Here is a 54,604-nt window from a genome sequence, read left to right on the forward strand (position 1 = left end):
ACGCGGTCTAGCTGACGATCACTGCGCCAACCACCCACCATCCACATTCCACGCCGCGCCCCGCACCTGGCTCCCGGCCTCGCTGCACAGAAACAGCACCAACTCACCCAACTGCGGTGGCGTGACGAACTCCAGCGACGGCTGTTTCTCGGCCAGCAAATCATGCTGCGCCTGCTGTGGATCGATCCCGGTTGCGGCGCGATCGTCGATCTGCTTCTGCACCAGCGGCGTCAATACCCAACCCGGGCAAATCGCATTGCAAGTGACATTGCTGGTCGCGGTTTCCAACGCCACCACCTTGGTCAACCCGATCACCCCATGCTTGGCCGCCACATAAGCCGCCTTGCCCGTCGACCCCACCAGACCATGCACCGATGCAATGTTGATCACCCGGCCCCAGCCCTTGGCGCGCATGCCCGGCAGGCTCAGGCGGGTGCTGTGGAACACCGACGACAGATTGATGGCGATGATCGAGTCCCAACGTTCCACCGGAAACTCGTCCACCGGCGCCACGTGCTGGATGCCGGCGTTGTTCACCAGAATGTCGACGCCGCCGAACTCACGTTCGACATAGGCAATCATGTCGGCGATCTGCGCAGGATCGCTGACATCGGCGGGATGATGGCCGACCTTGCCGCCGTACTGCGCGACTTCGGCGATGACCTTCGACGCATCGCCGAAACCGTTGAGGATCAGGTTGGCGCCAGCCTTGGCCAGGCTCAGGGCAATCCCCAAGCCGATGCCGCTGGTGGAGCCGGTGACCAGTGCGGTCTTGCCTGAAAGAGTCGTCATGAATACCTCACACAATGCCAGTGGCGTAGAAAGTGCCGATCACCACGAAAACCGCCAGGGTCTTGATCAGCGTAATACAGAAAATGTCTTTGTAAGCTTCGCGGTGGGTCAGGCCGGTGACCGCCAGCAAGGTAATCACCGCGCCGTTGTGCGGCAGGGTGTCCATGCCGCCACTGGCCATCGCGGCCACGCGGTGCAGCACTTCCAGCGGGATGTTCGCGGCGTGGGCCGCGGCGATGAACTGCTCGGACATCGCCGCCAGGGCGATACTCATGCCGCCCGAGGCGGAACCGGTGATACCGGCCAGCAACGTCACGGTAATCGCTTCGTTGACCAGCGGATTGGGAATGCTCTTGAGCCAGTCGGCCAGCACCAGGAAGCCCGGCAAGGACGCGATCACCGCCCCGAAACCGTATTCCGACGCGGTGTTCATCGCTGCCAGCAAGGCACCGCTGACCGCGCTTTTACTGCCTTCGGCCAGTTTGCTCTTGATCGCCGTGAAACCGAACGCCAGCACCATGAGAATGCCTACCAGCAACGCGGCCTGAACCGCCCAGATCGCAGTGAGCTTGGCGATCTCGGTGGTGACCGGCGCGGCCATTCCCGGCAGGGCCAGGCTATGAGTCTTGCCGTACCACTGCGGAATCCATTGGGTAAACAGCAAGTTCATGATGCCCACCGCCAGCAAAGGCGACAGCGCGATCCACGGGTTTGGCAGCTTCAGGTCGGAGGCGGTTTCCGGCTCATTGCGCAGCTCCGTGCCATAGCCTTCACCGGCACGTTGTGCCTTATTGCGCTGGCGCTGGAGAAACAGCATGCCGGCGCAGAACACGAAGATCGTACCGATCACCCCCAGCCACGGCGCGGCCCAGGCGGTGGTGTTGAAGAAGGTGCTGGGGATGATGTTCTGGATCTGCGGCGTACCGGGCAGGGCGTCCATGGTGAACGAGAACGCACCCAGAGCAATCGTCGCCGGAATCAGGCGCTTGGGAATATTGCTCTGGCGGAACATCTCGGCGGCAAACGGATAGACCGCAAACACCACCACAAACAGCGACACACCCCCATAAGTGAGCAACGCGCAGACCAGCACAATCACCAGCATCGCCTGGCGAGTACCCAGCAAGCGAATGGCCGCAGCGACGATGGAACGCGAGAACCCGGACAACTCGATCAACTTGCCGAACACGGCACCGAGCAGGAACACGGGGAAATACAGCTTGATGAACCCGACCATCTTCTCCATGAACACCCCGGTAAAGGCGGGCGCAACGGCGGAAGGGTCGGTCAGCAGAACGGCGCCGAGAGCGGCGATGGGAGCAAAAAGGATAACGCTGTAGCCGCGGTAAGCAGCGAGCATCAGCAGCGCGAGGGCCGCCAAGGCAATGATCACACTCATGGTGTGTCTCCTGGGATTGTTATTTTTGTATAGGTGAAGCTTTGTAGGAGGGGGCTATAGCGAGTTCTGTGCCAAAAGCTTAAGTCGTTGAAATATAAGGATTTAATTTTCTTGGCGGGGGTTGTTGCTAGGCTTTTGTCTCTGATTGGAGATTTTTTGTGGAGCGAGAAGATCGCAGCCTTCGGCAGTTCCTACAGGGGAACGCGGAAATCCTGCGTAGGAGCTGCCGAACACTGCGATCTTTTGATCTTCAGAAATCCTTCCATAAACAGAGATTAACGTCTCTTTATGGAGACTTTCGTGTGACACCACAGAGGATAGACCCAGGAAATATGGATTGCGGTGTCGTAGTAGGTATAGAGATGAAAGGGGTGTTCAAGCACCAAAGGCTCTTGATTCACCAACCGTCGCGCAAGTGCGGCGCGCATCTCCGGGCGATTTGAGTTCGAATTCCAGAGCCCATTCTGTTGCGCGACACACACCATCGAAAATGCATTTTCAATGGCAAGATCCGTTGCGCAGGCAACGACGCAATCGAGGATCTCGTCAACTCGATAAAGGCTCTAGTGCAAGCAAATCATCCAGTGCCTGCCGGAAACTCATCATCAGGTTGTGCGCAGCTTCCTGCGAAATGGCGTCACGGTAGTAGGACAGACTGCCGACCAATCCGCCTTCTGTGCGTAGCGTGTTAAGTGAAACATCAGTCTTGATTCCACTGGAGGGCACCCCGATACCCTTAAGCTGAGATGTGCCTAGCTGGCGTTGCCCGGCGGGATAGTTATGGTGGTTGTACCAATAGGGAAAGCGCGAACCATAAGCGCTGGAGCAGGGTGAACAGTGGGCTTCAAGTTTCTGCGGAGGCAGCAGTGCGTGACCGCTCGCATCCAGTACGCAACCACTGACCTGCTCCAGCAAGTGCAGGGAAGGGGACCAATCAGAAAGCCTCGGACGGATCACCATGGGATGGACAAAATACCCCACCACTGGCTCCAGGGCCGCATCGGTCCGGTTGGCGATGGGGGAGCGAACATAGAGGTCGCTGGTGTCGGTCTTTTTTGCGAGCGCCATCAGGAATGCCGTCAGGATCACGGTGTACAGACTCGATCCCGTTTGGCTGCACAAATGCACGATGGCCGGGTACTGCGCATCCAGGTTCAGTGGAATTACAGCGCTACGAAAGGTGAATACTAGGGGCCGCTCAATGGCGTCACGCATGGAAAAGGGCTCGGGCAGGTGTTTGAGTGTCTGCTCCCAGAAAGCGATGTGTTGATTCAGCAAACCCTCGGCAAAACGTTGATGCTGCGCATCCGTGTAGTCCGAGTAGCTCAGTCGGGATTGGATGTTTCCCGGCACGCCTGTCGTCAACAAGGACTGGTAGTGAGCACAGAGCTGGTCCATCAGGATCGCCCCCGACCAGCCGTCGAATGCAATGTGGTGGGCGGTGATGATCAGTGCATCATCCGATCCGGGGCACTCAATGTAGGTGGCGCGGACCAAGGGTGGTTGTCGCAAATCAATGGCGGTCAATGATTCTTCGATGACCCTGTGTACCACGGTGTCCGGGAGAGTGTCTTGGGATGTGGTCTGGATGAGATTGAACGGCAGCGGAAACTCATCAAGGGCGTGTTGAGTTCGCTGCGAATGACCTTGTCCGTCGGATTTGAAACTGCAGCGCAATGCGGGTTGCTGTTCGAGGACCGCTCCGAAGGCCTGACGTACTCTGGCTGCGGAGCACTCGCCTCGGATGTAAAACGCGAGGACCACATTCTCCAGGTAGGCCGGTGTTTGTGGCGGTTTTTCAAGGACCTCGCATTGAGCCAGTCCTGGCGTTTCGCTACCCGCGTGCCTGCGCCAGGCAAGTGCATCAAGTAGCAAACCGTTTTCCTTCCTCTCGCGCCTGCTGCCACTGAGTAAAGCGGCCTGCCGGGCCAGGATCGGATGCTCGAAAATGTCCTTGGGAGTCAGGTCCATATTGAACAGGTTCGCGATTCTGCCAAGCAGCATCATCACCGTCAGGGAAGTGGCCCCGCATTCAAAGAAGTGGCTGTCGAGCGAAATGGGTCGGTGACCGAGAATCTCTTTCCAGATTTCCTGCAACTGTTTTACGGTCGATGGTTCGCCGATAAGGTGCGATTCGGCGGCAACCGATTTGGCATGTCTCTCTCGCAGAGCGTTGTGATCGATCTTGCCGTTGGGCAGTAGCGGTAGTCTGTCGAGCACGTGTATTTGGTTTGGGTGCATGTAGGCGGGGAGTTGTAGCGAGACCGTCTGTTTGATCCGTTGCCCGACGGCTTGAGGTTCTGCGTCGGACTGCGCGACGTAAGCCGCACAGATCTGCTTTTCGCCGCTGGCGAGGGTATCGATATAGACGGTGGCGCATTGTACGCCTGGTGTTTGTTGAACTACGTGCTCTATGGCCAGTAGTTCGACCCGATGCCCGTTGACCTTGTACTGACTGTCGCGACGTCCGAGGCAGATAAGTTCTCCGGAGACGGAAACGACGCCGATGTCCCCGCTTTTATAAATCCGTACTGGTTCTCCATCGACATTGAGCGATGAGAAACGTAGCGCGTTCTCAACAACACTGTTTACGTAGCCGATGGCTACGCCGGGTCCTGCGATCGCTATTTCGCCTTCTTGCTGATGTTCCACCGGCAAACCCTGTTCGTTCAGCAGGTGTAGTTGCACGCCGCGTACGGGGCGCCCCACAGGCGGGGGCATGTTCCTGTCCGCCGTCAGGTCCACCCGCCAAAAGGTAGCATCGATAGTCGTTTCGGTAGGCCCATAGAGATTGACCAGTAGGCACCGGGTTTTCGAAACGAACTGATCGATGAGGTCCCAGGTCAGTGGCTCACCACCACAGAACACCAGGCGGCAGGGGATATGTCCGAACTGCTTTAAACGCATCAGCTCTCGCAGCAGCGTAGGGACGAATTGCACAATCGATATGTGCTCCTGCTGGAGTGCCAGCAAGATGCCAAGCGGATGTTTGGCATGGGCTGCCGGGAGCAAAACCAGACAGGCCCCGGCCGCCAACCCGGTCCACAGTTCCCAGACCGATGCATCAAATGCGAGGCTGGTGCGCTGCAGAATGACGTCAGATTCAGTAACGGAAAACTCCTCCATGAACCATTGCGTATGGTTCAACAGAGCGCCATGGCTGATTAACACGCCTTTTGGTTCGCCGGTGGTGCCTGATGTGTAAATACAGTAAGCACAGGTGTCGCTGTTTGGCAGGGCTATTTGTTTACGTTGAAAAACCTGTTTAAAGATGTTTTCCGGGTTGATGATTTTGGCGGAAAGTTCCTTGGAGCAAAATTCAGATGAGTCACTGAAAACGTATTCGACATTTGCGTTCTCGAGCTGGCGGTTGATTCTGTATTCAGGATAATCAACGTCCAGTGGAAGATAGGCACTGCCGTGTTTCATTATTCCGAGGAGTACAACCACCAGCTGGGTAGTCCTTTCCATGGCAACTGCGATAATTGATCCACGGGCCACCTCCTGTTTCTCGAGCCAGGCGGCCACCTGATCAGCTTGCTCATTCAATTGCCGGAAGGTTAATTGCTGTGGTCCACATTTGACGGCGATTGAGTCTGGGGATGCGATAACGTGATGCAGGATCATTTCCAGGATACTTTTGTAGTTTCCGTGATTCATGCCCGCTTTCTCTTTGATTTGCCTGATTTTATGGTGAGCTAACTAGCTTGGAGGTTGTATTGGTGGTGTGCAACTACCAACTTTGGTAGTTGCATTTTTTGATGCGTGTGGTCTTGTTTGTCGGTCACAAATGATCAGAGGGGATTGCAGATGCATTACGAAAATAGTCTGCGCAGGGTGTTAGCAAATCGAGCGATATTCGGAATAGCTTCCGCTTTCAAATCTATCGACTGGGTCGACGCCTATTGCGTCTTTGTCAATCGATTGCCTGCAACGTATGGCAGGGATGCAAAGCATGTTGGCGGAGTACTTTCAGGCATCGATTTTATCGTCAAGGATAGTATTGATGCATTGGGGTTCCCGACAACAAACGGAACCGAGGCGCTGAGCATCAACTACCCATCGAAGGATCATTCTCTGGTTGCTCGTCTGAAGTCCTTGGGTGCTGTTTGTGTGGGTAAAGCGAATCTGGACGAAATGAGCTATGGCTGGGCTTCCGATAATCCGTATTTCGGGAAAGTCACCAACCCGATGTACCCTAACCATTCACCCGGCGGTAGCAGTGGCGGATGCGCAGCGGGTGTCGCTGGTGGTGGTATTTGGGTTGCGATCGGTGAAGACACCGTGGGTTCTTTGCGCATTCCTGCCGCGTTCTGTGGGGTTTCGGCCTGTAGGGCGCCTCTTTCTACTTTAGACGCCGAGGGCATTTGTCCGTTAACGTCTTCCGGCTATGACGAAGCAGGGTTGATCGCAAACACGCTTGACGATATTTCGTTGCTGGACAGCTTAATCCACGAATATGAAGAACTTGCGCCTATCGAGGCCTGCAAATTACAAGTTGCTGTTGCAACAAATTTTTCTCTGACGATGCTGTCGCAAGAGATTGAAGAATGCATGCATAACGCAATATTTAAACTAGCCAGTGCAGGCGCCAATATCGTGATGCAGGAGGTGCCTGCTTCATTCGATCGGGCAGCACAGGCATTAACCACAATGGTTAATCATGAATTTGCGCAAGCATTTAACGCTTACTTGAACTCCCGGTCGCACGTACCTGCAACGCTGGAAAAAATACTCGAAAATAGTGATAGCGCCACAATGCGTAAAATCAAAGCCCTGGCTTTCCCTCCAGGCCGGCCGTGTCGTCCCGCGTACGAGCGTGCTCAGACCAACGCTAGAGGTATTGAGCAGGATGTTGTCGATTATTTCGCTCAGACCCGTTGCCACGTTCTGATACACCCTACGGTTGGTATCAACGTGTCTGTGATGGAGATTTCCTCGATAAATGCTTTAGAGCTTGCCCGCCATGTCTCAGTTGCAAGTTGTGCGCGAGCAATCGCGATGAATTTCTCCGTCATGAGTCCGGAAGGGTTGCCGGTAGGAATTGAAATGCTATGCGATCCGGCGATGGATTCGAGACAGGCATTCGCAATTTGTCGCACGATCGAAGCGATCGTTAAAGGATAGATCGTCGTTGGCGGGAAGTGCAGGCGTCACATCCATGAAACTGTGGTCCCTGTACGTATTCCCACCACCAATACTTTTAATTCGCACAATTTTCTACACGCGATGGATTTGTCCTACAGAGTGATCTCGCTCGCTTTAAGGAAAAGGACTACATGTTTTCCTCGATGCCCAAGGATTAACGGGGAGTACTATTCAAGGCGTACAGGGAGTTCATAATTTCTAATAACCTTCGCCTTTATTGGGAGACATGGGCATGTCGGCATGGAGCGACGGGTTGGATGAAAAGGTCAGGCAGTGTCGAAGTAACGAATGCACCATGGGGCTCTTGCATCGAGCGACTGAAAGCCTGGGATTTGATTTCTTTTTGTACGCTACCCGAGCGTCGACTCCATTTGTGAATCCTGATACCAAGGTAATTGGCACCTTTCCTGCCAATTCGAGTGTCCATTATCTGGATGCCATTCAGCGCGAAGAACGGTCGTTGAGTCATCTGAACGCTAGGGTTTCCTGTTTTTTTGTTTGGCGCGACTCTATCAAGGGTGCAAATCGCAAGTTGTTTGATGAGTTTTGGGGTTATGGATTACGGCACGGATGTGTACTGACAGTTCGTAATTTCAATAACGCATCTCACTCGTTCTCGGTTGCGAGGCGCGGTAATTTGGTTAGCTCGAAAGAGGCGTCTGATCTCAAATCGAAACTCAAGCATCTGATCGAGATTTTTGCAGAAAGCACCGCCTTCCAGTGTGCTGGGGGGCGAGACGCTCAACGCATATTGTTTACGGATCGAGAGCGTCAGATCCTGCAGTGGAGTGCGGAGGGCAAGAGTTCTGCAGAGGTGGGCATCATCCTTGATATCTGCCCCGATACCGTCAATTTCCATCTCAACAACATCAAGCGAAAGCTGGGTGTTTCGAACAAGACCTCTGCGGTTGCTTATGCCGTTGCCATGGGCTTGGTCTAATACTGTGTGATGCCCAATGCCAGCATCTTTTTGTAAAGCGTCGAGCGCCCGAGCCCCAGGCGCTTGGCGGTTTCAATCACATTTCCCTGACAGGCCTCAAGCGTTGCCCCAATCAACTGCCGATCAAACCGCTCCCGCGCCGCACTGAACGTCTCGTGCTCCAACGGTTCGATGGTCACCGCCGCCACCCGCTCAACCGGCGTGAAGGTCCCGATCGCCGCCCGTATATCCGCCACCGAAAGCCGCAGGTCATCACTGAGCAACGCCGCCCGCTCCAGCACATTACGCAACTCGCGAATATTCCCCGGCCAGGCATGCTGACCCAATAGCGCCAACGCTTCGCCATTAAGTTCATGCTGGCTGCGCAACTCTTCAAGAATCGCTTCACTGAGCGCGGGTAAATCATCGAGGCGATCACGCAGCGGTGGTACCTGGATCGGCAGGACGTTGAGGCGGTAATACAAATCGGCGCGAAACTCGCCGCGTTTGATGGCGGCTTCAAGATCGGTGGAGGTCGCGGCGATGACGCGTACGTCGCTCTGGATCACCTCGTTGGAGCCCACTGGCTCGAATTCCTTTTCCTGCAGGACCCGCAGCAGTTTGCTTTGCAGCGGTAGCGGCATGTCGCCGATTTCATCGAGAAACAGAGTGCCGCCCTGGGCGATCTGCAATTTGCCGGCGCGGCCCTTGCGGTCGGCGCCGGTGAAGGCGCCGGGGGCGGTGCCGAAGAACTCGGCTTCGAGCAGCGATTCGGGGATGGCTGCGCTGTTGATGCTGACAAAGGCCTTGTGCGCGCGGGGCGAAGCGTTGTGGATCGCCTGGGCCAGCAGCTCCTTGCCGGTGCCGGTTTCGCCCAGCAGCAAGACCGGCGATTCGGTGCTGGCGCTGCGTCGGGCGCGGCGTTTGACTTCCAGGCTGGCGGCGCTGGTGCCGATGAAGTGGGCGAAGTTGTATTTGGTCTGCCGCGCCCGCAGCAGCGAGCGGGTCGAGGCCAGCTCTTCCTGCATGCTCATGTAGCGTTTGAGCATGGGCGAGAGGCTGCGTAACTCGTCGAACAGGGCAAAGCCGATGGCGCCGATCACCTCGCCGGCATCGTCGTGGATCGGCAGGCGCATGACCACCAGCGGTTCCTTGGGGGTGTCTTGCATGTCCAGCAGGATCGGCCGGCCGGTGCGCACCACTTCGCGCAACAGGCTGCCGGGGATCACGCTTTCGCAGGCCTTGCCGATGGCGCCTTCGGCCGAGGGCAGGCCAAAGCGCCGGGCGTAGCGTTCGTTCATCCAGACGATGTTGGCATCGCGGTCGACGATCACCGTGCCTTCACTCGACTGCTCGATGATCTCGAACAGAGAGCGGATCGCCAGCAGGCGAACGCGCTGGTAGTCCTTGAGGCTTTCGGTGGTGTTCATGGATTGATCCTAAATTGTGTGTTGCCTGTGCCGGCCTCATCGCGGGCAAGCCCGCTCCCACAGGTTTTGTGTCGGACCCAAATCCAGGGTCAACCTCATGACCTTGTGGGAGCGGGCTTGCCCGCGATGGCCGCTACGCGGTCTAAAGCCTGGTGCCGAATTATGCTTGCCCCAAATGCGCCGCCGCCAATAGCTCCTTGGTGTACGGATGCTGCGGCGATTCGAACACTTCATGGCTGGCGCCGCTTTCCACCACCTTGCCGTCCTTGACCACGATCATGTCGTGGGCCAGGGCGCGGACGACGGACAGGTCATGGCTGATGAACAGATAGGTCAGGCCATGTTTTTCCTGAAGCTGGCGGAGCAGGGCGACCACTTGTTTCTGTACGGTGCGATCCAGGGCCGAGGTGGGTTCGTCCAGCAGGATCAGCGCCGGCTTGAGCACCAGCGCCCGGGCGATGGCGATGCGCTGGCGCTGGCCGCCGGAGAATTCGTGGGGATAACGATGGCGGCTCTTCGGATCGAGGCCGACCTCCTGCAGAACGCGCGTCACCTCGGCGTTGCATTCCTCGTTGCTCAGATCACTGTGTACTTCCAGGCCTTCGCACAGGATCTGCTCCACGGACATCCGCGGGCTGAGGCTGCCGAACGGGTCCTGGAACACCACCTGCATCTGCTTGCGCCAGGGTCGTAACTGCTTCTGCGTCAAACCGTCCAGCGCCTCGCCCTGAAAGCGGATGCTGCCTTTGGAGTCGAGCAATCGCAGGATCGCCTGGCCCAGCGTCGACTTGCCGGAGCCGGATTCGCCGACGATACCCAAGGTCTTGCCGCGCTGCACGTTCAGGCTGATGCCGTCCACAGCCTTGAGGTAGGTCTTGCGCTGGAACAGGCCGCCACTGACGGCAAACTGCACCTGCAGATTCTCCACCTCCAGCACGTTCTCACGCTCGTCCCGAGGCAGCGCTTCGCCTTCGGGCTCGGCGTTGAGCAGCACGCAGCTGTAAGGATGCTTGGGCTCGGTAAACAGAGTTTCGCAGGGCGCCTGCTCGACGATTTCGCCGGCTTTCATCACGCAGACGCGCTGGGCGATGCTGCGCACCAGATTCAGGTCGTGGCTGATCAGCAGCAGCGACATGTTCAGTCGCTGTTGCAGGGACTTGAGCAGCAGCAGGATCTTGCGCTGCACGGTGACGTCCAGCGCGGTGGTGGGTTCGTCGGCGATCAGCAGTTCCGGTTCACAGGCCAGGGCCATGGCGATCATCACCCGCTGGCGCTGGCCACCGGACAATTGATGTGGATAGGCCTTGAGGCGTTCCTTGGGATTCTTGATGCCCACCAGATGCAGCAACTCGAGGATGCGCGCCTGCGCGGTCTTGCCGGTCATGCCCTTGTGCACCAGCAGGGTTTCGCCGATCTGCTTTTCGATGCTGTGCAAGGGATTGAGCGAGGTCATCGGCTCCTGGAAGATCATGGCGATGCGGTTGCCGCGCAACTGGCGCAGTTTTGCCGCATCGGCGCCCACCAGTTCTTGGCCGCGATAGCGAATGCTGCCGGTGGTTTCGGTGCCGCATTCGGGTAGCAGTTGCAGGATCGAATGGGCGGTCACCGATTTGCCCGAGCCCGACTCGCCCACCAGCGCCAGGCATTCGCCGGGGCGGATGTCCAGGCACAGGTTGCGCACGACGGTCTGGCCACTGAAGGCCACGCTGAGGTCACGGATTTCGATCAGGTTAAGGCTCATGTCTACAGTCCGGATCAGGATCGAGGATCAAAGGCGTCACGCAACGCTTCGCCGATGAATACCAACAGGGAAAGAATCAACGCCAGGGTGAAAAACGCCGTCAACCCGAGCCACGGTGCTTGCAGGTTCTGCTTGCCCTGACCGATCAGTTCACCCAGGGAAGCGCTGCCGGCCGGCATGCCGAAACCGAGGAAATCCAGGGCGGTGAGGGTCGAAATCGCCCCGGTCAAAATGAACGGCAGATAACTCAGGGTCGCGTTCATGGCGTTGGGCAGGATGTGGCGCACGATGACTTTATGGTCAGTCAGGCCCAGCGCGCGGGCCGCCTTGACGTATTCCAGATTGCGCCCGCGCAGGAACTCGGCACGGACCACGTCCACCAGCGCCAGCCAGGAAAATAGCGCCATGATCCCCAGCAGCCACCAGAAATTCGGTTCGACGAAGCCCGACAGGATGATCAGCAGGTACAGCACCGGCAGCCCGGACCAGACCTCTTGCAGTCGCTGTCCGAGCAAGTCGACCCAGCCGCCGTAATAGCCCTGCAAGGCGCCGGCGGCGATGCCGATCAGGGCGCTGACAAAGGTCAGCATCAAGGCAAACAGAATCGACACGCGCGCACCGAAAATCACCCGGGCCAGCACATCCCGCGCCTGATCGTCGGTTCCCAGCCAGTTCACGTTCGACGGCGGACTTGGGGCCGGTTTGTTCAGGTCGTAGTTGGGCGTGTCGTCGCTGAACGGAATCGGCGGGAACAGCAACCAGCCGCCGTCCTTCTTGATCAGCTTCTGCACGTAGTCGCTGCGGTAGTCGGCCTGGAACGGCAGCTGCCCACCGAATTCCTGTTCGGTGTAGCGCTTGAACACCGGGAAGTACCACTGGCCTTGATAGCTGACCATCAGCGGCTTGTCGTTGGCGATCAACTCGCCACCCAGCGTCAGCAGGAACAGGCCGATGAACAGCCACAGCGACCACCAGCCGCGACGGTTTTTCTTGAAACGCTCGAAACGACGACGGCCGAGCGGCGAAAGCTTGAGCATCAGGCATTCCTCGCGGCGAAGTCGATGCGCGGGTCGACCAGGGTGTAGCACAGGTCGCCCACCAGTTTTATCAGCAGACCGAACAGGGTGAAGATGAACAGCGAGCCGAACACCACCGGATAATCCCGGGAAACCGCTGCCTCGTAACTCATGCGGCCCAGGCCATCGAGGGAGAAGATCACTTCGATCAGCAGGGAGCCGGCGAAAAATACGCTGATGAAGGCCTGGGGAATCCCCGACACCACCAGCAACATGGCGTTGCGGAACACGTGGCCGTACAGCACCCGTTGCTCGCTCAGGCCCTTGGCGCGGGCGGTAACCACGTACTGTCGGGTGATTTCATTGAGGAAGGAATTTTTGGTCAGGATGGTCAACGTGGCGAAACCGCCGATCACCAGCGCGGTGACCGGCAGCACCAGATGCCAGAAGTAGTCGGTGACCTTGCCCAGGGTCGACAGCGAGTCGAAGTTGTCGGAGACCAGTCCGCGTACCGGAAACCAGTTCAGCGAAGTGCCGCCGGCGAAGACCACGATCAGGAACATCGCGAACAGGAACGCCGGCATTGCATAGCCGATGATGATCGCGGTGCTGCTCCAGATATCGAACTGGCTGCCGTGGTGCACCGCCTTGCGGATGCCCAGCGGGATCGACACCAGGTACGTGATCAGCGTCGCCCAGAGCCCGAGGGAAATGGTCACCGGCATCTTCTGCAGGATCAGGTCGGTGACGGTGGCGCCGCGGAAGAAGCTCTTGCCGAAGTCCAGTTGCGCATAGCTGGTGATCATCAGCCACAGCCGCTCATGGGCCGGTTTGTCGAAGCCGTACTGTTTTTCGATGTCCTTGATCAATTGCGGGTCCAGGCCGCGACTGGCCCGGGACGTGCCGCTGCTGGTTTCGCCGGAGCTGCCGCCGGCACTCACGCCGCCGATGCCTTGCAGGTGGGCGATGGCCTGTTCCACAGGCCCACCCGGAGCGGCCTGGACGATGACGAAGTTGACCAGAAGAATGATGAACAGCGTCGGGATGATCAGCAGCAGACGCCGCAGTATGTAAGCCCACATCAGTGCGGTCCTCCGGGGCTGCCACGGCGAATGCGTTCGGCGGTCATTTGCTGGTTGGTCAGGGGCGTGGTGCTGACTTCCCACCAGCTCTCGATGGCTTCGTCATTGCTGGCCTGCACATTCGGGATGCCGAAGCGGTTCCACCACACGGTGGAGGTTCCCGGCGGGTAATAGTTGGGGATCCAGTAGTAATTCCACTGCAACACCCGGTCCAGCGCGTGGGCGTAGCGCAGCATGTCCGCCTTGTTGTCGGCGCGCACCAGGCCGTTGATCAGGGTGTCGACCGCCGGATTTTTCAGGGCCATGTAGTTGTTCGAACCGGGATCGGTGGCGGCGGCGGAACCGAAATAGTTGAACAGCTCGCCACCCGGGGAGGTGGTGACCGGGTAACCGGTGACGATCATGTCGTAGTCGCGGCTCATCAGGCGGTTCACATATTGCGAGGCGTCGATGCGGCGGATGTTCAGGTCAATGCCGATCTGCTTCAGGGTGCGCTTGTATGGCAGCAGCAGACGATCCATGCCGTTCTGGCTGACCAGGAAGGTGAAGCTCAACGGCTCGCCTTCGGCATTAACCAGTTGATCGCCGTCAGGTTTCCAGCCGGCCTGTTCGAGCAGGGCCAGGGCTTGCAACTGTTTGTCGCGAATCACGCCGCTGCCATCGGTCTTGGGCGCTTCGAACACCTGGGTGAAGACTTCGTCAGGGATCTGTCCGCGCAGGGGTTCGAGAATCGCCCGCTCGCCGGCATCCGGCAGTTGCCGGGCGGCGAGTTCGGTGTTGGAAAAGAAACTCTGCTGGCGGATGTACAGGTTGCGCATCATCTGCCGGTTGCTCCACTCGAAATCCCAGAGCATCACCAGCGCCTGACGCACCCGGCGATCCTGGAACATCGGTTTTTGCAGGTTGAACACGAAGCCCTGGCTCGGTTGCGGGGCTTCGGTGGCCAGGTGGGCCTTTTGCAGGCGACCGTCGCTCAGCGCCGGGCTGTCATAGCCGATGGAGTAGCCGGTGGCGGAAAACTCGCGGTTGTAGTCGTAGGCGCCACCGCGCAAGACCTGGCGGGCCACGTCGGTATCGCCGAAATACTCGATGCTGAAATGATCGAAATTGTAGAGCCCGCGACTGACCGGCAGATCCTTGCCCCACCAGTCGGGGTTGCGTTCGAAGGTGATGCTGCGCCCGGAGTCGACCTTGCCCACCCGGTATGGCCCGCTGCCCAGCGGCGCCTCATAGCCACCGCCGCCGGCGAAATCGCGGGTCTTCCACCAGTGTTCGGGAAACACCGGCAGGGTCGCAATGTCCAGGGGCAGGGTGCGGTTTTCGTTGTTCTTGAAGTCGAAGCGCACGGTCAGTGGCGACTCCACTTCGACGCCTTTGACATCGGCGAATTGCGTGCGATAGCGCAGGCTGCCCTGAGTCATCAGCAAATCGTAGGTATAGCGTACGTCTTGTGCGGTGATCGGCTTGCCATCGGCAAAGCGTGCCTTGGGGTTGAGATAGAAGCGCAGGGACAGGCCGTCATCGGAACGCTCGATTTGCCGGGCCACCAGGCCATACACGGTGTAAGGCTCGTCCAGCGAGCGCTGGGCCAGGGGCGAGTAGAGCAGACCGTCGATCTGAGTGACGCCGATGCCTTTGTCGATATAAGGCAGGACGTGGTCGAAAAGACCGATTTCGATCGCCGAGCGCCGCATAGTGCCGCCTTTGGGCGCAAGCGGATTGGCGTAGGCGAAGTGGCTGAAGCCGGCGGGGTACTTGGCCGGTTCGCCATAGACAGTCAACGCATGTTGCGGTGCGGCGTTCACGCCGACGGCGCCCAGGAGCAGGGCCGCGGCAGTGAAAAATACAGTTGGGAAAGCCAGTCGCATTGTCAGCCTTAGAGCCGGGTGGTCGATAACGACAATTTGTACGCTAGCGGCGCGTCCCTCGCCAGCCGAATTCGCATCCCAAACACGACGGCCCACCAGAAGGCGGGCCGTTGTGTGCGAAAACCGGGCGTCGATCAGTCCTGACGGCTGGTCACTTCCAGCAGGTGGTAACCGAACTGGGTCTTGACCGGGCCTTGCACGACGTTGATCGGCGCGCTGAAGACCACGGTGTCGAATTCCTTGACCATCTGGCCTGGACCGAACGAACCCAGGTCACCGCCCTGGCGGCTGGACGGGCAGGTGGAGTTGGCTTTGGCGACTTCGGCGAAGTCTGCGCCAGCCTCGATCTGGGCCTTGAGCTCGTTGCACTTGGCTTCGCTGGAAACGAGGATGTGGCGGGCAGTGGCTTTAGCCATGGGGAAATACTCCTTTCAATGTTCGGTAAAGTGGGGAGCCTACCGGATTCAGTGAGCGATTTCTTCTCAAAGTTCCGTTACGTGGGGCCTGCGGGGTAGTTACGGGCTACAGACCGGCTTTTTTCAGGCGCTCGGCGTGTTGCACGTAGAGGTCAATCGAGTCGACGGCTTGTGCTGCCACGATGCCGGTCTGGCGCAGGGTGTCCAGATGATCGAGGGGGTAGTCGGAGCGGATGACGGTGCCCAGGTGCGAGCTGTAGCGTCCGACCAGGCCATCGTTGTGCTCGGTTTCATGGACGAAATATCGGGAAAAGGCACGCAGACAGTTGTGCAGCGGATTGACCGCTTTGAGTCCACTCTCGATGAGACCGCCCTGCAAGGTGCCGCTCCAGGAGTAGTAGCGCACGCCGTTTTCCAGTTCGCAGCCGTTGTCGCCCCTGGTTTTCGGCAGTCCTTGGGGGTATTTGCGATTGAATGCGCCCACGCCTTCGGTGGTCAGGGCATTGAGCGCGGCGAGGGCGTTTTGTGGCAATTGGCGGTGGCCGCCGAGTAATGCCAGAAATTCGGCGAATAAGGTCGCGACTGTTTCGGCGACGTGTTCCGGCAGGTGTCCGGGGACGAGGGCCTTGCGCAGGTAGTCCGCCAGCTCCGAGCCTTGATTCGGTCCGCTGACGGACGTCACCGAGGCCACCGATTCCGGCGCCATCGCGGCGGCATATCGAGCGGCCAGCGCGCCCTGGCTGTGGCCGATCAGGTTGACCTTGCTCGCGCCCGTGCCTTGCAGAACCCGCTTGATCTGCACCAGCAGTTGTTCGCCGCGCGCTTCGTTGCTGTGGGTTGCCGACAGGTGAGGGACGAAAACCCGTGCGCCTGCGTTCCTTAAAGCCTGCTTGATGTCGTGGAAGAGTTCGAAGTTGCCGATCCGGTCGAAGCCGAAGAGCCCGTGGACCAGGAGAATCGGGTGGCGAGTGTGTGCATTCCGTTGCATGTTCAAAGTCCTTTTTCTGGCATTCAGGGTGGTGCCTTGCGGCTCACTCTAAAGCAGGCAGGGTTGCCTGCGGTGTATGAAAAGGACGCGGTTGGCGGGTGAAAACGGAATAAACAGACGCCGAAAAGGCGGAGGTTGCGTCAGTACCGGCCAGCCAAGTCGAACACTTACCTGTGGTGAGGGGGCTTGCCCCCGTTGGAGTGCGCAGCACTCCCATCTTTTTTGGGGCCGCTGCGCGACCCAACGGGGGCAAGCCCCCTCGCCACAATGACCCCATCGTCTGTTCAATCAGGGATCAGGCCCGCAACCGCTCGGCGGCCTGGCGCAACAACTGCTCCGTCCCGCTCCACCCCAGGCAGCCATCGGTAACCGACACGCCGTACTTCATCGATGGACCAATAGCCTGGCAGCCTTCGAACAAGTGACTCTCGATCATCATGCCAATCAGCGAGCGATCACCTTGCAGGCGTTGCTCCAGCACGTCATTGAACACCGCCGGCTGGCGCAGCGGATCCTTGCCGCTGTTGGCGTGGCTGCAATCGACCATGATCCGCGCCGGGATCTTCAGTTTGCTCAAGTCGCCGTTGACCTTCGCCACGCTGGCGCGGTCGTAGTTCGGGCCGTTGTGGCCGCCGCGCAAGACCAGATGAGTGTCCGGGTTGCCGGGTGTCTGGATGATCGCCGGGTGGCCCTGGCTGTCCACGCCGAAATGGCGATGCGGATGGGCCGCGGAGCGCATGGCATCGCTGGCCACCGTGACGCCACCGTCGGTGCCGTTCTTGAAGCCGACCGGCATGCTCAGGCCGCTGGCCATCTCGCGATGGATCTGCGATTCGGTAGTGCGGGCGCCAATGGCAACCCAGCTGAGCAGGTCATCGAAGTAGCCGGCGGCCATCGGTTGCAGCAGTTCGGTCGCGACCGGCAAACCCAGCATCAGCATTTCGCGCATCAGTTCGCGGGACAGGGTCAGGCCGCCGGCCATGTCGTCGCTGCCGTCCAGGTGCGGATCGTAGGCCAGGCCTTTCCAGCCCACCGTGGTGCGGGGTTTTTCGACGTAGGCGCGCATCACCAGCAGCATTTGATCGCTGACCTCGGCGGACAGGCGGGCCAGGTTGGCGGCGTATTCGAGCGCGGATTTCGGATCGTGGATCGAGCAGGGGCCGACAATGACCAGCAGACGGGAGTCTTCACCGTCGAGAATCGCGCGGACCGCCTGGCGGTGGGCGTCGACTTGCCGGGTCAGGGCGTTGGAGAGCGGCAGTTGCTGTTTGAGTTGCAACGAGCTGGGCAGACGCAGGGTCAGCGCTTCATTGGCAGGGCTCAGGGTGGACAGCGGCAAAGCAGAGACGGACGAGTTCATGTTCAGGCTTCCTGGCTGGCGGCGGGTTCGCTCCCGCGCGCTCGGCCTATAGGGGTGTTCGACAATTGGCCGGATTGGCTGCGTGTGTGTGCTTGCCACCTGTGGGTGACCGATCGGAGGCGGCAGGCTGTCCCGAGCGGAGGGTGGTAAATCGCCAGGCGGTAAAAGTGTCGTAACGGTAATAAGTGGCGTAGTTCATGGTGCTGATCCTCTGTATGTCTGGTGTGCTGCAACAAAAAATTAAGGGCTGAAAAAACAAAACCCCCGGTCGGGAAGCCGACCGGGGGTTGAGAAATCTCTGGTGGCGACCCGTTCAAAGTGGGCGCCGTGTGGGTATCAGGCGCGCCAGTGGCTAAACCAATACCCAAAATAAAAGCTGACCGGAGCGCAAACACCGTTCGCCCGGGCAGCCGAAACCGAGCGCGGGGCGCTGGCGGTACGTAGCTGTGAGAGGGCGTTGAACATGGTTTGTCTCCGATGGATGCGCCGAGCTTACTAGAGCCCGGTGCGAGGATTCAATCAGAAATTGCTATCGATCGCAGGCGGAGTTTTCTATGGCTTGAAAAATAATCCGTCGCGGGCGTTGTATGAAAGAAAGGGATTACAAGCGATGGGCAAGGCCCCGTGTTTCCTGAGAATGCAGCGCGACGCCGATCATGGATTTGTCTGAAACACGCTTGGCACAGGGCTTTGCAAGATAACTGGAAACTTTTTATGTGACGCTTTCCGCTAGGTCTGCCAGTTCCTTTTTGCTAAGGTGGCGACAACCCACGAAGACCAAATTGCGAGGTGTCTGCTTGATTAGGGTGCTAGTGGTCGATGACCATGATCTCGTTCGTACGGGCATTACACGAATGCTGGCTGACATCGATGGCCTGCAAGTGGTCGGCCAGGCTGAATCGGGTGAGGAATCGTTGCTCAAGGCGCGCGAGCTCAAGCCCGATGTGGTCTTGATGGACGTCAAGATGCCCGGCATCGGTGGTCTTGAAGCCACGCGCAAACTGCTGCGCAGCCATCCGGACATCAAGGTCGTCGCGGTAACGGTGTGTGAAGAAGACCCGTTTCCGACACGTTTGTTGCAAGCCGGTGCCGCGGGATACCTGACCAAGGGTGCAGGTTTGCCGGAGATGGTCCAGGCCATTCGCCTGGTCTTTGCTGGTCAGCGCTACATCAGTCCGCAGATTGCCCAGCAGTTGGCAATCAAATCCTTCCAGCCAACCAATGACTCTCCCTTCGATGCCTTGTCCGAGCGCGAGATCCAGATCGCCTTGATGATCGTCGGCTGCCAGAAGGTCCAGATCATTTCCGACAAGCTGTGCCTGTCGCCGAAAACCGTGAATACCTACCGTTACCGCATCTTCGAAAAGCTTTCGATCAGCAGTGATGTCGAGTTGACGCTGCTGGCGGTTCGTCACGGCATGGTAGATGCCAGCCTCTGAAAATGACCGAAATCTTTGATCCAAGTGCCTTCCTGTCAACCGTCAGTGGGCGTCCCGGTGTGTATCGCATGTTCGACAGCGATGCGCGCCTGCTGTACGTCGGCAAGGCCAAGAACCTCAAGAATCGCCTGTCGAGTTACTTCCGCAAAACCGGCCTGGCCCCCAAGACCGCAGCGCTGGTTGCACGCATCGCCCAGGTCGAGACGACCATCACCGCCAACGAAACCGAGGCGCTGCTGCTTGAGCAGACGCTGATCAAGGAATGGCGGCCGCCGTACAATATCCTGTTGCGCGACGACAAATCCTACCCCTACGTCTTCCTGTCCGATGGCCAGTTCCCGCGGTTGAGCATTCATCGCGGTGCGAAGAAGGCCAAGGGCAAATACTTCGGTCCTTACCCGAGCGCCGGTGCGATTCGCGAAAGCCTGAGCCTGCTGCAAAAGACCTTTTTCGTTCGTCAGTGCGAAGACAGCTATTACAAGAACCGCACGCGTCCCTGCCTTCAGTACCAGATCAAGCGCTGCAAGGCGCCTTGTGTCGGTCTGGTCGAGCCTGAGGTGTACGCCGAGGACGTGAGGCACTCGGTGATGTTCCTTGAAGGCCGCAGTAACGCGCTCAGCGATGAGCTATCGGGCGCGATGGAAGAAGCCGCGATCAACCTCGAGTTCGAACGTGCCGCCGAATTGCGTGATCAGATCGCGTTGCTGCGACGAGTTCAGGACCAGCAGAGCATGGAGGGCGGCAGTGGCGACGTGGATGTGATCGCGGCGTTCGTCAACCCGGGTGGCGCCTGTGTTCATTTGATCAGTGTGCGGGGCGGTCGGGTGCTGGGCAGCAAGAACTTTTTTCCGCAGGTTGGTATCGAGGAAGACGTTTCCGAGGTCATGGCGGCGTTTCTGGGTCAGTACTTCGTCAGCAGTCCCGAACGCGACCTGCCGAGCGAGCTGATCGTCAACGTGGTTCATGAAGACTTTCCAGCGTTGATCGAAGCCATTGCAGAGCTGCGTGGTCGCGAGCTGACCATCAGTCATCGGGTGCGCGGCACGCGTGCGCGCTGGCAGCAATTGGCGGTGACCAATGCCGAACAGGCTTTGAGTGCACGCTTGGCAAATCGTCAGCACATCACCGCGCGCTTCGATGATCTGGCCAACGTGCTGAAGCTGGACGAGCCACCACAGCGCCTCGAGTGTTACGACATCAGTCACTCCAGCGGTGAAGCGACCGTGGCGTCTTGCGTAGTGTTCGGTCCGGAAGGCCCGATCAAGGCCGATTACCGCCGCTACAACATCGAAGGCGTGACCGCAGGCGATGACTACGCGGCGATGCATCAGGCGCTGACGCGACGCTTCAGCAAGCTCAAGGACGGGGAGGGCAAGTTGCCCGATATCCTGTTGGTGGACGGCGGCAAGGGACAGATGTCCATGGCCCGCGACGTGCTCAATGAGCTGGCGGTGCCGGACCTGATCCTCCTCGGCGTGGCCAAGGGCGCGACGCGCAAGGCCGGTTTCGAAACCCTGTACCTCAATGACGCCGCCCACGAATTCACCTTGCGCGGCGATTCCCCCGCGCTGCATTTGATCCAGCAGATTCGCGACGAAGCTCACCGCTTTGCCATCACCGGGCATCGCGCCCGCCGTGGAAAAACCCGTCGTACGTCTACGCTCGAGGGCGTTGCCGGGGTAGGGCCGACACGCCGCCGCGATTTGTTGAAACATTTTGGTGGATTGCAGGAGCTGTCTCGTGCCAGCATCGAAGAGATCGCCAAAGCACCCGGGATCAGTAAAAAGCTCGCAGAGTTGATTTATGCAAATCTGCACAGCGAGTAGAATGCCACCTCACCTCGTAGCCAGTTGTGCCGATGAATATCCCTAATCTGATTACCGTTCTACGCGTTCTGCTCATTCCGATCTTCATTTTGCTGTTCTACCTGCCTTATCAGTGGAGTTACCTGGCGTCAGCCTCGGTCTTCGCGTTTGCCGCTGCCACAGATTGGCTGGACGGGTATCTGGCCCGCCGTCTGGAGCAAAGCACACCGTTCGGGGCATTCCTCGATCCGGTTGCCGACAAACTGATGGTCGCTGTTGCGCTGGTGCTGCTGGTGCAGGAACACGGCAATTTCTGGCTCACGCTGCCGGCAGCGGTAATCATCGGTCGAGAGATCGTGGTTTCCGCTCTGCGCGAATGGATGGCCGAACTGGGCGCTCGTGCTCATGTGGCCGTGTCCAACCTGGGCAAATGGAAAACCGCCGCGCAGATGCTGGCGCTGGTGATCCTGCTGGCCAATCCGAAAGACTTCAGCTTCTGGGTGTTGATGGGTTACGCCTTGCTGATGGTCTCCGCGGGCCTGACTTTGTGGTCTATGGTCCAATACTTGCGCGCCGCCTGGCCGCATCTGAAGACCGACGTTCAAAAGAAATAAAACTTTTTTGAATCAAAGGGTTGACGGGGCTTCTGGATTCTATAGAATGCGCCACACCAAGACGCGGGAATAGCTCAGTTGGTAGAGCACGACCTTGCCAAGGTCGGGGTCGCGAGTTCGAGTCTCGTTTCCCGCTCCAAGTTTTACGCATTTGATGTTGTTGCTACTGACAGCAAATGTTTTGAGGCCGAGTAGCAAAATGGTTATGCAGCGGATTGCAAATCCGCCTACGCCGGTTCGATTCCGACCTCGGCCTCCACTATAAACAACCCCGTAGATCGATGATCTGCGGGGTTTTTTATTGCCCTCAGGAAAGCCTTCCACCTCATCTGGACTCTGTCGAGCAGTAGGTCTGTTTCTGACAAGTCTTTCGGCACTTTCAGGGATACCTGATTTCTATGAGGCAACCTTGCCGATAGTGTTGCATTACCAGTGGTGTCTTCTGCAGCAAAGCTGAGTGAGGACGCCGACGTCGAGTTTGAAACACTTTCCCAAGGATTCACAGTGAACGCTGACAGCCCCCTGATCAAAACGGTTGCCCTTGAGCAGCCTGCTCCTAAGGATGTTCAGGAAATACTCGATAGCCTCGACAAGCTTGAACGCAGTGCGCTTTCAACGCTTTTGAATTTTCTCGGAAATGGCCAGTCCGGTAACTCTTGTGAATTCGATCTTGGCGTTTGTACCGGTTATGCCGACATGCTGTTTTTCGCCCGTCGAATCGACGCCAGTCAACGGCAGGCTTTGGCATCCCATGCGCTGGACCTGAGTCTGGGCTGACAGGCAATTGCACTCGACGGCAAAGAAGCAGCGTGCCCAGGATTGCCAAATCCTGGCAAGAATCCGAAAAATGTTTCGTAGGTTTATGATTTAAGGAGTTTTTTATTTTTGGCATAAGCGAGATTTAGTCCTGTAAATCACACACGTAACCTTGCTTCACCGCAGCGGGATGTATATATTTCCCACCTCTGATTCACCGCGCTACCGCCCGAATGGCGAAACTGGTAGACGCATGGGACTTAAAATCCCCCGCTCGTAAGGGCGTGCCGGTTCGATTCCGGCTTCGGGCACCATCTTAAATCAAGGGTTTGCGAGCGAAAGCTGATGCAAACCCTTGTTCGTTTCTGGTCCGCAATTTTGCAATGCGGACTACTCACACGCCGTGCTGACAGCCTTCTCGGCGCGCTGGATCTCTTGTTTGACGTCGGTGGTGATGCGCTGCTCTTTGCGCTGTTGACCGAGGAAGGGTTGTTCGCCCCGGGACTTCACTTCCGCATCGGTTGCCGCGACCTTGGCTTCGACGGTGGCGGAGTGTTCCGAAATGACGGCTTCCACCTCTTCCTTGGTGTTGGCGGTATCCAGAGCGTGGATGAGTTTGCCGACGTCGTCTTTTTCTGCTTCGGCGTAACCTTCGACGGACAAACCGGCGGCCATGGCGCGAGCCTGGATCTCTACGCCTTTGAGATGTTCCTGGGCCACATGGCAAAGCTCATCCTGTCGCCGGCTCTTGCTGTCCTGCCATGTACTGAATCCGTAACCCAGGCCACACGCACAGGTCATAAGCACGGCAGCGCCAATCAATCTGCCTTTCACGTTCACATACTCTTGAAAGAGGAGAGAGGAGATCGTTCGATTCGGTTTTAGAGTGGAAAGACTAGCTTAGTATGCACCCGAAGGTTACCGGATATGTTTCAGGCAGGGAAAAAGCTCCCCCGCAAATGCAGGCGATCCCAAGTGACCCCCCTGATTGGCAATCAGAGGCTGTTCAGCCTTCGCCTTGTTGTTTCCCCTCTTGCCCCGAGCTGCTGGAGGATTCTGCTTCCTTCTTTTGAGATTGCGCATCGGTACCCGAGTTGGACCCTGCCGCTTCCTCGCCTTTTTTGTTGGCTTTGTCCTCTTTGGACTCGGCGCCCTGGGCCTGGTTGAGCCCCGGAATGGCGGCAGGTGGCACGACGGATCCCTGGGAGGAGGTTTCGGCCGCCAATGCAGGGACCGAGGCGCTTGACAGCAGGCCTACCAGGGTAAGAGCAGTTATTGATCTGTTCATCATCTCAGTCTTCCACGCGCAGGGAGGGTATAGCGTTGGAAGGATGGGGATGGGAAAGGTGCCGGTCACCGGACAAGCGGAAGACCGCAGGAGCGAGCTGTCTCGCTCCTGCGGTCTTTTCAGACGTATCGGTCCAGCCCGGCCTTGCGCCGTTCGTTGCCGTCGGGGTTGCCGCTGTTGATCAATCGCCTTTCCAGCAAGATGTTTTGCAACGCTTCACGATCCAGCGGGTCGAGTTGATGCTCTCGCTCCTTGAGTTCGAGCAGAATCGGGCTGGACCATCGGCGGTAGGTTTGCTCGGCATTACGAATGGATGACATCGCTTCCTCCTTATCAGGCTCCTGCCAATAAAGGCGCCGCAGTTGAATACGGAAAAGACCCTAGTCGAGGAAACCGGTTGTCGCCATGCAGCCCGTCGGCACTTGTTACTGCTGGCTCCAGACCCCTGACGTAGCCGTACGCTGGACATAATCTGTAAAGCTTCTCGCTGGTCGCCCCAACGCGCGCTGCACGCCATCGGCAACGGGTGTGTTGCGACCATCGAGAACCGTCGTAAACAAATACAACACCAGATCAGTCACCTCGGCCGGCATGTGCTCCTGTTTCAGCGCCTGTTCATAAGCTTCTGACGACACTGTGACAAAACGGATATCGCGCCGGGTTGCACGGGCAATTTCGGCGACCGCCTCAGCAAAGGTCAGCGCCTGAGGGCCAGTGAGTTCGTAGAGCTGGCCGCTGTGGCCAGGTTGTGTCAGCGCAGCGACTGCGATTTCGGCGATGTCTTCCACGTCGACAAAAGGCTCGGCGATATCGCCGACAGGCAGTACGAGTTCACCTTGCAGGATGGGTTCAAGGAAATGCGCCTCGCTGAAGTTCTGGGAAAACCAGCTGGCACGCAGGATGGTCCAGTCGACACCGCTGTTCTGTACGACGCGCTCGGCCTGTTCCGCCTCCACCTCGCCACGACCCGATAGCAGCACCAGCTTGCCGACGCCGCTTTGCACCGCCTGCCGGGTGAATGCCTGGATCGTTTCCAGGGCGCCGGGAACGGCGAGATCCGGTTGAAAGGAGATGTACGCCGCCTGAACCCCATCGAGGGCCGCGGCCCAGGTAGAACGGTCCTCCCAGTCAAAGGATGGCGTTGCGCCGCGCGAGCCGAGGCGCACGTGATGGCCGCTCATCTCGAGTTGCTGAGCGATTCGCCGGCCGGTTTTGCCGGAGGCACCGAGAACCAGGATCGTTTGTTGATGACTGTTCATCGCGTTCATCTCCCTCGTTAATGTGAGTAATCCTCACGTTTAAAAATATGATAGACCCTCATGTTTTGACGTCAATTGAGGACCAACACAACCCGACGGACGGGTGCGGGCTATTGGGCGCATTGAAGGCGAGTGCTAAGGTGAGTCAATGTCATGTTTCAGATCGGGGAAGCAACGTCGTGCCGAAGAAGACCAATGGAGTACTCGAACAGCCCGTCGAGCCGACTCGCCGCAATCCCACGCAGCAACGCAGCCGCGAACGTCAGGAACGCATCCTTGGCGTGGCGACGGACTTGATCGCGACCAAGGGCAGCGATCAGCTGAAAATGAGTGAAATCGCCGAGCGTTCGGGGATTTCGATCGGCTCGCTGTATCAGTATTTCCCCGATAAAAGCTCAGTGATCCAGACCCTGGCCGAGCGTTACAACGCCGAATGCCGTTGCTGCATCGAACAGGCGTTGGGGGCGGTAGAAGACGCGCAGGGGCTGCAGGCGGCTTTTTCAGGCCTGCTGGATCAGTACTACGAGATCGTGCTGGCGACACCGGCGATGCGTGACATCTGGTGCGGCATGCAGGCTGACAAACAACTGTTGTCGCTTGAGCTTGCGGAGAGCCGTGAAGCCGGCGGCGTGCTGGCCGAGGCGATGCTGCGGGTGTACCCGCACTGTGATGCGCAGAAGGTTCGCCAGTCGGCGTTTCTGATCTGGCATCTGGGGGAGGCGACTGTGCGCCTGGCCATCTCCTGTGAGCCGCAGGAAGGGCGAGGATTGGTCGAAACGTTCAAGCGCATGTCACTGCGCGAAATCATGCAGCCGCCGGCTTGAAACTCAATTACCTGACTTTCCAGCTACCGCCGCCAGTTTCGCAATCGATCTTGGCTTGCGCCAGATTTTCCGCGTTGTAGTAGAACGTCGAGATCTGCGCATTGGCCGGAATGTTCAGCGACTTGCTGTTCTTGTCCTTGCTGGTGGACTGGGGATTGGCCAGTGACTCGGGGGTGATCTTGCCCATGCACGTGGCTTTGTACTGATCACCGCATTGCGGGACTTTTTTCTTGGTGTTGCTGAGCATTTCCCTACTTTCGTTGCTGCATGACCAGTCGATGGCATCCACCGGCATGTTTTCGTATTCGTAGCAGGTGTGGGATTCGATCACCGGCACTGAAGGACTCTGGGAGCGGGTGATGACATCGCAGCCCTGGGCGAGCGCCAGAGTGGGGCTCAGGCTGGTGATCAAAAGCACAAGCAGAGATCTGAGGTTCATGTTGATGTCCTCTCCTGTAACCCGGCACGAAGACGGGCGGGCCTATAGGATTGGAAAAACAATCGGCAGCGTTGTTCAATCCTTTTTCCAGATGCAAACATCCGGCGGCCGGGGTGATCGACCGCCGGATGCTGTCAGTTACACGAAGGGCTGGCCGCTGAAACCGCGGGGGAGTCTTTGCAGGCCGGGCATTGCCACCATTCGCTCGGTCCAGGCCTGGCGCCAGTCGGTCGCGGTTGGCGCGAGTCTGGCTTTGCGGGCGGCGCGTCGGGCGGTGTTGCGCTGAGTCTTGCGCGCGTCTTTGTAGGCGTCGGTGTTGCGACAGCTTCTGCATTTGACCCGGTTCAGTTCACGGGTTGAAACAAGGTTGTTGCCTTTGTGACCGCAGGCCAGGTGCCCGCTGACTTTGAAGTGGGTAACCATCGGGACGTCTCCTCGTGACGTGTGATCGTTGGACCCCACGGGGCTGGCGACGTTCGTCAGAGGAACTCGAAGCAAAAAAAATCCCAGCACAGGGCTGGGCTGTTTTACATCGCAAAGAGTGGTCAAAGGGCAGGCAGACACGGGCTGGCTGACGAAATGTCGTCAGTCACGCCTGCGGTGTCGTACCGTTTGGTTGCAGCAAAGGCTCATCTGAACCGTGGCAGCGGCCGGTCGACAGGTTTGAGTGCCGACAGGGTGTTGCGGATCAGGGGAGTATCCTTTTCGATGTCGTTCAGGCGATCGCGAATTCGCAGGGCGGTCGGATGTCCGCCTTGGTGATCGACCCAATCGGCGATTTCCTTGCAGGCTGCTGCCAGGCGAACCTGACGGGAATCGAGCAAGGTGAGCAGGGTGGTGATGGACTCTTTTTCGGACATGGGAAGCACCTCCGTTGAGGACACCTGAGGGCAGTAAAAAGCCCGCTTGGGGCGAGCTTGCTACCGATTGAAGCTGAAAACCTCAGCTTTCCTCAGTATAGACCCGTAGCAGGCACGTCAAGGCTCCTCAGCCTTGGCGGGCCGTTACCTGTGATCTGGCATTCAGCTGGCGGCAGGCGCGCTGCGCATCTTCTTCAAGTTCAAAGCCGTCTCCGAGATAGCCGTTGGTGCGGGTATCGTAGATGCGGTACCAGACAGCGGCATCAGGGGGTGGGTGACCGGTTTCACCGGCCCGGCGGCCATGGATGATGATTTTGTTGCAGCGCTTGACGACAAAAATGTCTTCCATGGCTTCACCGCAGCTGATTCATGTACAGATCAACTATAGAAGTCATTTGTAATCGTGCAAAAAATAGACAGGTCAACTCGTCGGTTCCGACGCCAGTTTCTCCAGCAACATCGCCAGCGCGACTTCCTCGGCGCGTAAGCCCTTGCGCACCCGCGGCCGTGGCAGTTCGGCCAACTGTCCCAGCGGAAAACCCTCGAGTACGGCCGGATGGATATAGCATTTGCGGCACACGGCCGGGGTGTTGCCCAGTTGTCTGGAGACGTCTTTTACCATCTCCACCACCTGCCGTTTCGCTTCCGATTCAGGTTGCCATTGCAGTTCACGCAGCACCGAAAGTGCCAGGGCGCTACCGGCCCAGGTGCGATAGTCCTTGGCGGTGAAATCGGCACCGGTCAGGGTTTTCAGGTAGGCGTTGACGTCAGCAGACGTGACGCTGTGTCGCTCGCCGTCCTCGTCGAGGTATTGAAAGAGGTCTTGCCCGGGGATTTCCTGACAGCGTTTGACGATCCGCGCCAGGCGGCGGTCCTTCACTGTGATTTGATGTTCGACGCCACTCTTGCCGCGAAACTGAAACTTGATCGCACTGCCGTTGATCTCGACATGGCGGTCGCGCAGGGTGGTCAGTCCGTAGGACCGGTTTTCCTTGGCGTATTGAGCGTTGCCGACGCGAATCAGCGTCGCATCGAGTAGCGTGATTACGGTGGCCATGACCTTATCGCGGCTGAACCCCGGCTCTGCCAACAGGGCTTCCAGCTTTTTACGCAATTTGGGCAGCGCCAGGCCGAAATCCCGCAGACGCGAGTATTTGTCGCCATCGCGCACTTCCCGCCAGCGTGGGTGATAGCGGTACTGCTTGCGGCCGCGCGCGTCTCGTCCGGTGGCCTGCAGGTGCCCGCGCGGGTCGGCGCAGATCCACACGTCGGCGTAGGCGGGCGGCACGGCCAGTGCGTTGATGCGCTGAACTTCTTGCTGATCAGTAATGCGTTGGCCGGCGGGATCGAAGTACTGGAACTTGCCCCGCAATTTCTTGCGGGTGATGCCGGGTAGCGTGTCATCGACGTAATGCAGATCGGGCGGCAGTGCATCAGGCATGGCGATTGTCCTTGGCGTGGAGTCAGGGGCCGTTAAAGCCATTGACCCCACGCCTTGGCGGTCGTGCCAATGACTTTATGCCTCGACGTTTACGCCAGCACGGCCACTGCCTTGATCTGCGCCCACAGCGGTTGACCTGGTTGCACCTTGAGCTGGTCGCGGGAGAAGCGGGTGATTCGCGCCAACAGCGGTGTTCCCGCCACATCCAGGCGTAGCAGCACGTGGGCGGCGTTATCGGCCGCCATCTCGCTGACCACGGTTACCGGCAAGCGATTGAGGATGCTGCTGTGTTCGGCGTTGTGCAGGCTCAGGCTGACATCTCGTGCCTGAACCTTGCAGCGCAATGTCTGACCCGGCGTCATCGGCGTGTGAGCCACGCGCAGGTTCAGGTCGGTGTCGGGCAATTGCACGGTCAGCAACTGGTAATCGGCATCGTAGTGGCTGACGCGACCCTCGATTACCACGCCGGCGTCATCGCCCATGGCCAGCGGCAGGTCGAGACGCGCCAGGGTCTGGCCGACAGGCCCGCTGGCCAGGGCCTTGCCTTCGCTGAGCAGCACGATGTGGTCGGCCAATCGCGCCACCTCATCCTGAGAGTGGCTGACGTACAGCACCGGAATATCCAGTTCGTCGTGCAGTCGCTGCAGATAAGGCAGGATCTCGCTTTTGCGCTTGGAGTCCAGCGCCGCCAGCGGCTCATCCATCAGCAGCAGTTTCGGGCTGGTCAGCAGGGCGCGGGCGATGCCGATGCGCTGTCGTTCGCCACCTGACAGGTGCTGCGGATGACGGTCGAGCAAATGGCCGATCCCCAGCAGTTCGGTGGCGTGGGCCATGTCGACACGGCGCTGGTTTTTGGGAATGCGCTTGAGGCCGAACTCCAGGTTCGCCAACACCGACAGATGCGGAAACAGACTGGCTTCCTGAAACACATAACCCAGGGCGCGCTTGTGCGGCGGGACGAAAATCTGCCGTTCGCTGTCTTGCCAGACCTCGTCATTGACCTGGATGAATCCCTGTTCGGCGCGTTCAAGTCCTGCGATGCAACGCAGGCAGGTGGTCTTGCCTGAGCCGGAGTGGCCGAACAATGCGGTGACGCCGCGACCGGGCAACTGCAGGTCGACATCCAGGGCAAAGCCTGAATAGCTCAATTTCAAGCGTGTTTGAATCATCGATCAGCTCCAGCCCGCTTTGGTTTTGCGACTGGAGTACAACGCCAGCAACACCGCGAAGGAGAACACCAGCATCGCCCCGGCCAGCCAATGGGCCTGGGCGTATTCCATGGCTTCGACGTGATCGTAGATCTGCACCGACACCACGCGGGTCTTGTCGGGGATGTTGCCGCCGATCATTAGCACCACGCCGAATTCACCCACGGTATGGGCGAAACCGAGAATCGCGGCGGTGATGAAGCCGGGACGGGCCAGCGGCAGGGTCACGCTGAAAAAGGTGTCCCAAGGATTGGCGCGCAAGGTGGCGGCCACTTCCAGCGGGCGGGTGCCGATGGCGGAAAAAGCGTTTTGCAGCGGCTGGACCACGAACGGCATCGAGTACAGCACCGAGCCGATTACCAGACCTGCAAAACTGAAAGTGAGGGTGCCGAGCCCCAGTGACTGGGTGAACTGGCCGATGAACCCGTGGGGGCCGAGGGCCAGCAACAGATAGAAGCCAATCACCGTGGGCGGCAGGACCAGGGGCAGGGCGACGATCGCCCCGACCGGTCCGCGCAACCAGGATCGGGTGCGCGAGAGCCACAACGCCAGCGGAGTGCCGATCACCAACAGGATGACGGTCGTCAGGGACGCCAGTTTCAGGGTCAGCCAGATGGCGGAAAAATCGGCACTCGTCAGGGTCATTTAGAGCTGGTAACCGTAGGATTTGATGACGGCGGCGGCTTTCGGGCCCTTGAGGTAGTCAACCAGCGCCTTGGCTGCCGGGTTGTCCTTGCCCTTGTTGAGGATCACCGCGTCCTGTTTGATCGGGTCGTGCATGTCGGCTGGAACGATCCACGCCGAACCGCTGCTGACTTTGCCGTCTTTGTAGATCTGCGACAAGGCTACGAAGCCCAGTTCGGCGTTGCCGGTGGACACGAATTGGTAGGCCTGGGTGATGTTCTGGCCTTCAACGATCTTGCCCTTGGCCTTGTCGGTCAGGCCCAGCTTGGCCAGGACCTGGGTCGCCGCCAGGCCATAAGGCGCGGCTTTCGGGTTGGCGATGGACAGGTGCTGGTACTGGTTGTCGCTCAGCACTTTGCCCTTGGGATCGACGTAACCTTCCTTGGCCGACCACAGTGCCAGGGTGCCGATGGCGTAGGTGAAGCGCGAGCCCTTGACGGTGTCGCCTTCCTTCTCGAGTTTTTCCGGGGTGGTGTCATCCGCCGAGAGGAAAACTTCGAACGGCGCGCCGTTCTTGATCTGGGTGTAGAACTGACCGGTTGCGCCGAACGAAGTCACCAGCTTGTGGCCGGTGTCTTTTTCGAAGTCGGCGGCGATCGCCTGGATCGGCGCGGTGAAGTTGGCGGCGACAGCGACCTGGACTTCATCGGCCTGGGCGGAGCCGAAAGCGAGTACAGAGAGAAGGGTGGCGAGGCAACCAGGGGCAAAACGTGAGGCACGAATGGTCATGAAACGGCTCCGTTCTAAGCAGGTGTTACGAGGGGGTGGTTCGTTATATAACGGAATATATAGCGAAATGCCTGCAAACGGAATGGACTGTTTTGCTTACGGTACATGCGGTTGATTGTGGCGAGGGGGCTTGCCCCCGTTGGGTCGCGAAGCGGCCCCAAAAAATGGGACTGTTGCGCAGCCCAACGGGGCGGTGCGACGTTTCGACAAGCCCCCTCGCCACAGTTACAGCGCACACTACAGGCCATCGTAGGTCAGATAGTGGTTGCGCATTTAGCGGCGAGTCAACCTGGCCAACCCATCCTCAGCCAACCGCCGTGTCAATTCTTCACTCGTCATCTCAGCGCCCAGGGTAAACGCCTGTCCGGCCCACAGGTTGCTGAAATCCACTTCCCCCTTGGCCCGCAGCGGCATCAGCGCACCACCCGCCAGGGGGAACGCTGGCGCCTTGTCGCTGATCGGCCCAAGCTCGCGCATGACCCGGTTGAGAATCCCCCGCGCCGGGCGACCGGTGAACAGGTTGGTCACGGCAGTCTGGCTGGCTTGGGCTGTGCGCAGTGCCTTGTGGTGCGAAGCGCTGACCTTGGCTTCCGGAGTGAACAGATACGCCGTCCCCACCTGCACCGCCGAAGCCCCCAGCATGAACGCCGCCGCGACTCCACGACCATCGCTGATACCGCCTGCAGCTATCACCGGCACCTTCACCGCGTCCACAACCTGTGGCACCAGTGCGAAGGTGCCGATCTGACTGCTCAAGTCATCACTGAGAAATATCCCGCGATGCCCGCCCGCTTCGTATCCCATCGCGATGATCGCGTCGCAGCCGTGTTGTTCGAGCCAGATGGCTTCTTCCACGGTAGTGGCTGAAGACAGTACCTTCGCCCTGGTAGCCTTCACCCGATCGAGCAGGGATTTTTCCGGCAGACCAAAGTGAAAACTCACGACTTCAGGGCGGAACGCCTCGATCACTTCGCAGCCTGAGGCATCGAACGGCGCACGGTTGGACACCGGTGTCGGCGCATCGAAGTCGACACCCAGTTCGCGGTAATACGGCTCAAGCAGATTTTTCCATTCCCGCGCGCGCTGCTCATCCACCGGCGGCGGTTGGTGGCAGAAAAAGTTGATGTTGATCGGGCCCTGGGTGTGTTGGCGGATGGTTGTCAGCTCTTCGCGCAACTTGTCGATGCTCAGCATGGCCGCCGGCATTGAGCCGAGCCCGCCAGCATTGCAGGCGGCGATGACCATGGACGAGTTGGTGGCGCCGGCCATGGGGCCCTGGATGATGGGCAATTCTATGCCGAGCAGATCAAGAATGCGGGTGTCTGGCCATTGGCTCATGGTGAGAGTTCTCCGACTGGGAAACCGGGCAGGGGAGTAGCGGCGATCAGTTTAACGGTGATACATAGCCGCTGGCGAAACCTCGTTGCCCCCGACCCTGTAGGAGCGAGCTTGCTCGCGATGATCGTCAACGATGACGCGGGGAACCTGACGCCCCGCGTTGTCCCGTCGTCCATCGCGAGCAAGCTCGCTCCTACAGGAGGAGAACGTCAGCGCCGGTGAAATCCGCCCCCACCACCCCCACCAAACGAACGATTCATGAACTGCGACGAGTTCTGAAAGTTGTTCGTCCGCTCATTGCCGAACGAGCGGGCCTGGTAGTCGCGGTTGAGATTCTGCACTTGCGTCGTATTGGCCGAATTGAGCCGGTTGGTGCCGCCGACCATCGACTGCCAGCCATCATCGGTTTTCTTGTAAACGTTGCCATCGTGGCCGGCGTAAACGTTGTTGCCGATCTGCGCGGCGCCACTGTCGGGGCCGCGGACGCTGCGGTAATCGGTGGTGTTGCCGGTATTGGGGTTGTAGACCGCGCCACGATTGGCGTTGACCTGATTGCCGGTGTACACGTTGCCTGCGGTCACGTGCTGACCGGCGATGGCGCCACCGTTGGGCCCGGTGGCAACACCTTCGCGACCGGCCGCGTAGTTGCCGGTGTAGACATTCTCCACAGCCCCTCGTTGACCAGCAGCGGCGACGCCGGTGCGCGAGTTGTAGGAGGCGCCGACCTGTCCGGCCCAGCGATTGCCGGTCCAGGCGTTGTACCCGCCACTGTAGCGACTGACCGAGGCGCTATCGCCCCATTGACGGTAGATGTTGCCGGAAGTGCCGGCCCAGCCACCGGGTCCCCAGGCCACCGCACCGCCGTGATAACCGTAGGCCACGCCGCCCCAGGGTATCGGCGCCGGGTACAGATGCGGTCCCCAGGCGTAGCCCCAACCGTAATTGCCCCACCACGGATAAGCGCCCCAGCCCCAACCCACGGCCACGGTACTGCCGCCCCAGCTCCAGCCAAACCCGTAGCCATACGCCCAGCCTGTCCAAGGCGTGTAGCGAATCGCCGCGCCGAAACCGTAAGTCACGGGCGGGCCGTACCAGGCTGTGCCGACCCACGGCGAGTAGTAGTAACCCGTTCCGTACACCACCACGCCCGTAACCGGATCCAGGGTTGAGCCCTGATAGCCCGGCGTGTAACCCACCACCACAATGTCGCCGCTGGCTGAATAGACTTTGACGTAGGTGAGGTAGTGCAGGGGGGAACTGGGGGGAATTGAATAGATGACGGCGGGCACCGAGGTGGCGACCGTCCACGGGCCTTGCACCGAGGTGGCCACGAACCAGACACCGTTTTCCACCGCGTACCAGCTCTTGGCGTCGACCATGATGATCGGCGTCGGGCTGTTTACCACGTGCTGCAGCGGCGTGCCCTTGATGCCGTTGAGTTGCGGCTGGCCGTCGAATTGCGGCGCCGTCATTTTTAACTGGCTCTTCTTGACGGCCGAGGTTTGCGGAATGCTGGCGGCAATCGCCGCTTCCTTCGCTTGCGGTGTGCCCGCCACCGAGGCTTTGACGTTCTCCTTGGCGCTGTCGTCAGGAATATTGGCAAAGTCCGCCGGCAACTTGTCCGCCGGCACGAAGGTCCAGGGGCCTTGCATGTCAGGGGCGCGGAACCAGCGACCGGAGATCAGCAGGTAACTGTTCTGGTCGCCGATCTCCTTGAAGATGTGCCCGGTGGTGTTCGTCACATAAAGCAGTTGCGTGCCCTGGATCGGCTGCCATTGCGCGGCGCCGTCCGTGACAATCAATTCCGTGGGTTTTGTCGCCACATGAATCTGTGGCACGGGCGGTTTGGCCAGGCTGGGAACCTTGTCCTTTGGATCGCTCTGGCCCGTCAGCAGGTCGACCTGACGGCTCTGGATCGCAGCCTTCCTGGCCTTTTCCAGGTCAGCCGAAGGTGACGTTAACGGGGTATAGGGGCCACTCAACGCATCCGCCGCCATCCAGCCGTCGAACACATGCAGGTAATGTTTGCCCAGGGCATCCTTGAGCAGCAGCGGCCGGGTGTTGATCACCCGTTGCAGCACGGTGCCTTCGACGGGGCGATACACCGGTTCGCCGTCGATGTACACCAGAATGGCCGGCACTTCGGAGCTGATGATGGTGGGCGGCGTGTTGTCTATCGGGTCGCTGCTGGCCTTCTGCTCGGCGGCGACCGTGCCCAGTGCGGCTTCGAGTTGATCCAGGGAAATGGTTTTCTTGCGGTTCAGCGCATCGTTTTTCAGCTCTTTCATCCAGCTGTCGAGATTGGTCGCGGCGGAGGGGAAATCGACTTTGGTGATGGTGTACTGATCCAGTTCGACCCAGCGGGTGGCCTTGTCCACCAGGGTATGGGCACTGAAGTGCACGATGCCGAAGGTGGATTTGCCGTCCTTGTCGGTGACCTCCACTGCGGCGCGGGCCTGCAGGGTGTAACCGTCCCAGCTGTCGAGTTGCGGCTGGTAGATCGTCAATTTGGCATCGTCGTTGTTCAGCACCTGCGGCCAGCTCGGGGCATCGGGTGCCGGGGGCTGCGCAGGTGCGGCCTGGATATTGGCAAGGCTCATCAGGCAGAACATCAGTACCGCGGCAAACGAACGTAGGCAGGGCATGGTCAACTCCATCGACAGGACCGTTCTCGCGGTTTTTGACGGCCGCGAAAAAAGCATAGCCGCCTGCAATGGAAAAACCCGGCGCTGAGTCAAACCACAACACAACCCTTGTAGGAGCGAGCTTGCTCGCGATGGTCGTCAACGATGACGCGGGAAACCTGATACCCCGCGGTGTCAGGGCCTCCATCGCGAGCAAGTTCGCTCCTACAGGTCCGTGTGTTCCCGGTCGAGCAGCTGGCGCTTGCGCTCCACGCCCCAACGATACCCCGACAGATTGCCATCGCTGCGCACCACGCGGTGGCAGGGAATGGCCACCGCCAGGTTGTTTGCGCCACAGGCCTGGGCCACGGCGCGGACGGCTTTCGGTGAGCCGATGCGCTGTGCAATGTCGGCATAGCTGGCGGTGCTGCCCACGGGAATCTCCCGCAACGCTTGCCAGACCCGCTCCTGAAACGCCGTGCCTTGCACATCCAATGGAAGGTCCAGCCCCAGCGTCGGCGCTTCGATAAAGCCCACAACCCTGGCGATCAGTTGTTCGAAGTCCTTGTCGGCGCCGATCAGATTGGCCCGCCGGAATTTGTCTTGCAGGTCGCAGACCAGTTGCTGCGGATCATCCCCCAGCAGAATCGCGCACACTCCACGCTCGCTTTGCGCCACCAGAATCGCCCCGAGGGAGCACTGGCCGACGGCGAATCGAATGTCGTTGTTCTGTCCGGCGGCGCGGTAATCGGCGGGTTTCATGCCCAGCACCTGATCCGCCGCTTCATAAAAGCGGCTGTTGGAGTTGAAGCCAGCGTCGTACAGCGCGTCGGTGACCGAACGCCCATCCGTCAACCGCTCCCGCACCCGGCGCGAACGATGGGCGGCGGCGTAACCCCGGGGCGTCAGGCCGGTCACGGCCTTGAACACTCGGTGAAAGTGAAAGCTGCTCAACCCGGCGACCTGGGCCAGATCGTTCAAGCCTGGAAGCTCCTCGGCCGTTTCGATCTGGCGGCACGCGGCAGCCACCGTCGCGGCATGTTGCGCCGCCAGGTCGCTCTGATCCTTCGCCGCACGCTTGCTCGGACGATAACCCGCCGCCTGTGCCTGTTCGGCGGTATCGAAGAACTCGACGTTCTTCGGCTTGGGCAAGCGCGCCAGGCTGCTGGGGTTGCAGTAGATCCCGGTGGTTTTCACCGCGTAGACGAACTGCCCGTCCGCCTGTGGATCGCGTGCGACAACGGCGGCCCAGCGTGGATCGTTCTCGGTGCTGATTTTTGTCATTTGGCTTGTCATGGCTTTGTATCCGTTGACCCGTTTAGCACAGATTAATCACCTGCCCGTGCACCGACACTCCGACGCTTGCGGTCAAATTCCGAGTATTCAATGCGACCGGCGAAACGTGAAGTTGATCCGCTGCTCGCCTAGGATCGAGTGTTGCCCGTCCTTGATCGGCAGGACGCCGTGATAACGCAAGCGATCCACGCCACCCCAGACCACGATGTCGCCATGCAGCAACGGTACCCGCTGGCTTTTGTCGCTGCGCTCAAAACCACCGAACAGAAACATGGCCGGCAATCCCAAAGACACCGACACGATCGGCTCTGCGTAGGATTTTTCGTCCTTGTCCTGATGCAAAGACATTTTCGCGCCTGGGACATAGCGGTTGATCAGGCAGGAATCGGGCTCGAAGTCTGTAAACCCCGCGTCCCGCGCCGCCGCCTGTGCCAACTGGAAAAACACTTCCGGCATCGACGGCCACGGCAGGCCCGTTTGTGGATCCTCGCGGGTGTAACGATAGCCGCTGCGATCGGTGGTCCAGCCCCAGGTTCCGCAACTGCTCAAGGCCACCGACATGGTGAAACCGCCGGGGGTGACCATTTGCCGGAAGGGCGCAGCCGCCAGCACCGCTTCCAGTGCCGGCAGCAAACGGTCCAGCCAGGGTAGGGCGAAGCCTCTCAATACGCAGGATTGTTCGCCGATCTGTTCGCACCGTGGTTGTTGCTCCGGCTCGGCGTCGGCGAACAGGTCAAAAGTTGTCGGGTTCATGGTCATGACGCATCGTGAAAGATAATGCCCAGGGTATGGCGTTTGCCACTGTGCAGGCGACTGACGCCGTGGCGCAGGGTGACCCGGTAAAAGCCGCGGGTACCTTTGACCGGTCGCTGGTTGACCGCAAAGATCAAACCGTCACCTTTCTTGAGACCCACCACCTGCGGACGTGACTGCATGCGTGGGCGCTGTTCGGTCAGGACGAATTCGCCACCGGTAAAGTCTTCACCCGGTTCTGACAGAAGAATCGCGACCTGCAGTGGGAAAACGTGTTCGCCGTACAGGTCCTGATGCAGGCAGTTGTAGTCCTGCGGGCCGTATTGCAGCAACAACGGCGTAGGACGTTGCTGACCGGCGGCATGGCAACGCTCGAGAAAGGCTTCGTGGTTGTCAGGAAAACGGTCTGGCAGGCCCATGTGCTCGTACCAGCGGTTGGCGATCGGCACAAGTCGCGGATACAGCGCGCTGCGCAGGCGCGCCACGAGATCCGGCAGGGGGTAGCTAAAGTACTTGTACTCGCCACGGCCGAAACCGTGGCGGGCCATGATCACTCGCGAGCGAAAGGGCTCGGATTGGCCGTACAAGGCACTGAGGTCGTCACAGGCCTTGTGGCTCAACAGCGAAGGGATGACCGCACAGCCGTCCTGATCGAGTTGCTCTTCCAGCGAAGGCCAATTCAGCCTGTTCAGGTATTGCTCACTCATTTGCGATGCTCACGTGATTGAGGCGAGCAGTCTGGGACGGGCTGTGAATGCAGACACTCCGTCGCTTGCGGTCGAATTGCTAATGAAGACTTACAGCGCCTTGCTGACGCTGATTTCGCTGATGACATCGTCACCCTGGCCGTGCAAGGCGTCCAATGCGGCCTTGGCTTCTTCCTGTGTGCCGTTTTCCAGCTGGGCGAACTCGAAGCGGCGTTCGCCATTGAGCTTGTACTTGATTACGTATTTGGTCGTCTGGGCCACGGTGATACCTGTCTGTCTGTCTGGCGCTCTGATCGCGAGCGGAACGCGTTACTCAGCTGAGCTTGGAGCTGGAGCGGCGAATGATTTTGATCGAGTGAGTCAGGGTTGGTTTGCGGGTCACGCTGATCGCCCGACGGCTGACGGTGTCGATGGTGATATTCCAGAAACCGGTGCTCGGCGCGGTGATGCGGGCCGGGAAGGTGTCGAATGCGCCACCGTGATAGGTGTGACGGCCGCCATTCTTGAAGCTGCGGAAGTTGGCGTCGTTCATCAAGCGGATGTTGCAGGTCTGCGAGCATTGAATGACGACGATGTCGTCTTCGTTGAGGTGCTCGCGCTGGTGAATGAATTTCATGTGGGCGCCTCCGGAAGGGCTTTTTCTACAAAATCAAAACGATGGCGCGCAGTTTATCAGTCTGCAGGCGGAAATATCCTGTTGCCTGAGGCTGCTTTGACAATTTAAGGACGTTCCGGGGCGTAGGGTGCAGATAAATACAGTCGCCCCCGGAGAAAAACCATGTTTGTGCTGTCGGAGGGTCTTTATCGGAGGTTTTGTATGAAGTGGGGTGTGTGGGTTCTGCCAATGGCGTTGGCAATCGGTGGTTGTGCAAGCGTTTCGGAAATTAACCAGACGCTGCCCACCATGAACGTTATTTCCGGCAAGAAACCCCATGAATACGCGCAATGCCTGAGCGAAAAGCTCGCCGATAGCCGAGGTCCGTTGCAAATCGAGCCTCATAAAGACGGCGTTCGAGTGATTGTGCCGCAGAAATTGTCATCGGGGCCGGCTGCGGTTTTCGATATCGAGGATCGCTCCGGCGGCAGCAGCATCAAACTGCATGAAAGTATGTCCAACGTGCCGGTGCGTCCAAAGGATGTGCAGAATGCCGCGAATGCGTGCATTTCTGGCTGACCGGCTGCCGTACTCCAATAAAAATGCCGCCAAACCGGCGGCATTTGCATAGCGGGGGCAGGGCGCCTTACTTGCAGACCACTACGACGCTGCGGTTCTTATAGTTGCCGACGTCTACGCCCAGGGTCTTGTCGCTTTCGTCCGGCGCCGGCGTGCCATCGGTGCCGACGATGCGGTAGCCGGTGCCTGCGCAGGAAGCGTCGGCCTTTTCATAACAGCTCGCCCAGGAGTTGGCTTCGCCTGAACAGTCGATGGCCAGGCCTTGTTCGCCGTTGTTCAGGTAGGTGGGTTGGGACGTCGCGCAGCCACTCAGGGCCAATACCGCGATCAGTGGCAAGAATTTGGTCATGTCGGTGTCATCGAAAGGGGATGGGCAAAGCCTGTGACAGCATCGCGGGCAAAAGGTTGTGGCGATGAGCCACTGTTTTGCCTGTTCCTTTGTGGGAGCGAGCCTGCTCGCGAAAGAGCGTCCAGGCAACGCGCTGCTTCAGATCGCCCGCGTTATCGTTGACGACCATCGCGAGCGTGCTCGCTCCTACAGGTTACTTGTCTTTGCCGCGCTTTTTCGGTTCCGGATGCTCAAGTTCCAGCACTGCCGCCACTTCCACCGCCATGGCTTCAGTAGGGAATGGCCCGGCGATCTTCTCGCCAGCCGCGCTGTCGATCGACCATTGGCCGTCGTTGGTCTTGTTGATCAGGTACCCGTTGACGATTTTTGCTGCCGACATCTATCTGCCTCGTTGGCTGGTTGAATTGTCGCAATCATAGCGTTTAATGCCCCTGCCTGTTGAGTTGACAAGCGTGCATTCCTGCCGGTCTCTGCTATCACTTAAAGGTTGCTGATGGAGGACCTGCATTGCGGCGGAACTATCCGCCCAAATATTTCTCCTATGATGGCATCGGTTAGCCAGCGCGGGCATTGTAAGGTGCACGCCGCCTGATTAGACTGCGCCGAACTCGTACACACAGCCCTTTCAAGGACTTATATGATCAAGAAATGCTTGTTTCCAGCAGCCGGTTACGGTACTCGCTTCCTGCCAGCGACTAAAGCCATGCCCAAAGAAATGCTGCCGGTGGTAAACAAGCCACTGATCCAGTACGGCGTCGAAGAAGCACTGGATGCCGGGTTGAACGAAATCTCCATTGTGACCGGTCGCGGCAAGCGCGCCCTGGAAGACCACTTCGACATCAGCTACGAGCTGGAAAACCAGATCAAGGGCACCGACAAGGAAAAATACCTGGTCGGTATCCGCAAACTGCTCGACAACTGCTCGTTCTCCTACACCCGCCAGACCGAAATGAAAGGCCTGGGCCACGCGATCCTGACCGGCCGTCCGCTGATCGGTGACGAACCGTTCGCCGTGGTACTGGCGGACGACCTGTGCGTGAACCTGGAAGGCGACGGCGTACTGACCCAGATGGTCAAGCTGTACAAGCAGTTCCGCTGCTCGATCGTGGCCATCCAGGAAGTCGATCCGCAGGAAACCAACAAATACGGCGTAATCGCCGGCGAGATGATCCGCGACGACATCTACCGCGTTCACAGCATGGTCGAGAAGCCAAAGCCGGAAGATGCGCCGTCGAACCTGGCCATCATCGGTCGTTACATCCTGACCCCGGACATCTTCGACCTGATCGAGCAGACCGAGCCAGGCAAGGGTGGTGAAATCCAGATCACCGACGCCCTGATGAAACAGGCCCAGAACGGCTGCGTAATGGCCTACAAGTTCAAGGGCAAGCGTTTCGACTGCGGTGGCGCCGAAGGTTACATCGACGCAACCAACTTCTGCTTCGAGAACTTCTACAAGACTGGCAAGGCGTACTGATAGCGCGCCAACCTGCTTGTACTGAAAAGCCACCTCCGGGTGGCTTTTTCATTTTCCGCGCCCATATTGTTGGCAACCCTTGCCCTGCGAACGACTGCGGGTATGCTGGTCACCTGCCGAGGAGATAGACGATGGCCTACGATTTTGACCTTTATGTGATTGGTGCCGGTTCCGGCGGTGTGCGGGCGGCGCGGTTTGCCGCCGGTTTCGGTGCCAAGGTGGCGGTGGCCGAGAGCCGCTACCTGGGCGGCACCTGTGTGAACGTCGGCTGTGTGCCGAAAAAGCTGCTGGTCTACGGTGCGCACTTCGCCGAAGACTTCGATCAGGCCTCGGGTTTCGGCTGGAGCCTGGACGAGGCGCAGTTCGACTGGGCGACCCTGATCGCCAACAAGGACCGCGAGATCAATCGCCTGAACGGCATTTATCGCAACCTGCTGGTCAACAGCGGTGTGACCCTGCATGAAGGTCACGCGAAAATCGTCGATCCGCATACCGTCGAGATCAATGGCGAGCGCCACAGCGCCAAGCACATTTTGATCGCCACCGGTGGCTGGCCGCAGATTCCGGAGATTCCGGGTCACGAGCTGGCGATCAGCTCGAACCAGGCATTTTTCCTTAAAGAACTTCCAAAACGCGTACTCGTAGTGGGCGGTGGTTACATCGCGGTCGAGTTCGCTGGCATTTTCCACGGCCTCGGCGCCCAGACCACCTTGCTCTATCGCGGTGAGCTGTTCCTGCGTGGCTTCGACGGTTCGGTGCGCAAGCATCTGCAGGAAGAACTGACCAAGCGCGGCATGGATCTGCAGTTCAACGCCGACATCGAGCGTATCGACAAGCAGGCCGATGGCAGCCTGAAAGTGACGCTCAAGGATGGTCGCCAGATGGAAGCCGATTGCGTGTTCTACGCCACAGGGCGGCGTCCGATGCTGGACAACCTCGGGCTGGAGAACACCGGAGTCAAACTCGACAAGAAGGGCTTCGTCGAGGTCGACGATCAGTACCAGACCGCCGAACCGTCGATCCTCGCATTGGGCGATGTGATCGGTCGGGTGCAACTGACGCCGGTGGCCTTGGCCGAAGGCATGGCCGTGGCGCGGCGTCTGTTCAAGCCTGAGCAGTATCGTCCGGTGGATTACAAGATGATCCCGACGGCAGTGTTCAGCTTGCCGAACATCGGCACCGTCGGTTTGACCGAAGAGGAAGCGCGCGATGCCGGGCATGAGGTGGTGATCTTCGAAAGCCGTTTCCGGCCGATGAAGCTGACCCTCACTGAATGCCAGGAGCGCACGCTGATGAAGCTTGTGGTGGACGCCAAGACCGACAAGGTGCTGGGTTGCCACATGGTCGGGCCGGATGCCGGTGAAATCGTCCAGGGCCTGGCCATCGCCTTGAAGGCCGGCGCCACCAAGCGCCACTTCGACGAAACCATCGGCGTGCACCCGACGGCCGCCGAAGAGTTCGTCACCATGCGTACGCCGGTCACCGGTTAAGCGTCCTTCGTTGCGTCTGGCGCAGCGGCCTCAAGGGCCGCCGCCAGACGCACGCTTTCCTCTTCGAGGTCCGCCTGGGCCTTGGTCAATCGGCTCTCCAGTGATTTGTTGAGCTGCGCCTGTTCGTCGATGTTCTGTTTAAGCGACTGACTTTCCAGCAGTGCCACGCGCAAGCGTTCCTGGAGGAGGGTGCGTTCGCCGTCGACCCGCGTGACCTGCTCCAGCAACTGATCCTGGCGGGTGTTGCTCTGCTTGAGCTGTTCCTGCATTGAGCCCAGTTCGCGCAAAGTGCCGCGGTTTTCCGTCAGCAGGCGCTCGTTGTCGCGGTGCAACTGGGTGATTTCATCCTGGCGCACCAGCGCGCTTTGCTGGGCCTGGCGCAACTCCATCTGCAACTGCTGGACCTGGCTTTCATGTCGACTGTGTTCCTGCTCGCGCTGCTCCTTGACGGCATTGCGGTAATGCTCGAGGGCGTCGCGGGCGTGCAGGTGCTTTTCTTCCAGTGAGCGAATCTGCTCGTCCTTGTCCTGCAAGCGCAATTCGAAATCGGCCAGCGCCTGATTCAGTCCGGCATTGCGGGTTTGCTCGGCCTGGAGGAGGGCGCGGGTTTCGTGCAGCGCCTCGGATTCCTGGGTCAGCGCCAGGCTCTGGATTTCGTATTGCTGGTGCAGTTCGGTGTTGGCTTCCCGGGCTTCTTCAAGCTGGGTTTCCAGTGCCTTGCGCTGCGTCTCGAATTGCTCGCGAGCCTGGTCGATCGGCTCCTGCGCCTGTTCCTTCAAGCGTTGAGCCAGGCGTGAAACCAGAGCCAGCAACTCATCGTCGACGGGCTCGGTGGGTTCTGTCTCCGCCGGTTTGAGGTCTTCGCCCAGCTCCTTCAAATAGCGATGAATCGTGGTTTTCGATCCGGTATTGCCCATTTCGATGCGCACGGCATCGATGCTGGGGTTTTCACCGCGGGCGAGGATCGCCAGACGCGCAGCCTGAACGACCGCCTTATTTACACCGCCACGGGCCATGATTTCTCCTGCTGCTTTTGCATGTGGTACGTACTGCGTAAAAACACATTGTACCATTCAAATGAAAAAGATAAATACGGATGATTATTCACACGGGATATACTGGTATTACCCCGTGTCATAACGATTCCAGCGTTTTTAACACGCCACTTCAGTACACGCCCTCTTCTGTAGGAGCGAGCACGCTCGCGATGGTCGTCAACGATGACGCTGGCGGCCTGATACCCCGCGGTGCATCGCAATCCATCGCGAGCGTGCTCGCTCCTACAGTTGGATAAGGACATTTCCATGAGCGATCTCGATCGTTACCTGCAAGCCGCAACCCGCGACAACACCCGTCGCAGCTATCGAGCCGCCATCGAGCACTTCGAGGTGACCTGGGGCGGCTTCCTGCCGGCCACCGGCGACAGCGTCGCGCGTTATCTGGTCGCTCACGCCGGGGTGCTGTCGATCAACACCTTGAAGCTGCGGCTGTCGGCGCTGGCGCAGTGGCATAACAGCCAGGGTTTTGCCGACCCGACCAAGGCGCCGGTGGTGCGCAAGGTATTCAAGGGCATTCGTGCGTTGCATCCGGCTCAGGAGAAGCAGGCCGAGCCGTTGCAGCTTCAGCATCTGGAGCAGGTGATCGACTGGTTGGAGCAGGAGAAACAAGTCGCCATGGCCGACGACGATCGTCCCGCGCTGTTGCGCGCCAAGCGCGATATCGCGTTGATCCTGCTGGGGTTCTGGCGCGGCTTTCGTAGCGATGAGTTGTGTCGATTGCAGATCGAGCATGTGCAAGTCAGTGCCGGCACGGGCATCACCCTGTATCTGCCGCGTAGCAAGAGTGACCGGGAGAACCTGGGCAAGACCTATCAGACGCCGGCGTTGCAGCGGCTGTGTCCGGTGCAGGCGTATATCGATTGGGTCAGTGAAGCTGCGCTGGTGCGTGGGCCGGTGTTTCGCGGGATTGATCGGTGGGGGAATCTGAGCGAGGAGGGGTTGCATGCCAACAGTGTGATTCCCCTGCTGAGGCAGGCGCTTGGCCGCGCAGGGATTGCCGCCGAGCAGTACACCAGCCACTCCCTGCGCCGGGGTTTTGCTTCGTGGGCGCACCAGTCGGGTTGGGATTTGAAGTCGCTGATGAGTTATGTGGGGTGGAAGGATATGAAGTCGGCGATGCGTTATATCGAGGTCAGCCCGTTCCAGGGTATGGCGCGGCTCGGTGAAAAAACGCGAACAGTCTGATTGCCCGCGTCGTTGACGACCATTCGCGGGCAAGCCTCGCTCCTACAGGGTTGGTGTCGTTCCTGTAGGAGCGAAGCTTGCTCGCGAAAGAGGTGGTCCAGACGACACTGTTTTGCCTGCCGTTACGCCTTCGCGGGCAAGCCCGCTCCCACAGGGTTTGTGCCGTCCGCAGGTGCAGAGATCGTTTTCTTCTATTAATACCCTTGGCTAATAGCGAAACCCAATCACCAGCATCAGGTTTGCCAATGAGCCAACCGTCCATCGAGTGGGTAGAGTTCACTCCATCAACTTCACAACCCCTGACGGAGAGTCAACGATGCCTATCATCAACAGCCAAGTAAAACCGTTCAAAGCTGACGCATTCAAAAACGGCGACTTCGTAAAAGTTTCGGACGCTGACCTGAAAGGCAAGTGGTCTGTGGTGTTCTTCTACCCAGCCGACTTCACCTTCGTCTGCCCGACCGAACTGGAAGACCTGGCTGACAACTACGACGCATTCCAGAAGCTGGGCGTCGAGATCTACAGCGTTTCCACCGACACTCACTTCGCTCACGCTGCCTGGCACAACACTTCGCCAGCCATCGGCAAGATCCAGTACACCATGATCGGCGACCCGACCCACGTCATCTCCCGCAACTTCGACGTGCTGATCGAAGAAGCTGGTCTGGCTGACCGTGGCACCTTCGTGATCAACCCTGAAGGCCAGATCAAAATCGTTGAACTGAACGATGGCGGCGTTGGCCGTGACGCTTCCGAGCTGCTGCGCAAAATCAAGGCTGCCCAGTACGTCGCTGCTCACCCAGGCCAGGTTTGCCCAGCCAAGTGGAAAGAAGGCGAGGCCACTCTGGCTCCGTCCCTGGACCTGGTCGGCAAGATCTAAGTCAGTGACACGCTCCACAGGGCGGACTACCGCACCTACTCAGTAAGCTGCACCGCCCCTGAAAACGCCCGGGCGAGATTCGCTCGGGCGTTTTTTTATGCAAAGAATTTGATAAAGGAAATCGCCCGTATGTTGGACGCCAATCTTAAAGCCCAGTTGAAATCGTACCTGGAACGGGTCACCCAACCGATCGAGATCGTTGCTTCGCTCGACGACGGTGCGAAATCCAGTGAAATGCTCGACCTGTTGAAAGACGTTGCCAGTCTTTCCAGCCAAATTTCCTTGCTCGATAACGGTGACGATGCACGCAAGCCATCGTTTTCGATCAATCGCCCGGGTCAGGACATCAGCCTGCGGTTCGCCGGCATCCCGATGGGCCACGAATTCACTTCCCTGGTGCTGGCCTTGCTGCAAGTCGGCGGGCACCCATCGAAAGCCAGTGCCGAAGTGATCGAACAGATCCGCTCGCTCAAGGGTGAGTTCAGCTTTGAAACCTACTTCTCGCTGTCTTGCCAGAACTGCCCGGACGTGGTCCAGGCGCTGAACCTGATGGCGGTGCTGAACCCGAACATTCGCCACGTCGCCATCGACGGCGCGTTGTTCCAGGCCGAAGTCGATGATCGCAAGATCATGGCGGTGCCAAGCATTTACCTTAACGGCGAAGTGTTCGGCCAGGGCCGCATGGGTCTGGAAGAAATCCTCGCCAAGATCGACACCAGCGGCGCCGAGCGCCAAGCCGAGAAAATCAGCGCGAAAGAAGCCTTTGACGTGCTGGTGGTCGGCGGTGGCCCGGCCGGTGCTTCGGCGGCGATTTACGCGGCTCGCAAAGGCATTCGAACCGGTGTTGCGGCCGAACGTTTTGGCGGTCAGGTGCTGGACACCATGGCCATCGAAAACTTCATCTCCGTGCAGGAAACCGAAGGGCCGAAGCTGGCCAGCGCTCTGGAAGAACACGTCAAGCAATACGACGTCGACATCATGAATCTGCAACGTGCCACCAAGCTGATCCCTGCGAAAAACCCCGGCGAGTTGCACGAAGTGCGCTTCGAAAGCGGCGCCAGCCTGAAAACCAAGGCGCTGATTCTCGCCACCGGCGCCCGCTGGAGAGAAATGGGCGTGCCGGGTGAGCAGGAGTACAAGGCCAAGGGCGTATGCTTCTGCCCGCACTGCGACGGTCCGCTGTTCAAGGGCAAGCGCGTGGCGGTGATCGGCGGCGGCAACTCCGGCGTCGAAGCGGCGATCGATCTGGCGGGTATCGTCAGCCATGTCACGCTGCTGGAGTTCGACAGCAAGCTGCGCGCCGATGCGGTGCTGCAACGCAAGCTGTTCAGCCTGCCCAACGTCAATGTCATCACCAGCGCGCTGACCAGCGAAGTGAAAGGTGACGGCGAAAAGGTGAGCGGTCTGGTCTACAAGGATCGCGATTCAGGCGAGTTCCACACGGTCAACCTCGAAGGCATCTTCGTGCAGATCGGTTTGCTGCCCAACACCGACTGGCTCAAAGGCACCGTCGAGCTGTCGCCTCGTGGCGAGATCATCGTCGATGCCCGTGGCGAGACTTCGCTGCCGGGTGTGTTCGCTGCCGGTGACGTGACGACTGTGCCGTACAAGCAGATCGTGATTGCGGTGGGCGAGGGCGCGAAGGCTTCGCTGAGCGCGTTCGATCACCTGATCCGGACATCAGCGCCGGCATAAAGGCAGGGCTGAAAACACTAAACCCCATGAGTGATCATGGGGTTTTGTGTTGTGCGCGTTCCAAAATGTGGGAGCGGGCTTGCTCGCGAAGGAGGTGTGTCAGTCAACATCAAAGTTGAATGTGAGCCCTCATTCGCGAGCAAGCCCGCTCCCACAGTTTTAATCGTGGCGAACCTTAAAGCGGCGCAGGCTGAATGATTTCAACCCAATAAGCATCCGGGTCCTTGATGAACGCCAGGCTCTTCATGCGGCCGTCGCTCAGGCGCTTCTGGAAATCGCAGCCCAGCGCTTCGAAACGCTCGCAGGCCGCAACGATATCCGGCACCGAAATGCAGATATGACCAAAACCGCGCGGATCGGTATTGCCGTTGTGGTAGGCGAAATCCGGGTCGTTCTCGGTGCCGTGGTTGTGGGTCAACTCGAGGATGCCGGGGATCGACTTCATCCACTCGGTACGGGCGGCTGCGTCGGCCGGGATCTGCGCCTTGTCGACCAGTGCCAGGAAGTACAGGCTGAATTCCGCTTCCGGGAAGTCGCGCTTTTCCACCAGGGTGAAACCGAGGATGCGCGTGTAGAAGTCCAGGGACTTGGTGATGTCCTTGACCCGCAGCATGGTGTGGTTGAAGACGAACTTCTGGGTCGCGGCATCAGGCTGGGCGGTAACGCCGGGGAAGGTGTTCAGTTCTTGCAGGCTCATGGGCCCTCCGAAAATAAGCGGGGCGATTGAATGGCGACAATGATACGCAAGGGTTGGGACATCACCAAACCAAAACCGTCGGCTATTGCCTGACAGTCGGTCGGGGCTCAGACTTCAGACTTCAATAGCTGAGTGTTCATTGAAATGATTCGATTCGCTCCATCGGTTTTTATTCTCACAGGCGCGCTGTTCGCCGCCGCCAGTGCCCACGCTGAAGATCCGGTCATGACCTGGCCCGCCGGATGGCAGGTTGAAGAGATAGCGCAAGACAACGCAGCGTCCACTGTCTCTCGCCAGCGTGCAGTGAAAAACGACCAAAGTGGCACGCCGGTGATGGTCATGGAGTTGACCATGACCCAGGTGCAGAGCGGGCATCAGGTGAATCTTGAAGGCGTTTTGATGGAAATGCGCAAGTCCGTGCAAAAGGACTTTTTCCAGGGCGGTTATCAAAGTGTCTGCAATCGCATACATCCTGCGACCTTGAGCCGTTTATCGGCGCTGGAAACCACTTGCACCATCACCCAAAACGGTCGACATGTGCTTTCGCAAACTTTGGTGGCGGCAGTGGATGCTGATAAGGCCTACGTTCTTTCGTACGCGGGGCAGGCTGAGGCTTATAAGGCGAGTCAGGAAGAAATAGAAACAGCTCGTAACGCTTTGAAACTTTAGTTGAAAGACTTTAGTAGCTGCAGGCTTGGGCTGACGCGGAAATCCTTAGATACCCGAAGGGATTAAGCACAAAGTTGATCTGCAAGTAGCGAGTTGATTCGCCAATATCGTTGCATTTGTATGGTATCCATGAAAAAAGCCCTGCATTCGCAGGGCTTGTTTATAGCGCGAGGATTTAGCCGCGCAGCCAGGAATCAACGGTGCCGGCACCGTATTGTTCCTTCCATGCCTTCAGGCCGCGATGGTTGCCGCCCTTGGTTTCGATCAGTTCGCCGGTGTGCGGGTTCTGATAAACCTTGACCACGCGAGCACGGCGGGTTTTAGGCGCTGCGGCCTGCTGCAGACCGGATTTGGCCGGGTTCGGGTCGAGAATGGCGATGATGTCGCGCAGGCTCTTGCCGTAGGTTTTCATCAAGCCCTGGAGCTTTTCTTCGAATTCGATTTCTTTCTTGAGCCCGGCATCGTTCTTCAGGGATTCAAGCTGCTTGAGCTGCTCTTGAAGGGCCTTTTCAGCTGCACGAAATTCAGCGAGTCTGGACAATATGATTACTCCAATAGTGTGTTTGGCTGAAACCAACCGCAAACAAAGCTATAAGCCAAAAGCCTTGAAGCGACTCGGTGATTAAATCGCTTACCCGCTAAATTACCGCAGGCATGGAAAAAATTGTAGTTGTTAATTCATCAAGAGTAAATCATGTCTTTTTTTTCATGTAACACGCCGCTGTATTTCGATTCGATTCAGAGCGTTTTATGGTGGTTTGGTCGCTTGAAACCATCCCTTAATCGACACTTAATGCACTAATGAACTCAGCGCCAGGCATGGGACGACCGTACAGATAGCCTTGCAGGAAGTTAACGTTATGTGCGGTCAGGTAATCACTTTGTTCCTGGGTCTCTACACCCTCTGCAACCATTGCCAGATCGAGCTTTACGGCAAGTTCGATGACCGTATCCAGAATATGGCCGGACAAAGCGTCGACACCGATCATGGCCACGAAGCTCTGGTCGATTTTCAGATAATCCACATTGAACTGGCGCAAGTAACCCAGGCTTGAATGACCGGTGCCGAAGTCGTCGATGGCGATCTTCACCCCAAGCTCGCGCAACTGCTCGAAAAGCTGATGGGTGAGGGGAGTGGGTTCGATCAGTTCACGCTCGGTCAGCTCGAGGACCAGATGGATGGAGCCGGGCGCGAATTGCGCGAGGAATTCCCGGCAATCGCTGACCAGTTCCAGGTCCTGGCAATGGCTGGCGGTGATGTTGATGCCGATATGAAAGGGCTCACGGAATGACGCAGACAACGGCCCGAGCAACACCGCCGTCTGCTGCATCAGGGACCGGGTCATCGGCACGATCAACCCGGAATATTCCGCGAAGGGAATGAACAGGTCAGGACGCATCAGGCCTTCTTTTGGATGATTCCAGCGCATCAGCACTTCGATGCCCGAGACTTTCTTGGTATCGCCATGCACCACGGCCTGGAAGTAAGGAACGAACTCCATGGCCTCCATCGCACGCTTCATTTCATGGCTTGGAGAAGTGGAACGCCTCTGTAACAAGTACCCGATAACCGCAGACACAGCGCCGAAGAAAATCAGCAAACTGAACAGTGCCGGATACTCGCTGCTCATATAGCGCCAGATTTCACCCTCGGGAAAACCGGCTTTTACGCCAAAGGCATAGCGTGAAGAATCGAGCTTGCTTTGCGCTACTGCAAAGTCGGGCAGGGCGCCCTCATGAAACTGGTTATCGGCGGATAACCAGTTGGGGCCGACTTGCAGCACCAGCAAAGTATGGCTACCGATCAGGCGCAGCACGTTACTGAGGTGGTAACCATCCAGAGTACTCATCGCACCGCGTTTGCCTTCGCTCAGCCGATAGACTAGCAAGGCGGTATCCGGCGTTACCGGGTTGCCCTTCATCAGTAATAACCGACCTCCTTCGTAGTCACCGGAGGAGATTTTTTCATTCACATCGCCAAACAGCGAACTGCAATAAATGGCGTCGTCCCAGACCAGATTGGTAGAGCGCACGAAAGGCCGTCGAGTGACTTGTTCACGTAGGGCGAGATTAACGTCAAGACAACGTTGGCCGGCCAATGGCAGTAGTTCGCGAGCGGCCTGGGCGGTGTTGTCCAGCATCAGTTCGAATTGTTGAATTGCTTCTTCGGCCGTTTGTTCGGCGCTGTGCTTGAGTGCGCGTTCAGCCTGCATGTAGAGAATGACGACACCGAGCACTACCGGGAGCAATCCACTTGCGAGGGTCACCGCCATCCTGATGCTGCGTTTGCGGGATTTTGCTTTCAGTGGCATCTGTGAAACCTGTGGCGATGAAGTCGGGCTCTTAAATGCTGGCGGCGAAAAACGCCCTCCATGAAGAGATCAAGTTGCAGCCATGATAGTTGGCCGCCGTTAGTTGTGCCGTTCATCTGTAGTCAAGCCGTTGCGCAAGTTTGATGAAGGCCAGGGCCGCCGGTGACGCCTGGCGCTGGTCGAGCACTGCCAGGCCGATCTGCCGGGCTACTACCGGGGAAAGTGGTTTTTTCACATAGCGGCCGTCGTCGTGTTCGGGCAGAGAACTTTCGGCGACCACGGTCAGGGCGTCGCCGCGACCCACCGTATCCAGCGTGCTCAGCAACTGCGAGCAGCGAAAGCGGATGTTAGGCATCAGCCGCGCGCCGTGGAACAGCCGTGACACCAGCTCCGACGAGCCCGCTTCGGTCAGTACGAATGGGTCATGGCACAGGTCGCTCAGGCTGACGCTGTCGCGGCGGGTCAGCGGATGATGGGCGGGCAGCAGCGCGACCATCTGATCTTCGAGCAACGCCACCGTGTCGAAGCGCTCGTCAGGCAGCACCACAAAACCGATGTCGATACGCCGCTCCTGCAGCCACTGGATGACCTGACGGTCCGGGCCTTCATCGATGTGCACCTCGATACCCGGATGGGCGGCGCGGTAGTGCTTGAGAATCAATGGGAGCAATTTGATCGACGAAGTCGGGCCGAATGAGCCGATACGCAACGTCCCGCGCTTCATGCCCCGGGCATCCGCCGCTTCCTGGCGCATGGTGTTGGCCAGGCCGAGCATGGCCCGGGCGCGCAGCAGCAGTTGCTGACCGATGTCACTCAGTTCGACTTGGGTCTGATGGCGGCGCAGCAGTTCCACGCCCAATTCCCGCTCCAGGGATTTCAACGCATGGGACACCGCGGACTGGCTGATGCCCAGGCGCTGGGCCGCTGCCGTGAAGCCGTTGAGTTCGGCGACGGTGGAGAATATCTCCAGTTGGGTGAGGGTCATGAGTGTTTACTCATTTTACGATGAGTGGGTATTAGCCAAATCATACGTCACCCAATGAAAATTCAATGTAGGACGTTTCCGATGATTTGCGAGAACAGCCCGACCCGTTCCTCTGATGTGCCGGTGTATCTGAAGCTGGCGGCGGTCACCATGATCTGGGGCGGTACCTTTGTCGCGGGGCGTTTGCTGGCGGACAGCCTCAGCCCCTTGTTTGCTGCGAGCCTCAGGTTTTTGCTGGCCAGCGTGGCCTTGCTGCTGTTCCTGCTGATGGCCCGCGTGCCCTTGACCCGGCCCAACCCCCGGCAATGGCTGCAACTGGCGATCCTCGGCTTCTTCGGGATCTACTTCTACAACCTCTGCTTCTTTTATGGCCTGCACTACATCAACGCTTCGCGGGCCTCGCTGATCGTGGCGCTCAACCCGGCGGTCATCGGCCTGGCTTCATGGCTGCTGTTCAAGGAGCGTTTGAGCCGGGCGAAAGTCATCGGCATCGCGATCTGCATCGCCGGCGCCAGCGTGGTGATCGTCAGCCGCAACCCGCAACTGATGGCCGACAATGCCGATGCCTGGATCGGCGATCTGCTGATTTTCGGTTGTGTGCTGGGCTGGGGCATTTATTCGCTGTTCTCCAGGGAGCTCAACCACAGCCTGGGGCCGGTGCAGACCGTGACCTGGTCGATTCTGCTGGGCACCCTGATGCTCTGGGTCACCAGTGCGATTCGTGGCGAGTTGAGCTTCACCGCGCTGTTCAGCCTTGGTCCGCAACAGTGGTCGAGCCTGCTGTATCTAGGCGTATTGGGTTCGGCGCTGGCCTACATCGCCTATTACGACGGCATCCGCAAAATCGGCCCGACCCGCTCCGGCGTGTTCATTGCCCTGAACCCGTTGACGGCGGTTATCCTCGGCGCGCTGTTGCTGGACGAACAGCTCACCCTGGCGATGTACCTGGGAGGAGGGCTGATCCTGCTGGGGATTTACCTGTGCAATAAACCCCTTGCTTCGGTGTCGGAAAAGGGGATTTCATACAGAAGGCGGACAAACTGATTTACGCTGTGTAGAATCAGGTTACGCATACAAGAATTCGTCTTCCGGCAACGGAAGCTTCGCCCGCAAGAGCCTTGGGTCGACCATGAAGTTATTAGGGTTTCAATTGATCTACGGTGATTTCCTCGCCCGCAGCGTGCGGGGCATTTCCTGCGCGCCACCCGCCGGTCTCAGCATCTCCAGCAACTAACCTTCAGTTAATTGACCAGAATGATGAGGCGCCAACCATGGCAGATCTATACGAAAACCCGATGGGCCTGATGGGCTTTGAATTCATCGAATTCGCATCGCCGACCCCCAACACCCTGGAGCCGATCTTCGAGATCATGGGCTTCACCAAAGTCGCGACCCACCGTTCCAAGGACGTGCACCTGTATCGCCAGGGCGCGATCAACCTGATCCTCAACAACGAACCCAATAGCGTCGCCTCGTACTTCGCTGCCGAGCACGGTCCGTCGGTGTGCGGCATGGCGTTCCGGGTCAAGGATTCGCAAAAGGCCTACAAGCGCGCGCTGGAACTGGGCGCCCAGCCGATCCACATCGAAACCGGTCCGATGGAGCTGCACCTGCCGGCGATCAAGGGCATTGGCGGTGCGCCGCTGTACCTGATCGACCGTTTCGGTGAAGGCAGCTCGATCTATGACATCGACTTCGTCTACCTCGAAGGCGTGGACCGTCATCCGGTCGGCGCGGGCCTGAAAATCATCGACCACCTGACCCACAACGTGTATCGCGGTCGCATGGCCTACTGGGCGAACTTTTACGAGAAGCTGTTCAACTTCCGTGAAATCCGTTACTTCGACATCAAGGGCGAGTACACCGGCCTGACCTCCAAGGCCATGACCGCGCCGGACGGCATGATCCGCATCCCGCTGAACGAGGAATCGTCCAAGGGCGCGGGCCAGATCGAAGAGTTCCTGATGCAGTTCAACGGCGAAGGCATCCAGCACGTTGCGTTCCTGGCCGATGATCTGGTCAAGACCTGGGATCACCTGAAAAGCATCGGCATGCGCTTCATGACCGCACCGCCAGACACCTACTACGAAATGCTCGAAGGCCGCCTGCCGGCCCACGGCGAGCCGGTGGGCGAGCTGCAGGCGCGGGGCATTCTGCTGGACGGTTCGTCCGATAAGGACGACAAGCGTCTGCTGCTGCAGATCTTCTCTGAAACGCTGATGGGGCCGGTGTTCTTCGAGTTTATCCAGCGCAAGGGGGATGACGGTTTCGGTGAGGGTAACTTCAAGGCGCTGTTCGAATCGATCGAGCGGGATCAGGTACGCCGTGGTGTGTTGAACGCCGAGTAAGGCATTACACCGATCAAACTGTGGGAGCGGGCTTGCTCGCGAAGAGGCCGTGTCAGTCGACA

General features: G+C 58.8%; 53 protein-coding genes and 3 tRNA genes. 19 read left to right on the forward strand and 37 right to left on the reverse strand.

Annotated elements, in window-relative coordinates:
• Positions 1-18 precede the first annotated feature (18 nt).
• The 3 genes from hbdH to K9857_RS09560 form a co-directional block, all read right to left on the reverse strand.
• Positions 19-792: a 3-hydroxybutyrate dehydrogenase gene (hbdH, locus tag K9857_RS09550; RefSeq protein WP_224535201.1), complete on the reverse strand. Its 774-nt coding sequence runs from the start codon at positions 790-792 to the stop codon at positions 19-21.
• 7 nt (positions 793-799) lie between these two features.
• A complete protein-coding gene (locus K9857_RS09555) occupies positions 800-2,191 on the reverse strand; it encodes a GntP family permease (protein ID WP_224535203.1) in 1,392 nt (463 codons plus the stop codon).
• Positions 2,192-2,737: 546 nt separating this feature from the next.
• Positions 2,738-5,851 carry a non-ribosomal peptide synthetase gene (locus tag K9857_RS09560; RefSeq protein ID WP_224535205.1) on the reverse strand — a complete coding sequence of 1,038 codons (3,114 nt, stop codon included), beginning with the start codon at positions 5,849-5,851 and terminating at the stop codon, positions 2,738-2,740.
• Between the two features lie 150 nt (positions 5,852-6,001).
• On the opposite strand from K9857_RS09560, the gene K9857_RS09565 reads away from it, so the two are divergent.
• Together K9857_RS09565 and K9857_RS09570 are read left to right on the forward strand one after the other, a co-directional pair.
• Positions 6,002-7,318, forward strand: coding sequence for an amidase family protein (locus K9857_RS09565; RefSeq protein WP_224535207.1), 1,317 nt, complete (start codon positions 6,002-6,004; stop codon positions 7,316-7,318).
• Between the two features lie 253 nt (positions 7,319-7,571).
• A complete protein-coding gene (locus tag K9857_RS09570; RefSeq protein WP_224535209.1) occupies positions 7,572-8,279 on the forward strand; it encodes a LuxR C-terminal-related transcriptional regulator in 708 nt (235 codons plus the stop codon).
• On the opposite strand, the gene K9857_RS09575 is transcribed toward K9857_RS09570, so the two are convergent.
• The 8 genes from K9857_RS09575 to K9857_RS09610 form a co-directional block, all read right to left on the reverse strand.
• The gene (locus K9857_RS09575) at positions 8,276-9,688 is read right to left on the reverse strand and encodes a sigma-54 interaction domain-containing protein (protein ID WP_224535211.1); all 1,413 of its coding nucleotides are present in this window, start codon (positions 9,686-9,688) and stop codon (positions 8,276-8,278) included. The two genes, K9857_RS09570 and K9857_RS09575, sit on opposite strands and share 4 nt — an antisense overlap.
• 160 nt (positions 9,689-9,848) lie before the next feature.
• Complete coding sequence (locus K9857_RS09580) at positions 9,849-11,429, reverse strand: ABC transporter ATP-binding protein (RefSeq protein ID WP_224535212.1); 1,581 nt, start codon at positions 11,427-11,429, stop codon at positions 9,849-9,851.
• Between the two features lie 14 nt (positions 11,430-11,443).
• Positions 11,444-12,466, reverse strand: coding sequence for an ABC transporter permease (locus K9857_RS09585; protein WP_224535214.1), 1,023 nt, complete (start codon positions 12,464-12,466; stop codon positions 11,444-11,446).
• On the reverse strand, positions 12,466-13,527 hold the full coding sequence (locus K9857_RS09590) for a microcin C ABC transporter permease YejB (protein ID WP_224535216.1): 1,062 nt from the start codon (positions 13,525-13,527) through the stop codon (positions 12,466-12,468). The genes K9857_RS09585 and K9857_RS09590 overlap by 1 nt, the downstream gene beginning before the upstream one ends.
• On the reverse strand, positions 13,527-15,395 hold the full coding sequence (locus K9857_RS09595; protein WP_224535218.1) for an extracellular solute-binding protein: 1,869 nt from the start codon (positions 15,393-15,395) through the stop codon (positions 13,527-13,529). Before K9857_RS09595 ends, K9857_RS09590 begins: the two co-directional genes overlap by 1 nt.
• Before the next feature lie 134 nt (positions 15,396-15,529).
• Positions 15,530-15,811, reverse strand: a complete 282-nt coding sequence (locus K9857_RS09600; RefSeq protein WP_175378130.1) for a peptidylprolyl isomerase — start codon at positions 15,809-15,811, stop codon at positions 15,530-15,532.
• A gap of 106 nt (positions 15,812-15,917) precedes the next feature.
• Positions 15,918-16,799: an esterase/lipase family protein gene (locus K9857_RS09605; RefSeq protein ID WP_224535220.1), complete on the reverse strand. Its 882-nt coding sequence runs from the start codon at positions 16,797-16,799 to the stop codon at positions 15,918-15,920.
• A 295-nt stretch (positions 16,800-17,094) separates the two neighbouring features.
• A complete protein-coding gene (locus K9857_RS09610; RefSeq protein WP_224535222.1) occupies positions 17,095-18,159 on the reverse strand; it encodes a 3-deoxy-7-phosphoheptulonate synthase in 1,065 nt (354 codons plus the stop codon).
• 797 nt (positions 18,160-18,956) lie between these two features.
• On the opposite strand from K9857_RS09610, the gene uvrY reads away from it, so the two are divergent.
• The 7 genes from uvrY (at position 18,957) to K9857_RS09650 (ending at position 23,087) form a co-directional block, all read left to right on the forward strand.
• Complete coding sequence (gene uvrY, locus K9857_RS09620) at positions 18,957-19,598, forward strand: UvrY/SirA/GacA family response regulator transcription factor (protein ID WP_008015884.1); 642 nt, start codon at positions 18,957-18,959, stop codon at positions 19,596-19,598.
• Between the two features lie 2 nt (positions 19,599-19,600).
• Positions 19,601-21,424: an excinuclease ABC subunit UvrC gene (gene uvrC, locus K9857_RS09625; protein WP_224535224.1), complete on the forward strand. Its 1,824-nt coding sequence runs from the start codon at positions 19,601-19,603 to the stop codon at positions 21,422-21,424.
• 32 nt (positions 21,425-21,456) lie between these two features.
• Complete coding sequence (pgsA, locus tag K9857_RS09630) at positions 21,457-22,017, forward strand: CDP-diacylglycerol--glycerol-3-phosphate 3-phosphatidyltransferase (protein WP_224535226.1); 561 nt, start codon at positions 21,457-21,459, stop codon at positions 22,015-22,017.
• 63 nt (positions 22,018-22,080) lie between these two features.
• A tRNA-Gly gene (locus K9857_RS09635) sits at positions 22,081-22,156 on the forward strand.
• 46 nt (positions 22,157-22,202) lie between these two features.
• Positions 22,203-22,276: transfer RNA gene (locus K9857_RS09640), tRNA-Cys, on the forward strand.
• Between the two features lie 245 nt (positions 22,277-22,521).
• Entirely contained in the window at positions 22,522-22,794 is a 273-nt protein-coding gene (locus K9857_RS09645; protein WP_224535229.1) for a hypothetical protein, read from the forward strand.
• A gap of 206 nt (positions 22,795-23,000) precedes the next feature.
• Positions 23,001-23,087: transfer RNA gene (locus K9857_RS09650), tRNA-Leu, on the forward strand.
• 76 nt (positions 23,088-23,163) lie between these two features.
• Here K9857_RS09650 and K9857_RS09655 read toward each other — a convergent pair.
• From K9857_RS09655 to K9857_RS09670, 4 genes are all read right to left on the reverse strand, one after another.
• Positions 23,164-23,607 carry a hypothetical protein gene (locus tag K9857_RS09655; RefSeq protein ID WP_318011750.1) on the reverse strand — a complete coding sequence of 148 codons (444 nt, stop codon included), beginning with the start codon at positions 23,605-23,607 and terminating at the stop codon, positions 23,164-23,166.
• A gap of 172 nt (positions 23,608-23,779) precedes the next feature.
• Positions 23,780-24,064, reverse strand: coding sequence for a hypothetical protein (locus K9857_RS09660; RefSeq protein WP_318011751.1), 285 nt, complete (start codon positions 24,062-24,064; stop codon positions 23,780-23,782).
• Between the two features lie 116 nt (positions 24,065-24,180).
• Positions 24,181-24,381: a CsgG/HfaB family protein gene (locus K9857_RS09665; protein ID WP_224535230.1), complete on the reverse strand. Its 201-nt coding sequence runs from the start codon at positions 24,379-24,381 to the stop codon at positions 24,181-24,183.
• 105 nt (positions 24,382-24,486) lie between these two features.
• Positions 24,487-25,320 (reverse strand): NAD(P)H-binding protein, encoded by an 834-nt coding sequence (locus K9857_RS09670; RefSeq protein ID WP_224535232.1) that lies wholly within the window; start codon positions 25,318-25,320, stop codon positions 24,487-24,489.
• A gap of 179 nt (positions 25,321-25,499) precedes the next feature.
• Between K9857_RS09670 and K9857_RS09675 the strand changes: the two genes are divergently transcribed.
• The gene (locus K9857_RS09675; protein ID WP_224535234.1) at positions 25,500-26,144 is read left to right on the forward strand and encodes a TetR/AcrR family transcriptional regulator; all 645 of its coding nucleotides are present in this window, start codon (positions 25,500-25,502) and stop codon (positions 26,142-26,144) included.
• A gap of 7 nt (positions 26,145-26,151) precedes the next feature.
• On the opposite strand, the gene K9857_RS09680 is transcribed toward K9857_RS09675, so the two are convergent.
• The 15 genes from K9857_RS09680 to K9857_RS09750 all read right to left on the reverse strand — a co-directional run bounded on the left by K9857_RS09680 (position 26,152) and on the right by K9857_RS09750 (position 38,839).
• On the reverse strand, positions 26,152-26,583 hold the full coding sequence (locus K9857_RS09680; protein ID WP_224535236.1) for a hypothetical protein: 432 nt from the start codon (positions 26,581-26,583) through the stop codon (positions 26,152-26,154).
• A gap of 138 nt (positions 26,584-26,721) precedes the next feature.
• The gene (locus tag K9857_RS09685) at positions 26,722-27,006 is read right to left on the reverse strand and encodes a hypothetical protein (RefSeq protein ID WP_224535238.1); all 285 of its coding nucleotides are present in this window, start codon (positions 27,004-27,006) and stop codon (positions 26,722-26,724) included.
• A 206-nt stretch (positions 27,007-27,212) separates the two neighbouring features.
• A complete protein-coding gene (locus tag K9857_RS09690) occupies positions 27,213-27,443 on the reverse strand; it encodes a hypothetical protein (RefSeq protein ID WP_034147138.1) in 231 nt (76 codons plus the stop codon).
• Between the two features lie 127 nt (positions 27,444-27,570).
• Positions 27,571-27,792 (reverse strand): hypothetical protein, encoded by a 222-nt coding sequence (locus tag K9857_RS09695; RefSeq protein WP_224535240.1) that lies wholly within the window; start codon positions 27,790-27,792, stop codon positions 27,571-27,573.
• 72 nt (positions 27,793-27,864) lie between these two features.
• Complete coding sequence (locus K9857_RS09700) at positions 27,865-28,884, reverse strand: DNA topoisomerase IB (RefSeq protein WP_224535242.1); 1,020 nt, start codon at positions 28,882-28,884, stop codon at positions 27,865-27,867.
• Between the two features lie 89 nt (positions 28,885-28,973).
• Positions 28,974-30,053: a molybdenum ABC transporter ATP-binding protein gene (modC, locus tag K9857_RS09705; RefSeq protein ID WP_224535244.1), complete on the reverse strand. Its 1,080-nt coding sequence runs from the start codon at positions 30,051-30,053 to the stop codon at positions 28,974-28,976.
• A 3-nt stretch (positions 30,054-30,056) separates the two neighbouring features.
• On the reverse strand, positions 30,057-30,737 hold the full coding sequence (gene modB / locus K9857_RS09710; RefSeq protein ID WP_224535245.1) for a molybdate ABC transporter permease subunit: 681 nt from the start codon (positions 30,735-30,737) through the stop codon (positions 30,057-30,059).
• Positions 30,738-31,505, reverse strand: coding sequence for a molybdate ABC transporter substrate-binding protein (gene modA, locus K9857_RS09715; protein ID WP_224535247.1), 768 nt, complete (start codon positions 31,503-31,505; stop codon positions 30,738-30,740).
• A gap of 273 nt (positions 31,506-31,778) precedes the next feature.
• Positions 31,779-32,843: an NAD(P)H-dependent flavin oxidoreductase gene (locus K9857_RS09720; protein ID WP_224535249.1), complete on the reverse strand. Its 1,065-nt coding sequence runs from the start codon at positions 32,841-32,843 to the stop codon at positions 31,779-31,781.
• Positions 32,844-33,052: 209 nt separating this feature from the next.
• Positions 33,053-35,488 carry an autotransporter gene (locus tag K9857_RS09725; RefSeq protein WP_224535251.1) on the reverse strand — a complete coding sequence of 812 codons (2,436 nt, stop codon included), beginning with the start codon at positions 35,486-35,488 and terminating at the stop codon, positions 33,053-33,055.
• A gap of 204 nt (positions 35,489-35,692) precedes the next feature.
• Entirely contained in the window at positions 35,693-36,763 is a 1,071-nt protein-coding gene (ada, locus tag K9857_RS09730; protein WP_224535253.1) for a bifunctional DNA-binding transcriptional regulator/O6-methylguanine-DNA methyltransferase Ada, read from the reverse strand.
• 87 nt (positions 36,764-36,850) lie between these two features.
• The gene (alkB, locus tag K9857_RS09735) at positions 36,851-37,516 is read right to left on the reverse strand and encodes a DNA oxidative demethylase AlkB (protein WP_224535256.1); all 666 of its coding nucleotides are present in this window, start codon (positions 37,514-37,516) and stop codon (positions 36,851-36,853) included.
• 2 nt (positions 37,517-37,518) lie between these two features.
• Entirely contained in the window at positions 37,519-38,223 is a 705-nt protein-coding gene (locus K9857_RS09740; RefSeq protein ID WP_224535258.1) for a 2OG-Fe(II) oxygenase, read from the reverse strand.
• A 90-nt stretch (positions 38,224-38,313) separates the two neighbouring features.
• Positions 38,314-38,484 carry a hypothetical protein gene (locus K9857_RS09745; protein ID WP_175378109.1) on the reverse strand — a complete coding sequence of 57 codons (171 nt, stop codon included), beginning with the start codon at positions 38,482-38,484 and terminating at the stop codon, positions 38,314-38,316.
• Positions 38,485-38,536: 52 nt separating this feature from the next.
• Positions 38,537-38,839 carry a DUF1883 domain-containing protein gene (locus K9857_RS09750; protein WP_039768744.1) on the reverse strand — a complete coding sequence of 101 codons (303 nt, stop codon included), beginning with the start codon at positions 38,837-38,839 and terminating at the stop codon, positions 38,537-38,539.
• Positions 38,840-39,040: 201 nt separating this feature from the next.
• Between K9857_RS09750 and K9857_RS09755 the strand changes: the two genes are divergently transcribed.
• On the forward strand, positions 39,041-39,397 hold the full coding sequence (locus tag K9857_RS09755) for a hypothetical protein (RefSeq protein WP_224535285.1): 357 nt from the start codon (positions 39,041-39,043) through the stop codon (positions 39,395-39,397).
• A gap of 67 nt (positions 39,398-39,464) precedes the next feature.
• On the opposite strand, the gene K9857_RS09760 is transcribed toward K9857_RS09755, so the two are convergent.
• Both K9857_RS09760 and K9857_RS09765 read right to left on the reverse strand, forming a co-directional pair.
• Positions 39,465-39,746 (reverse strand): hypothetical protein, encoded by a 282-nt coding sequence (locus K9857_RS09760; RefSeq protein ID WP_224535260.1) that lies wholly within the window; start codon positions 39,744-39,746, stop codon positions 39,465-39,467.
• Positions 39,747-39,939: 193 nt separating this feature from the next.
• On the reverse strand, positions 39,940-40,125 hold the full coding sequence (locus K9857_RS09765; protein WP_224535262.1) for a hypothetical protein: 186 nt from the start codon (positions 40,123-40,125) through the stop codon (positions 39,940-39,942).
• Between the two features lie 258 nt (positions 40,126-40,383).
• On the opposite strand from K9857_RS09765, the gene galU reads away from it, so the two are divergent.
• Positions 40,384-41,223 (forward strand): UTP--glucose-1-phosphate uridylyltransferase GalU, encoded by an 840-nt coding sequence (gene galU / locus K9857_RS09770; protein WP_095194738.1) that lies wholly within the window; start codon positions 40,384-40,386, stop codon positions 41,221-41,223.
• Positions 41,224-41,354: 131 nt separating this feature from the next.
• Complete coding sequence (gene gorA / locus K9857_RS09775) at positions 41,355-42,713, forward strand: glutathione-disulfide reductase (RefSeq protein WP_224535264.1); 1,359 nt, start codon at positions 41,355-41,357, stop codon at positions 42,711-42,713.
• Here gorA and K9857_RS09780 read toward each other — a convergent pair.
• Positions 42,710-43,729 (reverse strand): DNA-binding protein, encoded by a 1,020-nt coding sequence (locus tag K9857_RS09780; RefSeq protein WP_224535266.1) that lies wholly within the window; start codon positions 43,727-43,729, stop codon positions 42,710-42,712. The genes gorA and K9857_RS09780 overlap by 4 nt on opposite strands.
• Before the next feature lie 288 nt (positions 43,730-44,017).
• Between K9857_RS09780 and K9857_RS09785 the strand changes: the two genes are divergently transcribed.
• From K9857_RS09785 to ahpF, 3 genes are all read left to right on the forward strand, one after another.
• Complete coding sequence (locus K9857_RS09785; protein ID WP_224535268.1) at positions 44,018-44,956, forward strand: site-specific integrase; 939 nt, start codon at positions 44,018-44,020, stop codon at positions 44,954-44,956.
• A 316-nt stretch (positions 44,957-45,272) separates the two neighbouring features.
• Positions 45,273-45,836, forward strand: a complete 564-nt coding sequence (gene ahpC / locus K9857_RS09790; protein ID WP_085725808.1) for an alkyl hydroperoxide reductase subunit C — start codon at positions 45,273-45,275, stop codon at positions 45,834-45,836.
• A 129-nt stretch (positions 45,837-45,965) separates the two neighbouring features.
• Positions 45,966-47,531: an alkyl hydroperoxide reductase subunit F gene (gene ahpF, locus K9857_RS09795; protein ID WP_224535269.1), complete on the forward strand. Its 1,566-nt coding sequence runs from the start codon at positions 45,966-45,968 to the stop codon at positions 47,529-47,531.
• Positions 47,532-47,706: 175 nt separating this feature from the next.
• On the opposite strand, the gene gloA is transcribed toward ahpF, so the two are convergent.
• Complete coding sequence (gene gloA, locus K9857_RS09800) at positions 47,707-48,228, reverse strand: lactoylglutathione lyase (protein WP_224535271.1); 522 nt, start codon at positions 48,226-48,228, stop codon at positions 47,707-47,709.
• Between the two features lie 144 nt (positions 48,229-48,372).
• On the opposite strand from gloA, the gene K9857_RS09805 reads away from it, so the two are divergent.
• Positions 48,373-48,897: a DUF4946 domain-containing protein gene (locus K9857_RS09805; protein ID WP_224535286.1), complete on the forward strand. Its 525-nt coding sequence runs from the start codon at positions 48,373-48,375 to the stop codon at positions 48,895-48,897.
• 175 nt (positions 48,898-49,072) lie between these two features.
• Here the strand turns inward: K9857_RS09805 and K9857_RS09810 are convergent, their stop codons facing one another.
• From K9857_RS09810 to K9857_RS09820, 3 genes are all read right to left on the reverse strand, one after another.
• Complete coding sequence (locus K9857_RS09810; protein ID WP_150770591.1) at positions 49,073-49,438, reverse strand: histone-like nucleoid-structuring protein, MvaT/MvaU family; 366 nt, start codon at positions 49,436-49,438, stop codon at positions 49,073-49,075.
• 238 nt (positions 49,439-49,676) lie between these two features.
• Entirely contained in the window at positions 49,677-51,209 is a 1,533-nt protein-coding gene (locus K9857_RS09815; RefSeq protein WP_224535274.1) for a cyclic diguanylate phosphodiesterase, read from the reverse strand.
• Positions 51,210-51,321: 112 nt separating this feature from the next.
• Entirely contained in the window at positions 51,322-52,194 is an 873-nt protein-coding gene (locus K9857_RS09820) for a LysR family transcriptional regulator (protein ID WP_224535276.1), read from the reverse strand.
• An 81-nt stretch (positions 52,195-52,275) separates the two neighbouring features.
• Between K9857_RS09820 and K9857_RS09825 the strand changes: the two genes are divergently transcribed.
• On the forward strand, positions 52,276-53,238 hold the full coding sequence (locus K9857_RS09825; protein ID WP_224535277.1) for a DMT family transporter: 963 nt from the start codon (positions 52,276-52,278) through the stop codon (positions 53,236-53,238).
• Between the two features lie 227 nt (positions 53,239-53,465).
• Positions 53,466-54,542: a 4-hydroxyphenylpyruvate dioxygenase gene (gene hppD, locus K9857_RS09830; RefSeq protein WP_224535279.1), complete on the forward strand. Its 1,077-nt coding sequence runs from the start codon at positions 53,466-53,468 to the stop codon at positions 54,540-54,542.
• Positions 54,543-54,604 lie beyond the last annotated feature (62 nt).

It is taken from the genome of Pseudomonas sp. REP124 (assembly GCF_020164475.1).
Lineage (GTDB): Bacteria > Pseudomonadota > Gammaproteobacteria > Pseudomonadales > Pseudomonadaceae > Aquipseudomonas.

Bases quoted from the DNA above. Each gene is read 5' to 3' on its own strand.
- K9857_RS09780 (WP_224535266.1), bottom strand. From the start codon at position 43,729: ATGGCCCGTGGCGGTGTAAATAAGGCGGTCGTTCAGGCTGCGCGTCTG.
- ahpC (WP_085725808.1), top strand. From the start codon at position 45,273: ATGCCTATCATCAACAGCCAAGTAAAACCGTTCAAAGCTGACGCATTC.
- alkB (WP_224535256.1), bottom strand. From the start codon at position 37,516: ATGAACCCGACAACTTTTGACCTGTTCGCCGACGCCGAGCCGGAGCAA.
- K9857_RS09570 (WP_224535209.1), top strand. From the start codon at position 7,572: ATGTCGGCATGGAGCGACGGGTTGGATGAAAAGGTCAGGCAGTGTCGA.
- K9857_RS09785 (WP_224535268.1), top strand. From the start codon at position 44,018: ATGAGCGATCTCGATCGTTACCTGCAAGCCGCAACCCGCGACAACACC.
- K9857_RS09660 (WP_318011751.1), bottom strand. From the start codon at position 24,064: ATGATGAACAGATCAATAACTGCTCTTACCCTGGTAGGCCTGCTGTCA.
- K9857_RS09590 (WP_224535216.1), bottom strand. From the start codon at position 13,527: ATGTGGGCTTACATACTGCGGCGTCTGCTGCTGATCATCCCGACGCTG.
- K9857_RS09700 (WP_224535242.1), bottom strand. From the start codon at position 28,884: ATGCCTGATGCACTGCCGCCCGATCTGCATTACGTCGATGACACGCTA.
- galU (WP_095194738.1), top strand. From the start codon at position 40,384: ATGATCAAGAAATGCTTGTTTCCAGCAGCCGGTTACGGTACTCGCTTC.
- K9857_RS09575 (WP_224535211.1), bottom strand. From the start codon at position 9,688: ATGAACACCACCGAAAGCCTCAAGGACTACCAGCGCGTTCGCCTGCTG.
- K9857_RS09610 (WP_224535222.1), bottom strand. From the start codon at position 18,159: ATGAACTCGTCCGTCTCTGCTTTGCCGCTGTCCACCCTGAGCCCTGCC.
- K9857_RS09765 (WP_224535262.1), bottom strand. From the start codon at position 40,125: ATGTCGGCAGCAAAAATCGTCAACGGGTACCTGATCAACAAGACCAAC.
- K9857_RS09595 (WP_224535218.1), bottom strand. From the start codon at position 15,395: ATGCGACTGGCTTTCCCAACTGTATTTTTCACTGCCGCGGCCCTGCTC.
- K9857_RS09755 (WP_224535285.1), top strand. From the start codon at position 39,041: ATGAAGTGGGGTGTGTGGGTTCTGCCAATGGCGTTGGCAATCGGTGGT.
- K9857_RS09760 (WP_224535260.1), bottom strand. From the start codon at position 39,746: ATGACCAAATTCTTGCCACTGATCGCGGTATTGGCCCTGAGTGGCTGC.
- pgsA (WP_224535226.1), top strand. From the start codon at position 21,457: ATGAATATCCCTAATCTGATTACCGTTCTACGCGTTCTGCTCATTCCG.
- K9857_RS09815 (WP_224535274.1), bottom strand. From the start codon at position 51,209: ATGCCACTGAAAGCAAAATCCCGCAAACGCAGCATCAGGATGGCGGTG.
- K9857_RS09555 (WP_224535203.1), bottom strand. From the start codon at position 2,191: ATGAGTGTGATCATTGCCTTGGCGGCCCTCGCGCTGCTGATGCTCGCT.
- K9857_RS09685 (WP_224535238.1), bottom strand. From the start codon at position 27,006: ATGGTTACCCACTTCAAAGTCAGCGGGCACCTGGCCTGCGGTCACAAA.
- K9857_RS09725 (WP_224535251.1), bottom strand. From the start codon at position 35,488: ATGCCCTGCCTACGTTCGTTTGCCGCGGTACTGATGTTCTGCCTGATG.
- modC (WP_224535244.1), bottom strand. From the start codon at position 30,053: ATGATTCAAACACGCTTGAAATTGAGCTATTCAGGCTTTGCCCTGGAT.
- K9857_RS09680 (WP_224535236.1), bottom strand. From the start codon at position 26,583: ATGAACCTCAGATCTCTGCTTGTGCTTTTGATCACCAGCCTGAGCCCC.
- K9857_RS09565 (WP_224535207.1), top strand. From the start codon at position 6,002: ATGCATTACGAAAATAGTCTGCGCAGGGTGTTAGCAAATCGAGCGATA.
- K9857_RS09695 (WP_224535240.1), bottom strand. From the start codon at position 27,792: ATGGAAGACATTTTTGTCGTCAAGCGCTGCAACAAAATCATCATCCAT.
- K9857_RS09750 (WP_039768744.1), bottom strand. From the start codon at position 38,839: ATGAAATTCATTCACCAGCGCGAGCACCTCAACGAAGACGACATCGTC.
- K9857_RS09600 (WP_175378130.1), bottom strand. From the start codon at position 15,811: ATGGCTAAAGCCACTGCCCGCCACATCCTCGTTTCCAGCGAAGCCAAG.
- K9857_RS09805 (WP_224535286.1), top strand. From the start codon at position 48,373: ATGATTCGATTCGCTCCATCGGTTTTTATTCTCACAGGCGCGCTGTTC.
- K9857_RS09825 (WP_224535277.1), top strand. From the start codon at position 52,276: ATGATTTGCGAGAACAGCCCGACCCGTTCCTCTGATGTGCCGGTGTAT.
- uvrC (WP_224535224.1), top strand. From the start codon at position 19,601: ATGACCGAAATCTTTGATCCAAGTGCCTTCCTGTCAACCGTCAGTGGG.
- ada (WP_224535253.1), bottom strand. From the start codon at position 36,763: ATGACAAGCCAAATGACAAAAATCAGCACCGAGAACGATCCACGCTGG.
- hbdH (WP_224535201.1), bottom strand. From the start codon at position 792: ATGACGACTCTTTCAGGCAAGACCGCACTGGTCACCGGCTCCACCAGC.
- K9857_RS09560 (WP_224535205.1), bottom strand. From the start codon at position 5,851: ATGAATCACGGAAACTACAAAAGTATCCTGGAAATGATCCTGCATCAC.
- K9857_RS09605 (WP_224535220.1), bottom strand. From the start codon at position 16,799: ATGCAACGGAATGCACACACTCGCCACCCGATTCTCCTGGTCCACGGG.
- K9857_RS09580 (WP_224535212.1), bottom strand. From the start codon at position 11,429: ATGAGCCTTAACCTGATCGAAATCCGTGACCTCAGCGTGGCCTTCAGT.
- ahpF (WP_224535269.1), top strand. From the start codon at position 45,966: ATGTTGGACGCCAATCTTAAAGCCCAGTTGAAATCGTACCTGGAACGG.
- K9857_RS09820 (WP_224535276.1), bottom strand. From the start codon at position 52,194: ATGACCCTCACCCAACTGGAGATATTCTCCACCGTCGCCGAACTCAAC.
- K9857_RS09690 (WP_034147138.1), bottom strand. From the start codon at position 27,443: ATGTCCGAAAAAGAGTCCATCACCACCCTGCTCACCTTGCTCGATTCC.
- modA (WP_224535247.1), bottom strand. From the start codon at position 31,505: ATGACCATTCGTGCCTCACGTTTTGCCCCTGGTTGCCTCGCCACCCTT.
- gorA (WP_224535264.1), top strand. From the start codon at position 41,355: ATGGCCTACGATTTTGACCTTTATGTGATTGGTGCCGGTTCCGGCGGT.
- hppD (WP_224535279.1), top strand. From the start codon at position 53,466: ATGGCAGATCTATACGAAAACCCGATGGGCCTGATGGGCTTTGAATTC.
- gloA (WP_224535271.1), bottom strand. From the start codon at position 48,228: ATGAGCCTGCAAGAACTGAACACCTTCCCCGGCGTTACCGCCCAGCCT.
- modB (WP_224535245.1), bottom strand. From the start codon at position 30,737: ATGACCCTGACGAGTGCCGATTTTTCCGCCATCTGGCTGACCCTGAAA.
- K9857_RS09670 (WP_224535232.1), bottom strand. From the start codon at position 25,320: ATGAACAGTCATCAACAAACGATCCTGGTTCTCGGTGCCTCCGGCAAA.
- K9857_RS09720 (WP_224535249.1), bottom strand. From the start codon at position 32,843: ATGAGCCAATGGCCAGACACCCGCATTCTTGATCTGCTCGGCATAGAA.
- K9857_RS09665 (WP_224535230.1), bottom strand. From the start codon at position 24,381: ATGTCATCCATTCGTAATGCCGAGCAAACCTACCGCCGATGGTCCAGC.
- K9857_RS09740 (WP_224535258.1), bottom strand. From the start codon at position 38,223: ATGAGTGAGCAATACCTGAACAGGCTGAATTGGCCTTCGCTGGAAGAG.
- K9857_RS09585 (WP_224535214.1), bottom strand. From the start codon at position 12,466: ATGCTCAAGCTTTCGCCGCTCGGCCGTCGTCGTTTCGAGCGTTTCAAG.